44 protein-coding genes and 10 pseudogenes are annotated in these 57671 nt (G+C 66.7%); 31 read left to right on the top strand and 23 right to left on the bottom strand.

The genetic code is table 11. The features are described from left to right. The 4 genes and pseudogenes from G205_RS06885 to G205_RS06900 form a co-directional block, all read left to right on the top strand. A pseudogene (locus G205_RS06885) lies at positions 1–863 on the top strand (carbohydrate ABC transporter permease); the annotation flags it as partial. A 76-nt stretch (positions 864–939) separates the two neighbouring features. Further along, positions 940–2034, top strand: coding sequence for a Gfo/Idh/MocA family protein (locus G205_RS06890; protein WP_035752305.1), 1095 nt, complete (start codon positions 940–942; stop codon positions 2032–2034). Next, complete coding sequence (locus G205_RS06895) at positions 2034–2780, top strand: ThuA domain-containing protein (protein WP_009357341.1); 747 nt, start codon at positions 2034–2036, stop codon at positions 2778–2780. The genes G205_RS06890 and G205_RS06895 overlap by 1 nt, the downstream gene beginning before the upstream one ends. 74 nt (positions 2781–2854) lie before the next feature. Next, positions 2855–4540 carry an alkaline phosphatase D family protein gene (locus tag G205_RS06900; RefSeq protein ID WP_035752289.1) on the top strand — a complete coding sequence of 562 codons (1686 nt, stop codon included), beginning with the start codon at positions 2855–2857 and terminating at the stop codon, positions 4538–4540. Here the strand turns inward: G205_RS06900 and G205_RS06905 are convergent. Continuing rightward, positions 4537–4959 carry a hypothetical protein gene (locus tag G205_RS06905; RefSeq protein WP_009357343.1) on the bottom strand — a complete coding sequence of 141 codons (423 nt, stop codon included), beginning with the start codon at positions 4957–4959 and terminating at the stop codon, positions 4537–4539. The two genes, G205_RS06900 and G205_RS06905, sit on opposite strands and share 4 nt — an antisense overlap. Beyond that, positions 4940–6890 (bottom strand): annotated as a pseudogene (locus tag G205_RS06910) (primary-amine oxidase). Before G205_RS06910 ends, G205_RS06905 begins: the two are co-directional and overlap by 20 nt. A 123-nt stretch (positions 6891–7013) precedes the next feature. Between G205_RS06910 and G205_RS06915 the strand changes: the two are divergent. From G205_RS06915 to G205_RS06925, 3 genes and pseudogenes are all read left to right on the top strand, one after another. Continuing rightward, positions 7014–7603: pseudogene (locus G205_RS06915) on the top strand (TetR/AcrR family transcriptional regulator). Further along, a complete protein-coding gene (locus G205_RS06920; protein ID WP_235046810.1) occupies positions 7600–8706 on the top strand; it encodes an alanine racemase in 1107 nt (368 codons plus the stop codon). Before G205_RS06915 ends, G205_RS06920 begins: the two are co-directional and overlap by 4 nt. Before the next feature lie 175 nt (positions 8707–8881). After that, positions 8882–9799 (top strand): AraC-like ligand-binding domain-containing protein, encoded by a 918-nt coding sequence (locus tag G205_RS06925; protein WP_009357346.1) that lies wholly within the window; start codon positions 8882–8884, stop codon positions 9797–9799. Between the two features lie 17 nt (positions 9800–9816). On the opposite strand, the pseudogene gdhA reads toward G205_RS06925, so the two are convergent. Next, positions 9817–11153 (bottom strand): annotated as a pseudogene (gene gdhA, locus G205_RS06930) (NADP-specific glutamate dehydrogenase). Positions 11154–11357: 204 nt separating this feature from the next. On the opposite strand from gdhA, the gene G205_RS06935 reads away from it, so the two are divergent. Next, positions 11358–11990, top strand: coding sequence for an AmiS/UreI family transporter (locus tag G205_RS06935; protein WP_009357349.1), 633 nt, complete (start codon positions 11358–11360; stop codon positions 11988–11990). On the opposite strand, the gene G205_RS06940 is transcribed toward G205_RS06935, so the two are convergent. From G205_RS06940 to G205_RS06950, 4 genes and pseudogenes are all read right to left on the bottom strand, one after another. Further along, entirely contained in the window at positions 11987–13462 is a 1476-nt protein-coding gene (locus G205_RS06940; RefSeq protein ID WP_009357350.1) for an APC family permease, read from the bottom strand. The genes G205_RS06935 and G205_RS06940 overlap by 4 nt on opposite strands. A 91-nt stretch (positions 13463–13553) precedes the next feature. Then, entirely contained in the window at positions 13554–13760 is a 207-nt protein-coding gene (locus tag G205_RS23985) for an FAD-dependent oxidoreductase (protein ID WP_354175735.1), read from the bottom strand. Between the two features lie 50 nt (positions 13761–13810). Next, positions 13811–14986, bottom strand: a pseudogene (locus G205_RS06945) (flavin monoamine oxidase family protein); the annotation flags it as partial. Then, positions 14889–15233 (bottom strand): cupin domain-containing protein, encoded by a 345-nt coding sequence (locus tag G205_RS06950; protein WP_009357351.1) that lies wholly within the window; start codon positions 15231–15233, stop codon positions 14889–14891. The pseudogene G205_RS06945 and the gene G205_RS06950, both read right to left, overlap by 98 nt. A gap of 157 nt (positions 15234–15390) precedes the next feature. Here G205_RS06950 and G205_RS06955 point away from each other — a divergent pair, with 157 nt between their 5' ends. Continuing rightward, a complete protein-coding gene (locus tag G205_RS06955) occupies positions 15391–15996 on the top strand; it encodes a TetR/AcrR family transcriptional regulator (RefSeq protein WP_009357352.1) in 606 nt (201 codons plus the stop codon). A 74-nt stretch (positions 15997–16070) separates the two neighbouring features. On the opposite strand, the gene purU is transcribed toward G205_RS06955, so the two are convergent. The 7 genes and pseudogenes from purU to glyA all read right to left on the bottom strand — a co-directional run bounded on the left by purU (position 16071) and on the right by glyA (position 24956). Next, positions 16071–16967, bottom strand: coding sequence for a formyltetrahydrofolate deformylase (gene purU, locus G205_RS06960; protein WP_009357353.1), 897 nt, complete (start codon positions 16965–16967; stop codon positions 16071–16073). 3 nt (positions 16968–16970) lie between these two features. Further along, positions 16971–18386 carry an L-serine ammonia-lyase gene (locus tag G205_RS06965; RefSeq protein WP_009357354.1) on the bottom strand — a complete coding sequence of 472 codons (1416 nt, stop codon included), beginning with the start codon at positions 18384–18386 and terminating at the stop codon, positions 16971–16973. Continuing rightward, positions 18386–19030, bottom strand: a complete 645-nt coding sequence (locus G205_RS06970; protein ID WP_009357355.1) for a sarcosine oxidase subunit gamma — start codon at positions 19028–19030, stop codon at positions 18386–18388. Before G205_RS06970 ends, G205_RS06965 begins: the two co-directional genes overlap by 1 nt. Then, positions 19023–21964 (bottom strand): annotated as a pseudogene (locus tag G205_RS06975) (sarcosine oxidase subunit alpha family protein). Before G205_RS06975 ends, G205_RS06970 begins: the two are co-directional and overlap by 8 nt. Further along, positions 21961–22370, bottom strand: a pseudogene (locus G205_RS06980) (sarcosine oxidase subunit delta). The pseudogenes G205_RS06975 and G205_RS06980 overlap by 4 nt, the downstream one beginning before the upstream one ends. Before the next feature lie 28 nt (positions 22371–22398). After that, positions 22399–23619, bottom strand: coding sequence for a sarcosine oxidase subunit beta family protein (locus G205_RS06985; protein WP_009357357.1), 1221 nt, complete (start codon positions 23617–23619; stop codon positions 22399–22401). Further along, on the bottom strand, positions 23616–24956 hold the full coding sequence (gene glyA / locus G205_RS06990; protein ID WP_009357358.1) for a serine hydroxymethyltransferase: 1341 nt from the start codon (positions 24954–24956) through the stop codon (positions 23616–23618). Before glyA ends, G205_RS06985 begins: the two co-directional genes overlap by 4 nt. A 126-nt stretch (positions 24957–25082) precedes the next feature. Between glyA and G205_RS06995 the strand changes: the two genes are divergently transcribed. Further along, positions 25083–25751, top strand: a complete 669-nt coding sequence (locus tag G205_RS06995; RefSeq protein WP_009357359.1) for a GntR family transcriptional regulator — start codon at positions 25083–25085, stop codon at positions 25749–25751. Positions 25752–25761: 10 nt separating this feature from the next. On the opposite strand, the gene G205_RS07000 is transcribed toward G205_RS06995, so the two are convergent. Further along, entirely contained in the window at positions 25762–26145 is a 384-nt protein-coding gene (locus G205_RS07000) for a VOC family protein (protein ID WP_009357360.1), read from the bottom strand. 84 nt (positions 26146–26229) lie between these two features. Here G205_RS07000 and G205_RS07005 point away from each other — a divergent pair. Together G205_RS07005 and G205_RS07010 are read left to right on the top strand one after the other, a co-directional pair. Continuing rightward, a pseudogene (locus G205_RS07005) lies at positions 26230–28148 on the top strand (amylosucrase). 51 nt (positions 28149–28199) lie between these two features. After that, positions 28200–29054: a prephenate dehydratase gene (locus G205_RS07010; protein ID WP_009357361.1), complete on the top strand. Its 855-nt coding sequence runs from the start codon at positions 28200–28202 to the stop codon at positions 29052–29054. Here the strand turns inward: G205_RS07010 and G205_RS07015 are convergent. Beyond that, positions 29027–30946 (bottom strand): FAD-binding monooxygenase, encoded by a 1920-nt coding sequence (locus tag G205_RS07015; RefSeq protein ID WP_009357362.1) that lies wholly within the window; start codon positions 30944–30946, stop codon positions 29027–29029. The two genes, G205_RS07010 and G205_RS07015, sit on opposite strands and share 28 nt — an antisense overlap. Before the next feature lie 220 nt (positions 30947–31166). On the opposite strand from G205_RS07015, the gene G205_RS07020 reads away from it, so the two are divergent. The 15 genes and pseudogenes from G205_RS07020 to G205_RS07090 all read left to right on the top strand — a co-directional run bounded on the left by G205_RS07020 (position 31167) and on the right by G205_RS07090 (position 47292). Further along, positions 31167–32651 carry a fumarylacetoacetate hydrolase family protein gene (locus G205_RS07020; protein ID WP_009357363.1) on the top strand — a complete coding sequence of 495 codons (1485 nt, stop codon included), beginning with the start codon at positions 31167–31169 and terminating at the stop codon, positions 32649–32651. Then, positions 32644–33327 carry a GntR family transcriptional regulator gene (locus G205_RS07025; protein ID WP_009357364.1) on the top strand — a complete coding sequence of 228 codons (684 nt, stop codon included), beginning with the start codon at positions 32644–32646 and terminating at the stop codon, positions 33325–33327. Before G205_RS07020 ends, G205_RS07025 begins: the two co-directional genes overlap by 8 nt. A gap of 11 nt (positions 33328–33338) precedes the next feature. Further along, the gene (gene hpaE / locus G205_RS07030) at positions 33339–34850 is read left to right on the top strand and encodes a 5-carboxymethyl-2-hydroxymuconate semialdehyde dehydrogenase (protein WP_009357365.1); all 1512 of its coding nucleotides are present in this window, start codon (positions 33339–33341) and stop codon (positions 34848–34850) included. Between the two features lie 33 nt (positions 34851–34883). Then, entirely contained in the window at positions 34884–35969 is a 1086-nt protein-coding gene (hpaD, locus tag G205_RS07035; RefSeq protein ID WP_009357366.1) for a 3,4-dihydroxyphenylacetate 2,3-dioxygenase, read from the top strand. A gap of 3 nt (positions 35970–35972) precedes the next feature. After that, positions 35973–36757: pseudogene (hpaH, locus tag G205_RS07040) on the top strand (2-oxo-hept-4-ene-1,7-dioate hydratase). After that, positions 36742–37572 (top strand): HpcH/HpaI aldolase family protein, encoded by an 831-nt coding sequence (locus tag G205_RS07045; protein WP_200859143.1) that lies wholly within the window; start codon positions 36742–36744, stop codon positions 37570–37572. The pseudogene hpaH and the gene G205_RS07045 overlap by 16 nt, the downstream one beginning before the upstream one ends. Before the next feature lie 106 nt (positions 37573–37678). Then, a pseudogene (locus tag G205_RS07050) lies at positions 37679–39182 on the top strand (NAD-dependent succinate-semialdehyde dehydrogenase). A gap of 62 nt (positions 39183–39244) precedes the next feature. Further along, positions 39245–40075, top strand: a complete 831-nt coding sequence (locus G205_RS07055) for an endonuclease/exonuclease/phosphatase family protein (RefSeq protein ID WP_009357368.1) — start codon at positions 39245–39247, stop codon at positions 40073–40075. Between the two features lie 49 nt (positions 40076–40124). After that, a complete protein-coding gene (locus G205_RS07060; RefSeq protein WP_009357369.1) occupies positions 40125–41177 on the top strand; it encodes a D-2-hydroxyacid dehydrogenase in 1053 nt (350 codons plus the stop codon). 31 nt (positions 41178–41208) lie between these two features. Then, complete coding sequence (locus G205_RS07065; protein WP_009357370.1) at positions 41209–41946, top strand: fumarylacetoacetate hydrolase family protein; 738 nt, start codon at positions 41209–41211, stop codon at positions 41944–41946. 121 nt (positions 41947–42067) lie between these two features. Then, on the top strand, positions 42068–42865 hold the full coding sequence (locus tag G205_RS07070) for an IclR family transcriptional regulator (protein ID WP_009357371.1): 798 nt from the start codon (positions 42068–42070) through the stop codon (positions 42863–42865). A 159-nt stretch (positions 42866–43024) separates the two neighbouring features. Then, on the top strand, positions 43025–44374 hold the full coding sequence (locus G205_RS07075) for an MFS transporter (RefSeq protein WP_035752299.1): 1350 nt from the start codon (positions 43025–43027) through the stop codon (positions 44372–44374). Between the two features lie 103 nt (positions 44375–44477). Then, the gene (locus G205_RS07080) at positions 44478–45455 is read left to right on the top strand and encodes an NAD(P)-dependent oxidoreductase (RefSeq protein ID WP_009357373.1); all 978 of its coding nucleotides are present in this window, start codon (positions 44478–44480) and stop codon (positions 45453–45455) included. Continuing rightward, positions 45452–46222: an SDR family oxidoreductase gene (locus G205_RS07085; RefSeq protein ID WP_009357374.1), complete on the top strand. Its 771-nt coding sequence runs from the start codon at positions 45452–45454 to the stop codon at positions 46220–46222. Before G205_RS07080 ends, G205_RS07085 begins: the two co-directional genes overlap by 4 nt. Further along, a complete protein-coding gene (locus G205_RS07090; protein WP_009357375.1) occupies positions 46222–47292 on the top strand; it encodes an L-idonate 5-dehydrogenase in 1071 nt (356 codons plus the stop codon). The genes G205_RS07085 and G205_RS07090 overlap by 1 nt, the downstream gene beginning before the upstream one ends. 28 nt (positions 47293–47320) lie before the next feature. On the opposite strand, the gene G205_RS07095 is transcribed toward G205_RS07090, so the two are convergent. From G205_RS07095 to G205_RS07115, 5 genes are all read right to left on the bottom strand, one after another. Continuing rightward, positions 47321–48232 (bottom strand): NAD(P)-dependent oxidoreductase, encoded by a 912-nt coding sequence (locus tag G205_RS07095; protein WP_009357376.1) that lies wholly within the window; start codon positions 48230–48232, stop codon positions 47321–47323. Between the two features lie 43 nt (positions 48233–48275). Continuing rightward, the gene (locus G205_RS07100) at positions 48276–49553 is read right to left on the bottom strand and encodes a TRAP transporter large permease (RefSeq protein ID WP_009357377.1); all 1278 of its coding nucleotides are present in this window, start codon (positions 49551–49553) and stop codon (positions 48276–48278) included. Beyond that, positions 49550–50134: a TRAP transporter small permease gene (locus tag G205_RS07105; protein ID WP_009357378.1), complete on the bottom strand. Its 585-nt coding sequence runs from the start codon at positions 50132–50134 to the stop codon at positions 49550–49552. The genes G205_RS07100 and G205_RS07105 overlap by 4 nt, the downstream gene beginning before the upstream one ends. Before the next feature lie 31 nt (positions 50135–50165). After that, positions 50166–51188, bottom strand: a complete 1023-nt coding sequence (locus G205_RS07110) for a DctP family TRAP transporter solute-binding subunit (RefSeq protein ID WP_009357379.1) — start codon at positions 51186–51188, stop codon at positions 50166–50168. Positions 51189–51469: 281 nt separating this feature from the next. Continuing rightward, positions 51470–52498 carry a LacI family DNA-binding transcriptional regulator gene (locus tag G205_RS07115; protein ID WP_009357380.1) on the bottom strand — a complete coding sequence of 343 codons (1029 nt, stop codon included), beginning with the start codon at positions 52496–52498 and terminating at the stop codon, positions 51470–51472. A gap of 255 nt (positions 52499–52753) precedes the next feature. Between G205_RS07115 and G205_RS07120 the strand changes: the two genes are divergently transcribed. The 4 genes from G205_RS07120 (at position 52754) to G205_RS07135 (ending at position 56610) form a co-directional block, all read left to right on the top strand. Then, entirely contained in the window at positions 52754–54109 is a 1356-nt protein-coding gene (locus G205_RS07120) for an NAD(P)H-dependent oxidoreductase (RefSeq protein WP_009357381.1), read from the top strand. A gap of 114 nt (positions 54110–54223) precedes the next feature. Then, on the top strand, positions 54224–54535 hold the full coding sequence (locus G205_RS07125) for a putative quinol monooxygenase (protein WP_009357382.1): 312 nt from the start codon (positions 54224–54226) through the stop codon (positions 54533–54535). Next, on the top strand, positions 54535–55071 hold the full coding sequence (locus G205_RS07130; protein WP_009357383.1) for a gluconokinase: 537 nt from the start codon (positions 54535–54537) through the stop codon (positions 55069–55071). Before G205_RS07125 ends, G205_RS07130 begins: the two co-directional genes overlap by 1 nt. 129 nt (positions 55072–55200) lie before the next feature. Next, positions 55201–56610: an aldehyde dehydrogenase family protein gene (locus G205_RS07135; RefSeq protein WP_009357384.1), complete on the top strand. Its 1410-nt coding sequence runs from the start codon at positions 55201–55203 to the stop codon at positions 56608–56610. A gap of 70 nt (positions 56611–56680) precedes the next feature. On the opposite strand, the gene G205_RS07140 is transcribed toward G205_RS07135, so the two are convergent. Together G205_RS07140 and G205_RS07145 are read right to left on the bottom strand one after the other, a co-directional pair. Then, complete coding sequence (locus G205_RS07140) at positions 56681–57067, bottom strand: hypothetical protein (protein ID WP_009357385.1); 387 nt, start codon at positions 57065–57067, stop codon at positions 56681–56683. Positions 57068–57232: 165 nt separating this feature from the next. After that, on the bottom strand, positions 57233–57658 hold the full coding sequence (locus G205_RS07145; RefSeq protein WP_009357386.1) for a heat shock protein transcriptional repressor HspR: 426 nt from the start codon (positions 57656–57658) through the stop codon (positions 57233–57235). Between the last annotated feature and the right edge of the window lie 13 nt (positions 57659–57671).

Raw genomic sequence — 57671 nt, forward strand, 5'->3', positions numbered from 1 at the left:
CGGCCATCCAGGGGCAGGGCGCCGCGGCGGAGGCCCCGCGGCCAGGCCCGGCTGCATCCCGTCGTGTGGGTATTCGTCATAGCCGTCATGGGCTTCTCGCTCATCCCGTTCTACTGGCTGGTCAACACGTCGCTCAAGAAGGGCGCCAGCCTCTCCCAGGGTGAACTCTTCCCCAGCCAGCCGACCTTCGAGAACTACCAGGCCGTGTTCCAGAGCGCCGAGTTCCTGCTGGCCCTGCGCAACTCGGTGATTATCGCCGTCGTCACCACCACGGTCGCGCTGGTGTTCGCCTCCTTCGCCGCCTACGCGCTGGCCCGGCTCAAAATGCGCCGCAAAGCCTGATCCTGACCCTCATCCTGTCGGTCACCACCTTTCCGGCCATTGCCATTGCTGCCCCGCTGTTCTCGATCTGGCGCGAGATCGGCCTGTACGACACACTCCTTGGCCTGATTATCCCGAAACTGACGTTCGCGTTGCCCCTGGCCATCTACACGCTGACCTCCTTCTTTAGGGAGATCCCGCGTGAGCTGGAGGAATCGGCCTACATGGACGGCGCGACGCCATTTACCGCCTTCCGCAAAGTCATCCTGCCCCTGGCGGTCCCGGGCCTTGCCACGACGGCGATCCTCGTGTTCATCTCGGTATGGAATGAATTCCTGCTTGCCGTCACCCTCACCACTTCCCCCGAGGCCCGTCCGGTCCCGGTGGCGATTGCGTTCTTCAGCGGGACCAGCGAGTTTGACCAGCCGCTCGGCACCATCAGCGCGGCCTCGGTGGTCATCACGATCCCGCTCGTCATCCTGGTGCTCCTGTGCCAGAAACGCATCGTCTCCGGCATGACCGCCGGCGCCGTCAAGGGCTAGAACCCCACATCCACAACCACAAGAAGAAGGAAAACCCGTGAGCAACGAGCAGTCCCCCGGCCAGCAGGCATCCGCCCTGCCAGAACCAGACACCAAGGAACTGAGGGTGGGCGTGGTCGGCATCGGCTGGGCCGGGCAGCAGCACCTGATGGCCTACAACGCCCTGGAAGGCGTCCGCATCGTGGCGCTGGCAGGAATGGAACAGGAGCTCCGCGACTCGCTGCAGGCTGAGTACTCCATTCCGAATGCCTTTGCCGACTGGAAAGAGATGCTGGAGCACGGCGGCCTGGATGCCATCAGCGTGGCAGTGCCCACCTTCCTGCACGCACCCATTGCCATCGCCGCCCTGGAACGCGGGATCCATGTGCTGAGCGAAAAGCCCATCGCACGCAACGCCATCGAAGGCCAGGCCATGGTGGATGCCGCGCGCAAGGCGGGCCGCGTCCTGGATGTTGCCTTCAACCACCGCCGCCGCGGTGACATCGGCGCACTCAAGGAGGTCATTGACGACGGCGGCCTGGGCCGCCCCTACTACGCCAAGGCCTCGTGGCTGCGCCGTTCCGGCATCCCCACCCTGGGCAGCTGGTTCACCAACCCCGAACTCGCCGGCGGCGGACCGCTGGCCGATATCGGTGTCCACGCCCTGGACTACGCCCTGCACCTGCTCGGCGAACCGAAGGTGCTGGCAGTGTCCGCCGCCACCCATTCGGAGCTGGGTCCCCAAGGGCGGGGCGGCGGCAGCAGGTACTCCGCCCAGGCCACCAGCCACGCGTTCGAGGTGGAAGACTTCGCGTCCGCCTTCCTCCGGCTTGAGGGCGGCGGAACGCTCCTCATCGAGGCCAGCTGGGCCACGTACCGGGAAACCGACGACCTGCTGGACTTCACCGTCTACGGAACCGACGGCGGTGCCGAGCTCAAGGTGCAGGGCGCGCCCTTCCCGCCTGTCGGCCAGCTCCGGGTGTTCACCGACAAGGACGGCGAATCCGCGGATTATGTCCCGCCCGTCCTTCCGGGCCGGGCGCACGATGCGGTGGTGGAGGATTTCGTGACAGCCGTCCGCGGCGGCCCCGAGGCCTGGCGCGGGCATGACGGTTCGCTGGCGCTCTACCGCGCACAGATCATCGACGCGTGCTACCAGTCCGCACGGGAGCAGAGGGAGGTTCGTCTCTAATGGGTGAAAAACTGAGGATCCTGGTCTGGAACGAAGGCGTCCACGAGGCCAACAACGAGCCGGCCCACATCGGGGAAATCTACCCGGACGGCATCCACGGCGCCATCGCAGCAGGGCTGCGCTCCTTCTACCCGGAGTCGGAGATTACGACGGCGGTCCTCGCCGACGACCAGCACGGGCTCAGCGAGGAGGTGCTCGCCGAGACGGACGTCCTCCTCTGGTGGGGCCACATCGCCCATGACCAGGTGGGCGACGCCGTCGTCGACCGTGTCCAGCGCCATGTACTGGGCGGGATGGGACTGATCGTGCTCCACTCGGGGCACTTCGCAAAGATCTTCACCCGGCTGCTGGGCACCAGCTGCTCGCTGGCCTGGCGGAACGACGGCGAGCGCGAGCTCGTCTGGACCGTGAAGCCGTCACACCCCATTGCCGAAGGAGTGGACAGCCCCATCGTCATCCCCGAGCAGGAGATGTACGGCGAGCTGTTCGATATTCCAGACCCAGACGACCTGATCTTCATCAGCTCGTTCGCCGGCGGCGAGGTGTTCCGGTCCGGCGTCACGTTCACCCGGGGCAAGGGACGCATCTTCTACTTCAGCCCCGGCGACCAGGAATACCCGGTGTACCACCACCCGCAGATCCAGCGTGTCCTGGCGAACGGCGTCCGCTGGGCTGCCCAGCCCGGACTGGACCGTTCGGCGCCCGCCGTGACGAATCCCGCGCGGGACTGGTTCGCGGAGCGGTAGTTCGCGGAGCGGTGGGAAGACAAGTTGCGGGTTTCCCCATAGCCGCCCCGCGCCCCAGCGGGTACAACTGAGAGATGACTTCCTCAGCTCTGGTGCTAGGGCCCATGATGCGGTTCGTGGATGAGACGACGGCGAGCGTCTGGGTGGAAACCCGCGATTTTTCCCAGGTGTCCGTGCACGCCGGCGGCAGGGAGTGGACTGCTTCAACGTTCGCCGTGCACGGGCACCATTACGCCCTGGTTGACCTGCACGGGCTTGAGCCCGGGACGGTGACTCCGTATTCCGTGGAAGTCGACGGCAGCAAGGTCTGGCCGGAACCGGAGCACGGGTTCCCGCCTCCGGTGGTCGCCACGCTCAAGCCCGGAAAACCGTTGCGGCTGGCCTACGGGTCCTGCCGGACCAGCGTCCCGCACGACGCCTCCGGCAACCGTACCCACGGCGTGGACGCGTTGCGGGCCTATGCCCTGAAGATGGTCTCCGGGACGGATGAGCGGTGGCCGGACCTGGTGGTGTTCCTCGGCGACCAGGTGTATGCAGACCTCACCAGTGAGCAGATGCAGGAGTTCATCAAATCCCGCCGGGACATCAGCGAACCTCCCGGCGAGGAGCTCCAGGACTACGAGGAGTACGCCCACCTTTACTACCTGGCGTGGTCCGATCCCGCCAACCGGTGGCTGCTCTCCACGCTGCCGAGCGCCATGATCTTCGATGACCACGATATCCGGGACGACTGGAACGCCTCACGGACGTGGCGTGAGGAGATGCAGCAGAAGCCGTGGTGGCACCAGCGGATCGTTGCCGGACTGGCCTCCTACTGGGTGTACCAGCACCTGGGGAACCTCTCCCCGCAGGACCGTGCCGCCGACCCGGTCTGGCAGGTCATTGCCGGGCATCACGGGGACGGCGAGCCCGATGTGAGCCGGGAACTGGACAGCCTGGCCGAGCGCGCGGACCGCGAGCCGGAATCCTACCGCTGGAGCTTCTGCCGCGATTTCGGCGACACCCGGCTCATCGTGGTGGATTCCCGTGCCGCACGCAACCTGGCGTCGGACCGCCGCGCCCTGCTGGACGACGTCGAAATGGCCTGGCTGGATGACCGGATGCAGGGCGGTTTCCGGCACCTGCTGGTGGGCACATCCCTGCCGTTCCTGCTCCCCATGGGCCTGCACCACCTCGAGTCCTGGGACGAGGCCATCTCCGAGGGCGCCTGGGGCAGGTTCGCGGCCCGCGCAGGGGAAAAGCTGCGGCAGACTTTCGACCTGGAGCACTGGGGTGCCTTTGAAAAGAGCTTCCGGCGGGTGGCGGCGATGGCCGGGGAGGTGGCGGATGGCCGGCGCGGCCCGGCACCGGAAACGGTGGCGTTCCTCTCCGGCGATGTCCACTTCTCCTACGTCTCGGAGGTGGAACGCAGCTCCGGCAGCAGGATCATCCAGGCGGTCTGCTCTCCCATCCGCAACCCCCTGCCCCGGCTGCTGCGGTCCTTCGGCGCCCTTATGTCCTACGGCCTGGCCACTCCCCTTGGCGCGCTGGCCGCCCGCTCGGCCAAGGTTCCGGACCCGGGACTGCACTGGTCCACGGTCAAGGGTCCGTGGTTCGACAACAACCTGGCCTGCCTAGAAATTGCCCCCGAGGGGCTGAAGCTGTGGTGGCAGCGGGGCGTGGTCCGTGACGGCGACAACGCCCGCCCGCAGCTGGAACGCGTCGCGGACGTCACCATTGCTCCGCGCAAGGCCGGCGAACCGGCAAGGGAGCCCGGCTAGCCCACATCCCCTGCCTGCCGCCGCAAGCGTGCCACCAGCGTGGCGGCGAGCAACGCCGTCGCCAGCTCCAGCCCAATGACCAGCAGCAGCTGGCTGCTGCCCGTCACCTCCGCAGCGAACGACGGCGGCCCGCCACCATGGGCGTGTCCCCCGCCGCCCGTGCCCAGCAGCAGGACCGCATGCAGGACCGCCATCGCCACGGCGGCGGCGGCCACCCGGTGGAGTGCCCCCACTTTGCCGTGGCGCCAGATGTGGACGGTGCAGGGGACGCAGACGGCGGCGAGCGCCACCATCAGGAGCCCGAGCCAGACGCCGTGCCCGCCGGTGGCCGCCACCCACACATGCACCAGGCAGGACGCCGCGGTGACCAGCGCGCACAGCCGGGAATGAAACCCCGGGCTAGTGGCAGGAGCCAGCATTGCTGCCGTCACTGCTGCCCCCGCTGTGGCACGCCGATGCCGCGTTGACGTTGGCGGGCACGTCCAGGACCGGGCTGCGGTCGAAGAACCCTTCGGGGCGGAGCTTGAAGCCCACGGTGTCCACGGGCATGATGGGCCAGTCCTCCACCCGGGGGAAGTGCGTCAGGCCAAAGGTATGCCAGACCACGATGTCCTGGCCGTCGATGTCCCGGTCCTGGGCCACGTAGCCGGGCAGGCCGGCGCCGCCGGGGTGCTGGTTGACGAAGTCCCCCGTGGGGTACCGCTCCTCCTCGGCGTAGCGGGTGACCCAGAGGTCCTTGGTGGCGAACGCCGCGCGGCGGGCAATCGAGGACTCAGGTCGGCAAGCAGGGTGGGCTGGTTGTGGGAGTGGAGCTTGTAGCCCACCGGCTCGCCCAGGCGGTTGCGGGACTCGGGATTGGAGATGATCCAGGTGCGGCCGGCGCGGGCGTCGGCCTCGCGGACGGCGTCGGATTCGCGGGCCAGGACGGTGCGCCTGCGGGAGAAGGCGTTGCCGCGTTCGTTGCCCGGGCCCATGGCCTGGCGGACCACGTCTTCTTCCTCCACCCGGTTGGTGAACCCGTCGATGGCCATGTCCAGCCGGGCACTGAAGAGGTGCTGGTGGAACGGGGCGCCCAGGCCCGGGGCGAGCTGGGAGATATTGTCCGAGCCGCCCTCCGGGAAGGCGGAGGTGAAGACGACGCCGGTGGCCTTGGCCTCGAACTCGATGGTGCCGTCCAGGTAGAGGTACCAGTAGAAGCCGTAGTCGTAGTTGCCGATGGTGGTGTAGAAGGAGATCACCAGGCGGCGGTTGCGCCGGGTGTATTTGACGCCGGACCACAGGTCGGAGTGTTTGGAGAGAATGCCCCAGTCCTCCTCGTGCATGCAGATGCCATTGCGGATCTCGCGCGGGTTGCCGAAGGCGTCGCTGATGACCGGGCTGAGGTAGGTGATGTCGCCCAGGCAGTCGCAGCCCAGCTCCAGCGAGTTGGCGTACTGGCCCACCAGGTACTCGCCTGTGTCGAAGTAGTTCTGCCAGGACCGGATGGGCGACGGGTCGCCGTACGGGACCACCATTTCGGCGATGGAGGCGCGGTTGATGATGGGCCGCAGCCGGTCGCCGTCGCGGAACGCCAGGTTGTGCAGGACCACGCCCTCCCGGACGTCGAAGCCCACGTCCACGCTCCACTTTTCCCACTCCACGTGGTTGCCGCCGGTGACGGTGAAGCTGGGGCCTTCGGGCTGGGTGATGTTGATGGGCTTCTGGGTGGTGCGCAGCGGCCCGGTCAGCTCAGGGTCCGTGTAGTTGCCGTGTTCCGCGGGTATGGGCATGGCGCCCAGGTCGATCACCTGTGTGACCTCCTTGTTCACCACGTCCACGTAGGCCACCAGCCGTCCACCGGGTGCGCCCACGCACTGTCCTCCGGGAAGTCCTGGACGAAGGCCAGGCCCCGCAGGATCCGTCGGCCCTTCTCCCCGGCATATTCAAAGACGCCCGCCGAGAGCGGGGCCACCCGCACTTTGGTTACGTCCAGGCCCCGGTCCGCCAGCGCCTTCAGCCAGCGTGAGTCGGTGGCAAGGAGGGACTCCACCAGCTCGAACTCCTCTTCCAGCACCGGCAGTTCGCCGGTCGCCGCGGTATCGAGTTCGACGGCGGACAGCACCTCCTGCTGCGTGACCGAGACGATGACGTCCCGCGGCGCCGCGCCGGAGACGTCGTGGACAAAGACGCGGAAGCGCCGGTCCGCGTCATCCGCGGCAGTTCCGCGGGGCGGCTCCAGGAGGCCCAGGTAGGCAATCCGGTGCTGCGGTTCCAGCAGGCCTGCCGCCTGCAGGATGGAGCGTACTTCGAGGATTTCCGGCGCCGTTGCCAGGCTGAAGGCGGATGCGGTGTGCGTTGGTGCAAGAGTCATGGTGAAACCTTCGTCCGGGCCGTTGCCGGCCGCTGGTGGTTTATTTTCTATAGTTGTAGAGAATAAACGTCCGTAACATGGCTCACAAGAGTCTGAGCGAAATATTTCCCGGGAGTGCCAGCGGTGCCGAAGATAGTTGACCATGACGAGCGCCGGCTGGAGCTCGTGGACGCCACGTGGCGGATCATCGCGCGGCAGGGCCTCGAGGGGGCCACCATGCGGGAGATCGCCCTGGAGGCCGGATTCGCCAACGGCGCTCTGAAGCCCTACTTCCCCACCAAGGACACACTCCTGGAATTCGCCTTCGGCCACGTGTTCAACCGGACCAACCAGCGGATTGCAGAGGTGACCGCGGGCAAGAACGGGATGGCAGCGTTGCGGGCCTTCTGCCTGGAGGTTTTGCCCCTGGACGACGAGCGCGTGAACGAAGCGCGGATCGTGATCCCCTTCTGGCAGAAGGCCGTCAATGACGCCCAGAAAGCGCAGATCCACCAGCAGTCCATGGCCGCATGGCTGGACACCATCCGGCAATTCCTGGCAGAGGCGCGCGAAGCCGGGGACGTCCGTGCCGCCGTCGACGATTCCATCCTGCCGGCCAGCTCCTCAACATGCTGCTCGGCGCCCAGATCGAAGCGGCGCTATCCCCGGAAAGCGGGACCGACTTCGGCCACGCCGCGCAGCTTGACGGCTACCTCACGCTGCTCGCCGCATGACGGCGCAGATGATCCCCGCGGACGTGGAGACGCCGGACATCCTGGTCGACCTGGACGTGCTTGACCGGAACATCACACGCATGGCGGACACCGTCCGGGCCAAGGGACTGGCCCTTCGGCCGCATGCCAAGACGCACAAGATCCCGGAGATTGCCGCCCGCCAGCTTGCCGCCGGCGCCACCGGACTGACCGTTGCCACCATCGGCGAGGCGGAGGTGTTCGCCGGCGCCGGGGTGGACGACCTTTTCATCGCCTATCCCCTCTGGCTGTCGGACCGGAAGGCCGGCCGGCTTCGGGACCTCGCTCGAAAGGCAAAGCTCACCATCGGCGTGGATTCGGCCGAAGGCGCCGCCCGGCTTGGCCAGGGCCTGGGGACGGCGGCGGGAAGCGTCAGGGTGCTGGTGGAGGTGGACAGCGGCCATCACCGCAGCGGCGTCCGCCCGCACTCCGCAGCCGACGTTGCGCGGGCAGCTTCCGACGCCGGCCTGGACGTTGCGGGCGTGTTCACCTTTCCAGGCCACAGCTACGCTCCGGGCATGCCGGTCGCGGCGGCCGCGCAGGAACAGGAGGCGCTGCGGCTCGCGGCGGAAGCCCTGGCGGCAGCCGGGTTCACGACAGGGGTGCGGAGCGGAGGATCCACGCCCACCGCGCTGCTCACTGGAGATTCCGCCGCCACGGAAGTCCGCCCGGGGGTCTACGTGTTCGGCGACGCCCAGCAGCTTGAGCTGGGCCGCTGCGCCCCGGAGGACATTGCACTCACCGTGGCCGCCACTGTGGTGAGCCACCATGCAGTGGAACCCGGGACACCGCCACGCTTCATCATCGACGCCGGCAGCAAGATCCTCGGCAGCGACAAGCCCGCCTGGGCAACCGGCTACGGGCGGCTGCTTGACCATCCGGACGCAAGGATCACGGCACTCTCGGAACACCACGCCACCGTGGAGTGGCACAGCCCCGAAGGTCCGCCTGCGCTGGGCGAACGGCTTCGCGCCATCCCCAACCACGTTTGCCTGGCCATGAACCTGGTGGACGATGTGGCCGTCGTCAGTAACGGAAGCCTGGTGGAGCGCTGGCGCGTGGCCGCCCGCGGCAAGAACTCCTAATCCTTCGTCAGGAAGGTCTTTTTTCGCCAATCGTTGAAAAAAGATTCGCCAAGCCTTAACCTGAGTGGACTGTGTTCCATGACACAGTCCCGGGGGAACGTCAGATGGCCGTCCGTCGTCGTCAGGATTATCCATGCCAGTACACAGCCCGTCCCGGCCCGCCGGGCAGCAGCTTATGTCCCGCACCGCCGCATCCTTTGACCACTGGAAGCACCTGGTGGCCGAGTCCTTCGTGCCGCTGGCCGCCAGGACCGCGGACGTGGACGGCTTCCGCGGACAGCTGCGCTCCCGCGTGCTGGACCGCATGTCCATCGTGGAAATCACCGCCACGTCGCACGAGGTGCACCGCACGCCGGCGCTGATCGCCCAGGCCGGCGAGCGCTACTTCAAGCTCAACCTCCAGCTGGAGGGCACCGGCCTGCTGATCCAGGACAACCGCGAGGCAGTCCTCCAGCCGGGCGACCTTGCCATCTACGACACCAACCGCCCCTACACCCTCACGTTCGAACAGCAGGCACGGATGATGGTGGTGATGTTCCCCTGCGACGCACTGTCCCTGCCCCCGGATTACGTGGGGCAGCTCTCCGCCGTCCGCATGGACGCCACCGGCCTCAGCGGCATCGTGGGGCAGTTCATCCGCCAGCTCTCGGAGAACCTGGAGGTGCTGAACGGCCCCAGCGGCTCCCGCCTGGCAACCAACGCCCTGGACCTGGTCTCCACCATGCTGCACGCCGAGATGGACATGACCCCGGACCGGATGAAACCGCAGGCACTGCTCGCGGTGTCCATCCGGGAGTACATCGAGGCGAACCTGTCGGATCCGACGCTGTCACCGGCCAGCATCGCGGCGGCGCACTTCATCTCCACGCGGCACCTGCACAACGTCTTCCACGAATCCGGCACCACGGTGGCCAGCTGGATCCGGAGCCAGCGGCTGGACGGCGCACGCCGCGACCTGCGGGACCCCCTGCATGCGGGAAAGCCGGTGGGCGCCATCGCCGCCCGGTGGGGAATCCTGGATGCCGCGCACTTCAGCCGGACCTTCCGCGATGCCTTCGGCGTCTCCCCCAGCGACTGGCGGCGCGGCGGCTAGGGCTTACGCCATGCCTGCTAGATCAGGCCCTGCGCCAGCATGGCTTCTGCAACTTTGGCGAACCCGCCGATATTAGCGCCCAGGACGTAGTTGCCCGGCTCGCCGTATTCGTCGGCGGTGGCAGCGCACCGGTGGTGGATTCCCACCATGATGTCCGTCAGCCGCTCCTCCGTGTGTTCGAAGGACCACGAGTCCCGGCTGGCGTTCTGCTGCATCTCCAGCGCCGAGGTCGCCACACCCCCGGCGTTGGCGGCCTTGCCGGGACCGAACAGCACCCCTGCCTCCTGGAAGACTGCCACGGCGTCCCGCGTGGACGGCATGTTGGCCCCTTCACCCACCGCGAGGAGGCCGCCCCGCACCAGTCTCGCGGCAGCGCCGCCGTCGAGCTCGTTTTGCGTGGCGCAGGGCAGCGCCACGGTGGCATCGACGTCCCACACTGAACCGCCGTCAACATAGGAGACGCCGGGACGGCGGACGGCGTAATCCTTGAGCCGGCCGCGCTCCACTTCCTTGACCTCGCGCAGGAGCCCGACGTCGATCCCCGCCTCGTCCATGATGTAGCCGGAGGAGTCGGAGCAGGCCACCACGGTGGCGCCCAGGGACTGCGCCTTGGCGATGGCGTTGATGGCCACGTTGCCGGAGCCGGACACCACCACGCGCTGGCCGTCGAACGAGGTGCCGCGGGTCTTCAGCATTTCCTGGGTGAAGATCACGGTGCCGAAGCCGGTGGCCTCCGGGCGGACAAGCGAGCCGCCCCAGGAGATCCCCTTGCCGGTCAGCACGCCGGATTCATACCGGTTGGTGATGCGTTTGTACTGGCCGAAAAGGTAGCCGATCTCGCGCCCGCCCACGCCGATGTCGCCTGCCGGCACGTCCGTGTACTCGCCGATGTGCCGGTACAGCTCGGTCATGAAGGACCGGCAGAACCGCATTACCTCGGCGTCGCTTCGGCCGCGGGGGTCGAAGTCGGAGCCGCCCTTGCCGCCGCCGATCGGCATCCCGGTGAGGGCGTTCTTGAAGATCTGCTCGAAGCCCAGGAACTTCACGATGCCCAGGTAGACGGACGGGTGGAACCGCAGCCCGCCCTTGTAGGGGCCCAGCGCGGAGTTGAACTCCACGCGGAAGCCCCGGTTGATCTGCACCCGCCCCGCGTCGTCGGTCCAGGCACGCGGAAGATGATCTGGCGTTCAGGTTCGCAGAGGCGCTCCAGGATGGCGGCGTCGAGGAACTCCGGGTGCCGGTCATGGACCGGGCCGAGGCTTTCAAAGACCTCCACCACCGCCTGGTGGAATTCCGCCTCACCGGGGTTGCGCGCCAGGACGGTGTCCCGAATGGCCTCCAGCCGTGCATCCATGAACTGCTTCCTTGCCTGTTCTCCGGGGCACCGGCGGCACCGGCGGCACCGGCGCGAATAAAAGTTGATACTTCAACTTATAAGATTATGACCGGCGGCCTGTAGCCGGCGATCCGGATTCCAGCCTAGTATCCACAGTGTGACATTCCAATTCCGCTTTATGAAAAGGTTCGGGACCTGCGCCGACGCCCGGATGGCCAACTGATGGCCCATATCTGCCTGCTGCTCTCCGGGGCGGCGCTCCTCATCAATGGCCTGGGAACACTGGGGTTCCTTCCGCGCCGGGACGCCGGGGTGTTCAGCCTCCTGGTGGGCTGTACCCAACTGGCGCTCGGCATCGCCTGCCTGGCGGTGGGCGGCACTGCGCCGCTGACTGCCGCAGGGATGTTCCTGTTCGGCACCACCTACGCCTATGTGGGCCTGGATGTCCTGCTGGGTCTTGGATCGAAGGGCCTGGGCTGGTTCTGCGGGATGGTGGCCGCCGTCGGGCTGGTCCTCGCCGGAGCCTGGCTGGGCTCCGACCCGCTGCTGGCTGTCCTGTGGCTGTGCTGGTCCGCGCTCTGGGGCCTGCTTTTTGGCTCCGCGGCCCTGGGCGTTACGCGGCTGGATCCGCTGGCCGGCTGGAGCCTGGTGCTGTCCAGCCAGGTCACGGCAACGGTTCCGGCACTCCTGGGGCTGGCCGGGCTGTGGCCTTCCGGGGGCGGCGCGGCGGGGGTTGCGGCGGTGCTGCTCGCGGGGGTTTTTGTGCTGGCACAGAGACTGGCCCGCCGGGGAGCTGCTGCTCCCCCGGGGGCCAGTGAAAAGGTGGCTCCCGGTCCTGCCGGCAGGGCGTCCTAGGGCCGGCGTGTTCCCAGGTCCGCGGCTGCCTGCCGGCGCTGCACCTGTCCCTCCACCAGCACGCCGGCAACGTAGACGGCGGGGACAGCCGCCAGGAGGGCCACCGCCGTTTCGGTGCTGCCGCCGATCAGCGCGGTGAAGTTGCTGACCACCAGGAACAGGATCCATGCCAGCAGGACGGCGGCGAGCGCCGGAGCCGCCAGGGTCTGCCACGGCTGGCCGGTGATGCGCTCCCGGCGGAAGAACCCGACGACGGCCACCGAGCAGAGGATGTACAGCACCAGCAGTGCCGCAACGGCCAGCCCGCTGAACCAGGAGAAGAGGCTCAGCACGGGGTCGAGGCCCAGGAGCGCGAAGGGGGCAACGAGCGCGACGGCGGCGCCGGTCTGGATCCAGGCGGCCACGGCCGGGGCGCGGTGCCGGTTGGTCCTGGCGACTGCTGCGGGCATGGAGCCGTTCAGGGCCAGGGAGTGCAGGTACCGGTTGATGCCGTTGTGGAAGGCGATGATGCCGGCCAGCAGCGAGGTGACCAGCAGGACCCCGGTCACCACCCCGGCCCACGGGCCGAAGAGTTCCACCATGGGCCCCAGGACGAAGACGGTGGCGTCCCCTGATTCGAGGGCCGCCCCGGCGGCATCCATGACCTGGGAGGGGCCGTAGTAGCTGACCAGCATCCACGAGATGAACGAGAAGAAGACCGCGATGACGCCGACGGAAAGGTAGGTGGCACGGGCAACGGTGCGGTGTGGGTCCTTGGCTTCGGCCGAATAGATGGCGGTTGATTCGAAACCGAACATGGACGCCACGGCAAACATGATGGCCACGCCGGGAGCCCCGGCACCGATTGCCGCGGGCGAGAAGGACGCAGCAAGGTCCAGGCCCTCCGGCCCCCCGCCGCGGAACAGCACGGTGAAGCCGAACAGCAGCAGCACGGCAACCTCCAGGCCCACCAGCAGGGCAAGGACCCGGGCACCGAGCTCGATGTTCAGCGAGCCGAGGACCTGCACACCCGCCATGGTGGCCAGGGCCAGCAGCCACCACGGAACCTCCAGCCCCATTGAGGCCAGCAACCCGGAGAACACGGCCCCGTAGAGCCCATACATCGCGGCCTGGACGGTGTTGTAGGCCAGCAGCGCCAACCACGCGGCGCCGGCCCCAATCCGCCTGCCGAACGCCGCGGTGATGTAGGCGTAGAAAGCGCCGTTGGCCTGGATCCTGCGGCTCATGGCCACGAAGCCCACCGCGAAGACGACGATCACGATGCCCACGATCAGGTAGGCGCCCGGGGCGCCGGCACCGTTGCCGAGCGCTGCGGCGAGCGGCGAGGCGCCCACGATGCCGGTCAGGGGCGCCTGCGCCGAAAGAACGAAGAAAAGGATGCCCAGCACGCCGATGCTGCCGGCGCGGAGGGCAGTGGAATGCTCCTTGGCCGGAGCGTCAGTGGTCCGGGACTCGGAATTGGAAATACTCATTGGATCCCTCTTAGCGGTCATGAGTTGGGGGGGAAATGGCTATGGAATTCAGCTTGGCAAAGGACGTCCGCGGCGCTTTGTCCTGCAGCGATCAGTTGTTGTCGGTCAGCGCAGCGCCGCGCGGAGCGGCCAGCAGGGAAGCAGCCTGGAGTGCGGCCTCCATGCCGCTTTCGATGGCGCCGTCAATGAAGCCGCCCCACCCGTTGGCGATGTCCGAGCCGGCGAAGAGCACATTGCCGTGCGGTGCCTGCAGCCAGCCAGGGAGGTGGCGAGGAAGCCGGTGCGGTGCATGGGCCACGTTTCACCCGCGAGCGGGTCAGCCACCCAGTCGTGCGTCGCGACGTCGACGACCTCCAGGCCAGGGCACAGGCGTTCCAGCTGTGCCTGGACGGACGCCGGGTGGCCGGCGTCGATCCTGGCGGCGTCGGGACCGAAACCGACGGCGATTGTGTCGCCGTCGAGCGCGTACTCGACCTGGAAGAAATTCAGCGGCCAGTCGGCGTTCCCCAGTGCCACAAACGGCGCGTGCTCACCGCGCAGCCGGATCCAGACCTTGACGCCCTTCGAGACCTGGCCGCGTGCGGCGCCGTCCGCCTTGGCGGACGGCAGTGGCGGCTCGAATGCCACCGCCGGTATGGCATGCAGGGGAACGGTGACGACGGCGGCCTTGGCACCGATGGTGCGGCCGTCGGCACTGCGGACGGTGACGGATCCGCCGCCGTCCGTGATGCCCGCCACCTGGAAGCCGTAGTGGATGGGCGCGCCGGAATCCCGCAGGATCGCTTCGGCGAGGGCAGCCGTGCCGCCGTCGATCTTGTACGTGGCACAGGCCTCGAAGTTGACGGCCCAGTCGCCGTTGGTGAGTGCAACCCAGCGCAGGGCCTGGGTGAGCGCCGCGTCATCCAGCGGACCGTTGAAATTCAGGGTCCAGAAGGATTCCAGGATGTCCCGGGCGGACCCGGGCGGGAACTGCTCCCGGATGCGGTCCCGGACGGAGACGTCGTCGATCTCCTTGAACGAGTCCTTCGCCAGGGGCTGGAACGGCTGGGGGAAGTAGGTCCGGGCCTCCTTGACGAAGTGGCTGTTGTGGCGGCCAATCAACTCCAGCAAGGTGGCGGGTGAGCCTTCGTGGCGGCCGCCGTCGGCCCACCAGTAGGCGCGCTGGGGCTCGGGACTGGGCACCGTGCCGATCCCGTAGCGCTTCAGTTCGGCCCAGACGTACGGCTGCGTCCAGTGCACCCAGGTGCCGCCGATCTCCAGGTCGCGGCCAAGGCGGCTGTCCAGCCAGGTCCTGCCGCCGATCCGGTCCCGGGCTTCCACGATCTGGACGGCGAAGCCTGCCGGGTGAGTTCCCGCGCCGCCGTGAGACCCGCGAAGCCGGCGCCCACCACTATGACGTCCACGTTTGCGTGCTCCATGGCCGTTCCTACGAGTAGACGAAGAACTCGACGGTGGGCGCCAGCACTGACCAGCGGGTCCTGGCGCCCTTGTTGAAGGAGGCCGAACTGCCGGCGGTGAGGTCATAGGCCTCGCCGCCCTCCACCTCGATCCGCAGGTGCCCCTCGATGATGTGGATGGTTTCGTCGGCCTCCATCAGGAGGTCGAAGGGTTCCGGCGCTTCGGCCGGGGTGACGTGCCAGTAGCCGCAGGCCAGGGCGGGGCGGTCCCCCTCGCCGAAACGGCGCACCCACTGGACTTGGCCGAGTTCGAAGGGCTCGTTCTTGGCGGGATCCAGGGTGGATGAAGTGGTGAAGGCAGGTGACAGTGACATGGATGCTCCGGAAATGATGGGGGCGGGCTCGCCGCCGGAAGAGTGGAAAAGGCGGTGCGCTTGTGACCGGCATCACCGCTGCAGCAATCTAAGCAATTGCTTAGTTTTAAGTCAATAGCCCCGCGGGCCTGCGGATGGGCTGGCTAGAATCGAGGGCATGGCCTCTTCACCCTCGCGCGCTGCCGCTTCCTCCAGATACGGCACCGGACGCGAGGCCCTGCTCCGTGCCGCAGTGCACGTGGTGGCGCACAAGGGCCTCCGGGGCATGACGTACCGGGCGGTGGCGGAGGAGGCAGGGGTCAACAACAGCCTGGTGGCCCACCACTTCGGATCACGGGACGCGCTGATCGCGGCGGCCCTGGGCTGGGCTTCGGAGCAGTCCATTGCCGCCTCCCGTTTGCAGGAGGCCGCGCAGCAGGAGGACACCCTCACGGAGGCCCTGATGGCGCTGCTGCTCGCGGAGCCCGAACTGCAGGTCTTCCAGTACGAGATGATCCTGGAGGCGCGGCGGCGCCCTGAGCTGGCGGGGCCGGTATCCGAGCTCTATGAGCGCTACGTCAGCGCCCTGGCGGAGGGGCTGGAAGCGTTCGGGGTGGGTGGATCGGTGCGGGTGGTGGCCAGGGCGCTTTTCGCGGCCCTGGATGGCTTGGTCCTCCAGTTCCTGGCCGGCGTTGACCGGGAAGAGATCGCAGCCGCCCTGGAGGAAGTGCACCGGGTGATCATCCTCCGCCGGGACAGGCCGGCGGGGAGCGCCGGCTTTTAACGCACAATGCCCCTGCCGGGCGCCAGTTGGCGCCCGGCAGGGGCATTAGCAGTTTTTCTGGACGGGCGGTCCGGCTAGCGGAGCACCACGGTCCTGTTCCCCTGCAGGATGACCCGTCCTTCGCAGTGCCAGCGGACGGCGTTGGACAGGGCCTTGCATTCAGTGTCGCGGCCCGCGGCCACCAGGTCTTCGGGACCGTAGGTGTGGTCCACGTCCACCACCTGCTGGGAGATGATGGGTCCCTCGTCCAGTTCCGCGTTGACGTAGTGTGCGGTGGCGCCCACGGTCTTGACCCCGCGTGCGTAGGCCTGGTGGTACGGCTTGGCACCCTTGAAGCTGGGCAGGAACGAGTGGTGGATGTTGATGGCCCTGCCGTCCAGCTTGCGGGTCAGGTCGTCGCTGAGGACCTGCATGTAGCGGGCCAGCACCACCAGCTCCACGTCCAGCCCGTCCACCAGCTCCATCAGCCGGGCTTCGGCGTCAGGCTTGGTGTCGGCCGTAACGGGGATGTGGTGGAACGGGATGCCGTGCCACTCCACCAGGTCCTGGTGGTCCCGGTGGTTGGAGACTACGGCCACCACGTCCACCGGCAGTTCACCGATTCGTGCCCGGAACAGCAGGTCGTTCAGGCAGTGGCCGAACTTGGACACCATGATCAGCACCCTGCGCTTGGAGCCGTGGCGCTCCAGCTGCCACCGCATGCCGAACTTTTCGGCCACGGGGGCGAACGAGTCCCGCAGGGCCTGCAGTGTGGAGTCGTCCCCCTCGGAGGCGAAATGCACGCGCATGAAGAAGTGGCCTTCCGACCGCTCCCCGAACTGGTTGTTGTCGATGATGTCGCAGCCGTGTTCCAGCAGGAAGCCGGAGACGGCGTGGACGATGCCCGGGCCTTCGGGGCAGTCCAGGGTGAGGACGTGCTCCACGGTGGTGGGCGCCTTCGGGGCGGGCAGGTGGGTTTCAGTGGCAGTCATGGCTCAGCACTCGATCACATTCACGGCAAGGCCTCCGCGGGAGGTTTCCTTGTACTTGGTTTTCATGTCAGCTCCTGTGTCACGCATTGTCTTGATGGCCTTGTCCAGGGAGACCTTGTGGCTGCCGTCCCCGTGCAGGGCCAGCCGGGCCGCGTTGATGGCCTTGACGCTGGCGATGGCGTTCCGCTCGATGCACGGGATCTGCACCAGGCCGCCCACGGGATCGCAGGTCAGGCCCAGGTTGTGCTCGATCCCCACCTCGGCGGCGTTTTCCACCTGGGCGGGCGTTCCGCCCAGCACCTCGCAGAGGCCGGCGGCGGCCATGGAGCAGGCCGAGCCCACCTCGCCCTGGCAGCCGACCTCGGCGCCGGAGATGGAGGCGTTCGTCTTGAAGAGGATGCCGACGGCGGCCGCCGCCAGCAGGAAGCGGACCACGCCGTCGTCGTCGGCGCCCGGAACAAACTTCACGTAGTAGTGCAGCACTGCGGGCACGATTCCGGCCGCACCGTTGGTGGGGGCGGTGACGATCCGCCCGCCTGCGGCGTTCTCCTCATTCACGGCGAGGGCGAACAGGTTCACCCACTCCATGGCCAGCAGCGGGTCGGCCGGCGCCTGGACGGGCGACGGCGTTGCTGCCGCGGCTTCCGCGCTGGCCGCGGATGCCGTCAGGGTGCGGAACAGGGCGGGCGCGCGGCGGGGCACTTTCAGCCCGCCGGGCAGGATGCCCTCGGCGTTGCAGCCGTTCTCCACGCATTCGCGCATGACGGCCCACAGCCCCAGCAGCTTTTCCCGAAGCTCGGCCTCGGTGTGCCAGGTCAGCTCGTTGGCGAGCATGACGTCGGAGATGGACATGTTCTCGCGGCTGCAGATCTCCAGCAGTTCGTCAGCGGTGCTGAACTGGTAGGGCAGGACGGTGTCGTCCGCCACCACCTTGTCCGCCCCGGCGGCGTCGCCGTCGACGACGAAGCCGCCCCCAATTGAATAGAAGCTCCGCTCGCTGAGCACCGACCCGGTGTGGTCAAGGGCCCGGAACGTCATGCCGTTGGGGTGTGCGGGAAGGGACTTGCGCCGGTGCAGCACCACGTCCTCGTCCCAGTTGAAGTCCACCCGGTGGGTGCCGGCAACGTGGAGCTCAGCGTCCAGGGCGGCCGCGGCCACCTGGTCGTTCGCCGTGAAGGTGTTCACGGTTTCCGGTTCCAGGCCCTGCAGCCCCAGGACAACGGCTTTATCGGAGCCGTGCCCGCGCCCGGTGGCGCCGAGCGAGCCGAACAGTTCCGACTGGACCCGGACGGTGGAGCTGAGCTGCCCGTCAGCCTTCAGGCCGTCGGCGAACTGCTTGGCCGCCCGCATCGGGCCCACCGTGTGTGACGACGAGGGCCCGATGCCAACGGAAAACAGGTCCAGGACGCTGAGCGCCATCAGGGAACCTCAGGTGAGGCGTACTCCCGCATGCCGTCCAGGAGCCAGCGGCCCAGGAATTCGGCGAAGGACGCCCGGGGGAAGATCCGGAAGGACTCCTCACCCGTCTTCCACAGGATGGTGGGGATGTTCCCGATCTCGGTGGAGTAGGCGGTCCCGGCCTTGAACTCCCGGGGGTGCAGGTCCAGCGAGCAGCCCTTCTCGAGGACGGCCCGCGCCCGGGGGCCGCTCAGCTCGAAGGTGGTCCGGTTGGCGGAGAGGTCCACCACCTGGCCCTGGCCGTCGGCCAGGGCATCCTGCAGGGCCTGAATCAGGTCGCCGCCCAGGGACTCGTGCGCCTCGGTGGGGGCAACCACCAGGAACTCGGCGGGTCCCAGCCAGAGGACCGAGACATCGCCCTTTTTCACGACCTCGCCGCACTTAGCGGGCAGGCCGCCTGTGACGGCGGCGAGCCGCTGGCCCGCTTCGGAGCCGGCGTCAGCCCGCAGGCCCACCAGGGTGAGGAAGGGCAGCTCGCCCAGTTCCACCGTGCCTGCCAGCGAGCCGGCCGTGAAGGCCTCCCGCAGCTGTGCTGCCGGGCTGATGCGGACGGAGAGGTTCTTTTCCGCGGAGCTCTGGGCGGGGGATGCTGCTGTTTCAGCCATCTTTACGGGTCCCTTCGGTGTCAAAAAGCACTGTTTCTGCAACAACCACGTCCACCAGCTGGTCGCCGGCGGCGGCCACCAGGGTTTCGCCGATGCGGTTGCGGCCGTTCTTGATCAGGGCCAGGCCGAACGACCGGCCCAGTGCTGCGCTGTGGTAGCTGGAGGTGACGAAGCCCTCCATGGGCACGGGCCCGTAGGCCGGGTTGGTGGAGCGGCCCTTTTCCACCAGCTGGGTGCCTTCGGGCAGCCGCAGCGTGCCGTCCACCGGCAGGACGCTGACCAGGTGCTTACGGTCTTCGCGCTGCTGGTCCACCCGGGAGTAGGAGCGCTTGCCGATGAAGTCCTTGGCCTTGGAGACGATCCATTCCATGCCCGCGTCCTGCGGAGTGACGGTGCCGTCGGTGTCCTGCCCCACAATGGGGTAGCCCTTTTCGGCACGCAGCACGTGCATGGTCTCGGTGCCGTACGGGGTGATGTTGAACTCGGCACCCGCGGCGGCCACCGCTTCCCAGGTGTTGAGCCCGTACCAGGTGGGAACGTTGATTTCGTAGGCCAGTTCACCGGAGAAGGAGATCCGGCAGATCCGGGCACGGACGCCGGAAGCGAGGGTGGTTTCCCGGAAGGTCATGAACGGGAAGGCCTCGGTCTCCAGGCCGCCGTCGGCAGCGAGTTCCGGTGCCAGCTTCGCGATCACGGCGCGGGACTTGGGCCCGACGACGGCGATGGTGCTCCACTGTTCGGTCACCGAGGTGCAGTGCACGTCCAGTTCCGGCCATTCGGTCTGCAGCCATTCCTCCAGCCAGTCCAGCACCTTGGCGGCACCGCCCGTGGTGGTGGTCATGAAGTAGCGGTCCTCGTCGAGGCGGAGCGTGACGCCGTCGTCGAAGATCATGCCGTCCGGCGTGCACATGACGCCGTACCGTGCCGAACCCGGGGCCAGCTTCTTGAACGCGTTGGTGTAGACGCGGTTCAGGAACTCGCCCGCGTCCTTGCCGCGGATCTCGATCTTGCCCAGGGTGGTGGCATCCATGAAGCCCACGGACTCGCGGACGGCGGCGCACTCGCGCAGCACGGCGGCGTCCATGTCCTCGCCGGCCTGCGGGTAGTACCAGGGCCGCTTCCACTGTCCCACGTCCTCGAAGAGGGCGCCTTGGCCACGTGCCACGGGTGGATGGACGTGATGCGGGCGGGGTCGAAGAGTTCGCCGCGCTGGCGTCCGGCCAGTGCCGCGAAGGCCACCGGGGTGAACGGTGCGCGGTACGTGGTGGTGCCGATGTCGCCGATGCCGCGGGATGCTTCGCCGGCCGTGCGCAGTGCCGCGGCGATGACGCCGATGGCGTTGACGCCGGAGGTCTTGCCCTGGTCGTTGGCGGTGCTGATGGAGGTGTAGCGCTTCACGTGCTCAACGGAGCGCATGCCGGCTCCGGTGGAGCGCAGGACGTCGGCCACGGACTGGTCGCGCTGGAAGTCCACGAAGTGGTGGTGCCAGTCGTCCGGGGTGCCGTTCTCGCCCGGGACCAGCCACAGCTGGCGGGTGGGCGCGGCGGCCTTCGGCTCGTCCAGCGGGGACGGCTCGACGGCGGAGCTGAAGCCGGCGGCGATGGCTGCGGACGCGCCCGCGGAAATGCCCTCGGCGAGGCAGTCCCGGGTGGCGAAGGAGCCGCGGCCGGAGCCGATGGTCTGCTGGTTGGGGACCACGGTGCTCGGTACGAACGCGGCGAGGTCCTCGTCCCAGCGCAGCTTGCCCTGGCGCTGGGAGTGCAGGTGCACCAGCGGGCTCCAGCCGCCGGACACGGCCAGCAGGTCGCAGGCCATCTGCTCGACGCCCGAGGTGAGCTCGCCGTCGTCGTTGATGCTGCGGATGGTGACGCCGTTGAGGCGGCCGTCCGCGTCTGCGGAGGTGTTGGCTACGGCGCTGCCGATCAGCACCCGGGTGCCTGCCTCGACGGCGGCGGCTGCCACCGGGGAGATCTGCGGCCGGGCGTCCACGACGGCGGCGACCTTGACGCCGGCAGCCTGGAGGTCGGCGGCCAGGGCGTAGGCGCTGTCATTGGTGGTGCTGATGACCACGCGCTGCCCGGCGGCCACTGCGTAGCGGTTCAGGTAGCTGCGGACTGCCGAGGCGAGCATGATGCCCGGGCGGTCGTTGTTCTCGAACACCAGCGGACGCTCGTGGGCCCCGGGGGCCAGGACAACCTGCTTGGCACGGATGTGCCAAATCCGCTGCCGGGACACGCCGGGAGCGGCGGGGCTGGAGAGGTGGTCGGTGCGGTTCTGCACGGCAATGACGTAGTTGGCGTCGTACGCGCCGAACGCCGTGGTGCGGTTCAGGACGGTGGATTCCGCGCCGGACACCAGCTCGGCTTCCACGTCGGCCACCCATTCCAGTGCGGGCTTGCCCTCGATGGTCTCGGCAAGCTCAGCCGACGTGGAGCCGGAGAGCAGGGAGCCGCCCAGCTCGGGCTGGTCGTCCAGCAGCATGACGCGGGCGCCGGTGCGGACGGCTTCGCGGGCAGCGGCCAGGCCGGCGGGGCCGCCGCCGACCACCAGGACGTCGGTGTGGACATACTTCTTGTCGTACTCGGCGCGGTCCTCGTCGGGATCCAGCCGGCCCAGTCCGTTCAGCAGTTCTGCCTTCAGGCCGTCCACCAGGGACACGGTGGTGGCGGGCAGCATGGACTCGGCCACGTGGCCCGGGAAACGGGGAGCGATCTTGACCAGGGCGTTGGGTTCCTCCACGCCGGCCGCCAGGATGCCGCGGGGGCGGTCCTCGTAGAGGGAGCTGCCGACGGCGGCGCGGCCGTTGGCGAGCAGCGCCGAGGCGAGCGTGTCCCCGGGGTGGCCGGTGTATTCCTCACCGTCGACGGTGAAACGCCAGGAGATGGTGCGGTCGATGCGGCCGCCGGATGCGAGGCGGGCGTTCTGGGAAGTCACTGGGCTGCTCCTTCCGGGGCTGCGGGGGTGGCGGGGGAAATGCTTGTGCCTGAGATGTCGGGCGCGGCGGTCCCGGTGGTGGTGCTGTCCGCGGCGGTGCTGGCAGTGCCGAACTCCGCGGTCTGCCGTCCGGCCAGGTCCGGCCGGGGCGTGCCCATCGGTAGATGGCCTTGATGTCGTAGCTCACGGTGTCCCTGAGCATGTTGAACCACTGGCGGCAGCCGGTGCTGTGGACCCACCGCTCGGCGAAGGTGCCCTTGGGGTTCTCGCGGTAGAACAGGTACCGGGACCACTCCACGTCGTTCAGTTCGTTAGGGTTTTCGGGGTATGCCACGTGGGCCTGGCCGCCGTAGTGGAATTCGGTTTCATCCCGGGGGCCGCAGTTGGGGCATGAGATCAGCAGCATGTGCGTTGTCTTTCTGTGGTGGCGGCGGCTAGTGGGCCACGGCGGCGGCGCCGTGTTCGTCGATGAGGGCGCCGGTTTCGAAGCGCTCCAGGGAGAACGGCTGGTTCAGCTTGTGCGGGGCGCCCGTGGCGATGGTGTGGGCGAAGGTCATTCCGGCGGCCGGAGTTCCCTTGAACCCGCCGGTGCCCCAGCCGCAGTTCACGAACATGTTGTCCACCGGCGTGGTGCCCACGATCGGGGAGGCGTCCAGCGTGGTGTCCACGATCCCGCCCCAGGTCCGGAGCACGTGGGCCCGGGCAAAGATGGGGAAGAGTTCGACGGCGGCGGCCATCTGCTGCTCGATCACGTGGAAGGAGCCGCGCTGGCCGTAGCCGTTGTAGGAGTCGATGCCGGCGCCCATGACCAGTTCGCCCTTGTGCGCCTGGGAGACGTAGACGTGGACGTGGTTGGACATGACCACGGTGGGGTGGACCGGCTCGTGGAGTTCGGACACCAGGGCCTGCAGCGGGTGGGACTGGATGGGCAGCTGGAAGCCGGCCATTTCGGCCAGGACCGAGCTGTGCCCGGCGGCGCAGAGGCCCACCTTTTCGGTGTTGATGGTGCCGCGGGTGGTCTTGACGCCCACCACCTTGTTGCCGTCCTTCAGGAAGCCGGTGACTTCGCAGTTCTGGATGATGTCGACGCCCATTTCGTCGCACTTGCGGGCGAAGGCCCAGGCCACGTGGTCGTGCTTGGCGATGCCTGCTCGCGGCTGGTAGGTGGCGCCCATGACGGGGTAGCGGATGTCGTCGCTGATGTTCAGGATGGGGCAGAGTTCCTTGACCTGCTTCGGGTCCAGCCACTCCGCGTCCACGCCGTTGAGCTTGTTGGCGCCCACGCGGCGCATGCTTTCGCGCACGTCACCCAGGGTGTGGGCCAGGTTCATCACGCCGCGCTGGCTGAAGAGGAAGTCGTACTCCAGCTCCTCCGGCAGGATTTCCCACAGCTTGAGGGCGTGCTCGTAGATGGCTGCGCTCTCGTCCCAGAGGTAGTTGGACCGGATGATGGTGGTGTTCCGGGCCATGTTGCCGCCGGCCAGCCAGCCCTTTTCGAGGACGGCGATGTTGGTCATGCCGTGGTTCTTCGCCAGGAAGTATGCGGTGGCCAGGCCATGCCCGCCGCCGCCCACTACCACTGCGTCATAGGAGGACTTGGGCTCCGGGTTCCGCCAGAGGAAGTCCGGGTGCTCCGGAAGCTGGTGCGTGCTCACTGGGCGGCTCCAATCAGGTCTGCCTCGGCGGCGGCCAGGGCGGCGTCGTCGTTGAGGTGCGGGTAGAGGGGGAACTTGTCGGCAAGGGCGGTGACGCGGCTGCGGAGTTCGCTGGCGGTGTCGTCGGCCAGGGTGCCGGCGCCGGCGGCGGCGATGAGCGCCGTGGCGATGATGTCCGCGACTTCGGCGAACTCGGCGGCACCGAAGCCGCGGGCGGCAAGGGCCGGCGTGCCGATGCGCAGGCCGGAGGAAACCATCGGCGGGCGGGGGTCGAACGGGACGGCGTTGCGGTTGACCGTGATGCCGATCCGGTGCAGCGCGTCCTCGCCCTGCTGGCCGTCGAGTTCGGAGTTGCGCAGGTCCACGAGGACCAGGTGGACATCGGTACCGCCGTTGACCACGGAGATGCCGGCGGCCCCGACGTCGGACTGCAGCAGGCGCTCGGCGATCAGCTTGGCGCCGTGCAGGACGCGCTCCTGGCGTTCCTTGAATTCAGGGGCGGCGGCCAGCTTGAAGGCCACGGCCTTGGCGGCGATGACGTGCTCCAGGGGTCCGCCCTGCTGGCCGGGGAACACGGCGCTGTTGATCTTCTTGGCGTACTCCTCCTTGGCCATAATGACGCCGCCGCGGGGTCCGCCCAGGGTCTTGTGGGTAGTGGTGGTGACGACGTCCGCGAAGGGGACGGGGTTGGGGTGCAGTCCTGCAGCCACCAGGCCGGCGAAGTGGGCCATGTCCACCATCAGGTAGGCACCCACGAGGTCGGCGATGCGGCGGAACTCGGCGAAGTCCAGCTGGCGGGAGTAGGCGGACCAGCCGGCCACGATCAGTTTGGGCTTGTGTTCCAGGGCCAGGCGCTCCACTTCGGCCATGTCCACGCGGAGGTCGGATTCGCGGACGTGGTACGGGACCACGTTGTAGAGCTTGCCGGAGAAGTTGATCTTCATGCCGTGGGTCAGGTGGCCGCCGTGGGCCAGGGAGAGTCCCAGGATGGTGTCGCCCGGGTTCAGCAGGGCGAACATGGCGGCGGCGTTGGCCTGCGCGCCGGAGTGCGGCTGCACGTTGGCGAATTCGGCACCGAACAGGGCCTTGACGCGGTCGATGGCGAGCTGCTCGATGACGTCCACGTGCTCGCAGCCGCCGTAGTAGCGCTTTCCGGGGTAGCCCTCGGCGTACTTGTTGGTCAGGACAGAGCCCTGGGCTTCCATCACGGCGGACGGAGCGAAGTTCTCCGAGGCGATCATCTCGAGGGTGGACTGCTGCCGCTCCAGCTCCTTTGCTACGGCGGCAGCAACATCGGCGTCGACCTGGGCCAGTGAGGCGTTCAGTACGTTCTGCATGGTTCTCCTTGAAAAAGCCCTTGGGTTACTGATCCACAACTGATCTGTAACTGATATATTAGAACTAACGCAATAGTATGTTGCAGGTCACGAAGCAGTCAACAGCAACTTTTTGGAGAGTCCCTGATGAGCCTGATGCTGGAGAACCACCTGGAGATCGAAGGCGATCTCTCGTTGGCCGAGCGTGCCTACCGGCATCTCCGGGACCGGCTGATCATGCTGGACATCCGGCCCGGTGACGCCATCAACGACGGCAAGCTGGCCGCGGAGATGGGCATCGGACGCACTCCCGTCCGGGAAGCGCTGAAGCGGCTTGAAAGCGACCACCTGGTGATCTCCTACCCGCGGCGCGGCACCTTCGCCACCATCGTGGACATCACCGAGCTGGCCGACGTCTCGGAACTGCGGGAGTCACTGGAGCCGCTGGCCGCACGGCGCGCCGCCAAGCTGGCCACGCCGGCGATTCGCACGGAACTGCGCAATACTGCGGCCTCGATTGCGAAAATGGCCACCGCGGAGGATCCCTACGACCTCATGCGGTATGACATCACGGTGCACCGCCTCATCTACCGCGCGGCTGGAAACGCCCATCTTGAAGATGTCCTGATCCGCTACGACAACCTCGCCACCCGGATCTGGTGCATGGTTCTGGACAAGGGGCCGTCCGTGGCCGGTCACGTTTCCGAGCACGTGGAGCTGCTGGAGGCCATTGCCGACGGCGATGCGGAGCGGGCGGGCAAGCTCGCCCTGGAGCACGTGACCAGCTTCGAGCAGGCCATCCGCAGCGTGCTCTAGGCCAGCAGGCTTAGGAATCCAGGGGGTCGAGCCGCTTCCGCAGGAGGCAGAACTCGTTGCCCTCCGGGTCCTGCAGGACGTGCCACGGCTCGTCGCCGGCCTGCCCCACGTCGGCCGGCCGGGCGCCGAGGGCGAGCAGCCGCTCCAGCTCGGCGGCCTGGTCCCGGTCCACCGGGTTGACGTCGATGTGCAGCGGCAGCCTTCCGGTCCGCGGATTGCTGCTGGGGCTCAGGATGATGGTGGGCTGCAGGCCCCCGAACCCGGCGGCGGGACCGATTTCGATCGCCCCGTCCTCACGGTCGAGCTCCACGTAGCCCAGGACGTCGCACCAGAAGCGGGCGAGCACTTCGGGGTCGGCGCAGTTGAGGACCAGTTCGCTGATGCGGCATGACATGGTGTCCAGTGTATTGGGTGTGACGTGGAATACTTCCGTAGAGGCAAGCCGGAACCGCCGGCGGACGCAGGAAGGGCCACACGAATGCAGGAAACCGCCAGGGTGGACGGAACGCCGCTGGAGCACGTGCTGGCAGCACTGTCCCGTGAACGGGGCAAGGGGCTGCTGCCGGACACGGCCTTCGACCGCCGCCTGGAGCGGACCCTGCCCCTGCTGGCGGATCTCTTCGGCTCCCTGTACAGCTCGCGGCCGGACTGGCAGGACCAGCTCGCAGCCCTCATTGTCCAGGCCGCCCGGTCCTGGCAGGAGCGGCCGGCCGGGCTGAAGGACCTGGACGCAGAGCGCGAAGGCGACAGCGGCTGGTTCCAGTCCAACGCCATGCTGGGCGGTGTCTGCTACGTGGACCGCTATGCGGAAAGCCTGGAGGGCGTCCGCGCCCGGATCCCGTACTTCAAGGAGCTGGGCCTGACCTACCTGCACCTCATGCCGCTGTTCCTGGCCCCCGAGCCGCATTCCGACGGCGGCTACGCGGTGTCCAGCTACCGGGAGGTCAACCCGAAACTGGGAACCATGGAGCAGCTGCGGTCCCTGGCGGCAGACCTGCGGAGCAACGGGATCAGCCTGGTGGTGGACTTTATCTTTAACCACACCTCGGACGAGCACGAGTGGGCCCGCAAGGCGGCTGCCGGCGATCCCGAATACAGCGGCTACTACTGGATTTTCCCGGACCGGACCATGCCGGACGCCTTCGAGCAGAACGTGCGTGAGATCTTCCCGGAAAACCATCCCGGGTCCTTCATCCAGATGGCGGACGGCCGGTGGGTCTGGGCCACCTTCACACCTACCAGTGGGACCTGAACTACTCCAACCCGGACGTCTTCCGCGCCATGGCCGGGGAAATGCTGTTCCTGGCGAACCAGGGCGTGGACATCCTCCGGATGGATGCCGTGGCCTTCATCTGGAAGGAGCTGGGAACCTCCTGCGAGAGCCGGCCCGAGGCGCACACCCTGCTCCGCGCCTTCAATGCGGTGTGCCGGCTGGCGGCGCCGTCGCTGCTGTTCAAGTCCGAGGCCATCGTGCATCCGGACGAGGTGGCGCTCTACATCGACCCCGCCGAATGCCAGATTTCCTACAACCCGCTGCAGATGGCGCTGATCTGGGAGTCCCTGGCCACGCGGGACGCCTCGCTGCTGGCCCAGGCCCTGGAGCGGCGGCACAACATCCCGGCAGGCACGTCCTGGGTCAACTACGTCCGCAGCCACGACGACATCGGCTGGACCTTCGCGGACGAGGACGCCGCGGAACTGGGCATCAACGGCTTCGACCACCGCCGTTTCCTGAATTCCTTCTACGTCAACCGGTTCCCCGGCAGCTTCGCCCGCGGCGTCCCCTTCCAGGACAACCCGCGCACCGGCGACTGCCGCATTTCGGGCACGACGGCGTCGCTGTGCGGCATGGAGGTCAACCCCGCCGAGGCGGTGGAACGGATCCTCCTGGCCCACTCGGTTGCCTTCAGCACCGGCGGCATCCCGCTGCTGTACCTGGGCGACGAGGTGGCCCAGCTCAACGACTACGACTATGCGCAGGAGCCAGGCCACGGGGAGGACAGCCGCTGGGTGCACCGGCCGCACTACCCGGCCGCGCAGTATGCCCGCCGCAACGACCCCGCCACACCGGAAGGCGCTGTGTACGCGGGGCTGAAGCGGATGATCGAAGTCCGCGGCGCCGCCCCTGAACTGGCCGGAACCACGCTGCTCGATTTCAATACCCACAACCGCAGCGTCCTGGCGTACCAGCGGCCGGCAAGCGCGGCCGACGGCGGCCAGACGCGGGTCCTTGCCCTCGCCAACTTCGGCGACTCCACCCAGCAGCTGCCAGCGGAAACCTTCGGCGGATACCTGCCTGCCGCCGTCGATCTTCTCTCGGAAGCCACGCTGGACCTGGGCGAAGGCGTCACGCTGCTCCCCCGCCAGTATCTCTGGCTGCGCGTCACGCCCGGCTAGCACCGGCGCCCGTTTTCCCAACCGGGGGCGGGCCGTGAAACCATACGGATCATGCCCCAGAAGATTGCGTACCAGGGTGAGCCCGGCGCCAACTCCAATATTGCCTGCCAGCAGATGTTCCCGGACATGGAAAGCGTGCCGTGCGCGAGCTTTGAGGACGCCTTCGAGCTGGTGGCCAGCGGCGAGGCCGACCTGGCCATGATCCCCATCGAGAACTCCATTGCCGGCCGGGTGGCGGACATCCACGTCCTGCTGCCGCAGTCCAACCTGCAGATCGTGGGCGAATACTTCCTGCCCATCCACTTCGACCTGCTGGGCATTCCGGGCAGCACCATCGAGGGGGCCACCGAGGTGCACAGCCACATCCACGCCCTGGGCCAGTGCCGGCGCCTGATCCGCGAGGCCAGCCTGCGCCCGGTCATCGCCGGCGACACCGCAGGATCCGCCCGGGAAGTGGCCGAGTGGAACGATCCCCGCAAGCTGTCCCTGGCTCCCCCGCTGGCCGCACAGATCTATGGCCTCGAGGTGCTGGCGTCCCGGGTGGAGGACGATCCCTCCAACACCACCCGGTTCGTGGTCCTGGCACGGGAAAAGGAACTGCCGGCCCGGGACGAACTTCCCGGACCGGCAGTCACCAGCTTTGTGTTCCGCGTGCGCAACGTCCCGTCAGCGCTGTACAAAGCACTGGGCGGTTTCGCCACCAACGGCGTGAACATGACCCGGCTTGAGAGCTACATGGTGGGCAACGAGTTCGCCGCCACCATGTTCATGGCCGACGTCGAAGGCCACCCCGAGGACCTGCCACTGAAGCTGGCACTCGAGGAACTGGACTTCTTCACCACCGAGGTTCGGATCCTGGGCGTCTACGCCGCGGCCGACTACCGCGCGGCGGCCGCCACGGCCTGACGCGGCTGCTGCCCGGGCTTGAGGAACCGGGCGAAGAACGCGCCCAGTTCCGCGGTGGCGGTCAGCGGCAGGACGTTGGCCACGTACTGGTCCGGGCGGACCACCACCACGGCACCGTTGCGGTCCAGGCCCCGGAGGTCGAAGATGTCCGCATTCGGGTCCGTGCCGTAGACCTTCTCGTAGTCGGTCAGCTTGAACGGGCCCACCTGCGGCTTGAATACCGCGGGAACCTTGTTGATGTCGACGGCGGTGTGCCCCTGCTGGTAGATGACCTTCAGGTCGAACCAGGCATCCGGGTCGCCGCCGGCCGGGGTGGCAGCCAAGGGTGATTCCGGCGAGCTGGCGAACCATTCGGCCAGCAGGTCGGTGGCCGAACCGGTCCCCGGCTGTGCCGCGTCCGCAAACACGTAGATCCGCCAGCGGCCGTCCGCGGTGGCGTGGTGGCCCAGGTGGATCGGGTTGGTGTCCGCCACCCGGACCACGGGGGCGGACTTGAAGCGTTTACCCACGGGGAAACCGGTGGCCAGGTCCTGGTGGTCGTCGGTCCCGACAATCAGGGACGGGGCGTACTGGGTCATGAACCCGGCGGGGAATTCGGCGGTGCGGACGTAGAAGTCTTCCAGGTCCGAGGGGTGTTCGAAGTCCTCGGGCTTCTTGGCCATCATGGATGACCATTCCTTATCGAAGTCGATGAGGTTCTTCGCCACCACCTGGCGCTCTTCGGAGTAGGTAGAGAGCAGGCTCTCCGGGCTGCGGCCCTCCAGGACATGGCCCAGCTTCCACGCGATGTTGAAGCCGTCCTGCATGGACACGTTCATCCCCTGGCCCGCCTTGGCGCTGTGGGTGTGGCAGGCGTCGCCGGTGATGAAGACGCGCGGGGTGCGGGTGCCGCGGTCCTCCGGCAGGACGTCGTCGAACCGGTCGGTGAGGCGGTGGCCCACCTCGTAGACGCTGTGCCAGGCGACGTTGCGGACGTCCAGGGTGTAGGGGTGGAGAATCTCGTTCGCCTTGTGGATGATTTCGTCGATGCTGGTGTTCCGCACCGCATGGTGGGTGGCGGGGTCCACCTCCCCCAAATCCACGTACATGCGGAACAGGTGTCCGCCTTCGCGCGGGATCAGCAGGATGCTGCCCTTTTCGCCCTGGATGGCGCACTTGGTGCGGATATCCGGAAAATCGGTCACCGCGAGCGTGTCCATGACACCCCAGGCATGGTTGGCCTGGTCGCCGGCGAGGGTGCAGCCGATGGCCTGGCGGACCTTGCTGCGTGCGCCGTCGGCACCCACCACGTACTTGGCGCGGACAACGCGCTCCTGCCCCTCGTTGGGCCCGGATGTGTGGAGCAGGGTAACCGTGACCGGGTACTCGCCGCTGTCCGCGACCTCCAGGCCCTGGAACTCGTAGCCGAAGTCCGGCTTCAGGCGTGACGGCGAGTTGGCGGCAAATTCCGCGAAGTAGTCCAGGACGCGGGCCTGGTTGACGATGAGGTGCGGGAATTCGCTTATGCCCGTCTCGTCGTCGACGGCGCGGGCGGAGCGGACGATGTTCGCACGGTTGGCCGGGTCCGGCTTCCAGAAGGCCATCTCGGTAATCCGGTAGGCCTCGGCGGTGATCCGCTCGGCAAAACCGAAGGCCTGGAAGGTCTCCACGCTGCGGGCCTGGATGCCGTCGGCCTGGCCGATGGCCAGCCGTCCGGGGCGGCGCTCGATGATGCGCGTGGTGACGTCCGGGAACATCGAGAGCTGCGCGGCGGCAAGCATGCCGGCAGGGCCCGTGCCAACGATCAGCACATCCACTTCGTCCGGAAGTTCTTCGGGGCGGTTGATGCCGACGCCGGCGGCCGGCTGGACCCGCGGGTCACCGGATACGTAGCCGTGGTGGTGAAACTGCACGGTATTCCTCACTTCTTTGTGGTGGCTGCTGTGTTCTATATCAGAACAAGTGATTCGATAATGGAAACGATAGAACTTGGCATCCACTGTACGCCCGATGTGACGCGGGCGACAAGTGCCCCTCAATCACCGCGGAACCCCGCGGAAAAAGGGGGTTGACGAACGCCGGCTCAAGGTGAATAGTGATCGTATACGATTTCGTACCTGATGAGGAGAAGCTTTGGAGCAGGTCAACGAGGACACGCTGGCGTCAACGCGCAAGGTGATCGCGGTGCACATCAACTACCCCAGCCGGGCGGCCCAGCGCGGCCGCACCCCCGCCCAGCCTTCCTACTTCCTCAAGCCCTCCAGCTCCCTGGCACTGACCGGCGGCACCGTGGAGCGGCCGGCGGGCTGTGAACTGCTTGGCTACGAGGGCGAGATCGCCCTGGTGATCGGCAAGGCGGCCCGCCGCGTCAGCATCGAGGACGCGTGGAGCCACGTTGCCGGCGTCACCGCCAGCAACGACCTAGGGGTGTACGACCTGCGCTGGGCGGACAAGGGATCCAACCTCCGGTCCAAGGGCGGGGACGGCTTCACCCCGGTGGGCCCGGCACTGATCCCGGCAGACGCCGTCGACCCCGCGCAGCTGCGGATCCGCACCTGGCACAACGGCCACCTGGTCCAGGACGACACCACGGAAGACCTCCTCTTCCCGTTCGCCCGGCTGGTAGCGGACCTGTCCCAGCTGCTCACCCTGGAGGAGGGGGACATCATCCTGACCGGCACCCCGGCCGGCGCGTCCGTGGCCAAGCCCGGCGATGTGCTTGAGGTGGAGGTCTCCGCCAGCAACCTCACCACCGGCAACCTCACCACGGGCCGGCTGGCCACCACCGTTGTGGAAGGCACGACGCCGTTCGCGGACTTTGGTGCCGGGCCCAAGGTCGATGAACTGCAGCGGGAGGAAGCGTACGGCTCGCGCGAAGCGGCCGGACTTCCCGCCGCTGACAGCGTGTTGACGCCGGAGCTGAAGGGCAAGCTGGAATCCGTGGCCACCGCCACTCTCTCCTCGCAGATGCGCAAGCGCGGCCTGAACAACGTCAGCATCGATGGCCTGCAGGCCACCCGCCCGGACCGCCGCGTGGTGGGACTGGCCAGGACCCTGCGCTACGTGCCCAACCGCGAGGACCTCTTCAAGACCCACGGCGGTGGCTTCAATGCGCAGAAGAAGGCCATCGACTCGGTCAACGAGGGCGAAATCCTGGTGATGGAGGCCCGCGGCGAGAAGGGCACGGGCACTGTTGGTGACATCCTGGCCCTCCGCGCCCAGGTCCGCGGCGCCGCAGCCATCATCACCGACGGCGGCGTCCGCGACTTCACCGCCGTGGCGGGCCTGGACATGCCCACGTGGTTCGCCAACCCGCACCCCGCGGTCCTCGGCCGCCGCCACATCCCCTGGGACACGGACATCACCATCGCCTGCGGCGGTGCCACGGTCCAGCCCGGCGACATCATCGTGGCCGACGCTGACGGCATCCTGGTCATCCCGCCGCCCATCGCCGAAGAACTGGTGGACGACTGCATCCAACAGGAGAAGGAAGAAGCCTTCATCTTCGAAATGGTCAAACAGGGCAACAGCGTGGACGGCCTCTACCCGATGAACGCCGAATGGCAGAGCAAGTACGCGGAGTGGGAACGAATGGAAGCAGGAAAAGCTGATGCCTGAAACGGCCGTCACCGACCTCCCCGCTGCCGCTCCCGGCAGCAAATCCGAACAGGCGTACCAGGCCATTAAGGCGCGGATCGTCGAGGGCACCTACACCCCCGGGTACCGGCTGGTGCTGGGCACCATCGCCAAGGACCTCGGCTTCAGCGTGGTCCCGGTCCGCGAAGCCATCCGCCGGCTGGAGGCCGAAGGCCTGGTGAAGTTCGAACGCAATGTGGGCGCCACCGTAGCCGGCATCGACCCCACCGAATACCTGTACACCATGCAGACGCTCAGCATCGTGGAAGGTGCGGCCACCGCACTGTCCGCCCCGCTGATCGATGCGGTAGCCATCGCACGCGCCCGCGCCGTGAACGAGGAAATGCGCGAATGCCTTGAACACTTCAACCCCGTCCGGTTCACCCAGCTGAACCAGGACTTCCACAGCGTCCTTTTCGAGCACTGCCCCAACCCGCACATCCTGGACCTGGTCCACCGCGGCTGGAACCGGCTGGCCGCACTGCGGTCCTCCACGTTCCGCTTCGTCCCCGGCCGGGCCCGCGAATCGGTGGCGGAGCACGAAGGGCTGCTGCAGCTCATCGAATCCGGCGCCGACCCGGACACCATCGAAAAAGCCGCCCGCCAGCACCGGGCGGCCACCCTGGACGCATACCTCGCCCAAGCAAAGCACCAGTAAGGACATCAACGATGACGACCTCAGTAGAAACCACCCAGCACTACGTCCCCAAGGACCTGCCCGCCCATATCCAGCATTACATCAACGGCGAGTTCGTTGACTCCGTGGGCGGCAAGACCTTCGACGTCCTGGACCCGGTTTCCAACCGCAACTACGCCACCGCCGCGGCCGGCCAGAAAGAGGACATCGACCTGGCCGTTGCCGCCGCCCGCGAAGCGTTCGTGAACGGCCCGTGGCCGAAGATGAAGCCCCGCGAGCGGGCCCGCGTCCTGAACAAGATTGCCGACGCCGTCGAAGCCCAGGAAGCACGCCTGGCCGAGCTCGAAACCTTCGATACCGGCCTTCCGATCACCCAGGCCAAGGGCCAGGCGCTCCGCGCAGCCGAGAACTTCCGCTTCTTCGCGGACCTGATCGTGGCCCAGTTCGACGACGCCATGAAGGTCCCCGGCTCGCAGATCAACTACGTCAACCGCAAGCCGATCGGCGTCGCAGGCCTGATCACGCCGTGGAACACCCCGTTCATGCTGGAGTCCTGGAAGCTCGCCCCCGCGCTGGCCACCGGCAACACCGTGGTGCTGAAGCCGGCCGAGTTCACGCCGCTGTCCGCCTCGCTGTGGGCCACCATCTTCAAGGAAGCGGGCCTGCCCGACGGCGTCTTCAACCTGGTCAACGGACTGGGCGAGGAAGCAGGTGACGCCCTGGTCAAGCACCCGGACGTTCCGCTGATCTCCTTCACCGGCGAGACCACCACCGGCCAGACAATTTTCCGGAACGCGGCCGCCAACCTCAAGGGCCTGTCCATGGAACTCGGCGGCAAGTCCCCGTGCGTCGTGTTCGCCGACGCCGACCTGGACGCCGCGATCGATTCCGCCCTGTTCGGGGTCTTTTCCCTGAACGGCGAGCGCTGCACGGCCGGCTCCCGCATCCTGGTGGAGCGCGCGATCTACGACGAGTTCTGCGAGAAGTACGCCGCCCGGGCCAGGAACATCGTCGTCGGCGATCCCCACGACCCCAAAACCCAGGTGGGCGCCCTGGTCCACCCGGAGCACTACGAGAAAGTCGCATCCTACGTGGAGATCGGCAAGTCCGAGGGCCGGCTCCTCGCCGGCGGCGGCCGCCCCGACCACTTGCCCGAAGGCAACTACATCGCACCCACCGTGTTCGCCGACGTCGCCCCCGACGCCCGGATCTTCCAGGAGGAAATCTTCGGACCGGTGGTGGCCATCACCCCGTTCGAGAACGACGACGAGGCCCTCGCCCTGGCCAACAACACCAAGTACGGCCTGGCCGCCTACATCTGGACCCAGAACCTCACCCGGGCCCACAACTTCTCGCAGAACGTGGAGGCCGGGATGGTGTGGCTGAACAGCCACAACGTCCGCGACCTGCGCACCCCGTTCGGCGGCGTCAAGGCCTCCGGACTGGGCCACGAAGGCGGCTACCGCTCCATCGACTTCTACACCGACCAGCAGGCCGTGCACATCACCCTCGGCACCGTCCACACCCCCAAATTCGGCGCCTAACCAGCAAGCCCCTTTCAAAGAAGAGAGACCATCATGACCAACTTCGTTCCCACCCCCACCGTCCCGGCACCGGACATCGTCCGCTGCGCCTACATGGAGATCGTGGTCACCGACCTCGCCAGGTCCCGCGAGTTCTACGTGGACGTCCTGGGCCTGCACGTCACCGAGGAAGACGGGAACGCGATCTACCTGCGGTCCCTGGAGGAGTTCATCCACCACAACCTGGTCCTCCGCAAGGGGCCGGTGGCCGCCGTCGCCGCCTTCGCCTACCGGGTGAAGTCCCCCGCCGAGGTGGACGCCGCCGAGGCCTACTACAGGGAACTCGGCTGCCGGGTGGAGCGCCGCAAGGAGGGCTTCACCAAGGGCGTGGGCGACTCCGTCCGCGTGGAGGACCCGCTGGGCTTCCCCTACGAGTTCTTCTACGACGTGGAGCACGTGGAGCGCCTCACCCAGCGCTACGACCTGTACTCCGCCGGTGAGCTGGTCCGCCTGGACCACTTCAACCAGGTCACCCCGGACGTCCCCCGCGGCCGCAAGTACCTGGAGGACCTGGGCTTCCGCGTCTCCGAGGACATCAAGGATTCCGACGGCGTCACGTACGCCGCGTGGATGCACCGCAAGCAGACCGTGCACGATACCGCCCTGACCGGCGGCAACGGCCCGCGCATGCACCACGTCGCGTTCGCCACGCACGAGAAGCACAACATCATCCAGATCTGCGACAAGATGGGCGCCCTGCGCATCAGCGACCGGATCGAACGCGGGCCCGGCCGGCACGGCGTGTCCAACGCGTTCTACCTCTACATCCTGGACCCGGACGGCCACCGCATCGAGATCTACACCCAGGACTACTACACCGGCGACCCGGACAACCCCACCATCACCTGGGACGTCCACGACAACCAGCGCCGTGACTGGTGGGGCAACCCCGTGGTCCCGTCCTGGTACACCGAGGCCTCCCTGGTCCTGGACCTGGACGGCAACCCGCAGCCGGTCATCGAGCGCGAGGAAAAGTCCGAGATGGCAGTGACAGTGGGCGCCGACGGCTTCTCCTACACCCGCAAGGACGGCTCACCGGAAGGTGACCGGACGGGGTTCAAGCTGGGAGTGCAGGTCTGACCCATGCTGGAGCCGACGACGATTGAGGCCATCGCGGACGAGCTGGTGGAAGCCGGCCGGACCCGCACCCCTGTTCCCCTCCTGACGGCCCGGTACCCGGGCATGACCGTGGAGGATTCCTACGCCGTGCAGCAGTTGTGGCGGCGCCGCAACGAGGAAGCCGGCAGGACCCTGGTGGGGCGCAAGATCGGCCTCACGTCCAAGGCCATGCAGGCCGCCACGGGCATCACCGAACCGGACTACGGCGCCATCTTCGATGACATGGTCCTGGACACCGGCTGCTCGGTCCAATGGGACCGCTACACGCACCCGCGGGTGGAGGTGGAGCTGGCGTTCGTCCTCAAGGACGGGCTCAAGGCCCCGGCGTCACCATCTTCGATGTCCTGAAAGCCACCGACTACGTGGTCCCGGCCCTCGAGATCCTGGACTCCCGGATCGAGATGGAGGGCCGGACCATCGTGGACACCATCTCGGACAACGCCGCGATGGGCGCCATGGTCATCGGCGGGAACCCGGTCAAGCCGGACGCGGTGGACCTGCGCTGGGTCTCCGCCATCCTCTACAAGAACCAGACCGTGGAGGAAACCGGCGTGGCCGCCGGCGTCCTGGACCACCCGGCCAACGGCGTCCACTGGCTGGCCAACAAGATCGCAGCGCACGGCGACTCCTTGAAGGCCGGGGACATCATCCTGGCCGGCTCGTTCACCCGCCCCATGTGGGTCTACAAGGGCGACACCGTGCACGCCGACTACGGACCCCTGGGGAGTGTCACATGCCGCTTCGAATAGAGGACACGTTCCGGTCCGCTTTAGCCGCACAAAAAGGTAAAGCAGGCCGGCCGCTGGCCGGGATGTGGGTGTGCTCCGGCAGCCCGCTCATCGCGGAACTCTGCGCCGGGTCGGGCCTGGACTGGCTGCTGGTGGACGCCGAACACTCCCCCAACGGGCTGGAGTCCATCCTCGCCCAGCTCCAGGCGATCCACGGCTACCCGGTCCACACCCTGGTCCGGCCGCCGGTGAACGACACCGTGGTGATCAAGCAGTACCTGGACCTCGGTGTACAGAACCTGCTCATCCCCATGGTTAACTCCGTGGCTGAAGCCGAGGCCGCCGTGGCCGCCACCCGCTACCCGCCCCACGGCGTCCGCGGTGTGGGGTCGGCCCTGGCCCGGGCCGCCCGCTGGAACCGGGTGCCGGACTACCTGGCCCGGGCCAGCGAGACCATCAGCGTCACGGTCCAGATCGAATCCACCGCCGCCGTGGACGCGGTCGAGGACATCCTGAAAGTGGACGGCGTGGACGCCGTCTTCATCGGCCCGTCCGACCTCGCCGCCTCCATGGGCCTGCTGGGCCAGCAGGAACACCCCGAGGTGCGCGCCGCCGTCGAACACTGCCTCACGGCCGCGAAGACGGCCGGCAAGCCCGCCGGCGCGAACGCCTTCAACCCGGACACCGCGCGGCATTACCTGGACCACGGCGCGGATTTCATCCTGGTGGGCGCCGACGTCGCACTCCTCGCGCGCGGCTCCGAGGCCCTCGCCGCGCAGTACATCCCGCAGCCGGTGGTTGAGCCCGTCGAAACCAAGCCCCGCGCCAGCTACTAGCCCGGTGGTTGAGCCTGTCTACTCACTCCGGTGGTTGAGCCTGTCGAAACCAGGTTTCGACAGGCTCAACCACCGGTCCCCCCCACTTTCCTTCAAAGGAGCACCTATGTCGCTTGCCCCTGCCTTGTCCCCTGCCGTCTCGCCGGAGCGCGAGGCCGCGCTGCTCACTTCCGTCCCGACCGGCCTGCTGATCAGCGGGGAGTGGGTGGACTCGTCCGATGGCGGCACGTTCGACGTGCACGACCCCGCCACCGGGCAGGTCCTTGCCTCCCTCGCCTCCGCCACCAGCGACGACGCCATCGCCGCGCTTGACGCTGCCGACGCCGTCCAGGCGTCCTGGGCACGCACCGCACCCCGGGTGCGGGCCGAGATCCTCCGCCGCGCCTTCGACCTGGTCACCGAACGCGCCGAAGACTTTGCCCTGCTGATGACCCTGGAAATGGGCAAACCCCTGCCCGAGGCCCGCGGCGAAGTCACCTACGGAGCAGAGTTCCTGCGCTGGTTCTCCGAAGAGACCGTCCGCGACTACGGCCGCTACCTCACCACCCCCGAAGGCAAAAACAAAATCCTGGTCCACCACAAACCCGTCGGACCCTGCCTGCTCATCACCCCCTGGAACTTCCCCCTCGCGATGGCCACCCGCAAAGTCGCCCCCGCCGTCGCCGCGGGGTGCACCATGGTGTTGAAGCCCGCCAAGCTGACTCCTTTGACGGCGCAGTATTTCGCGCAGACCATGCTCGACGCCGGCCTGCCCGCCGGTGTGTTGAATGTTGTTTCCTCGTCGTCGGCGTCCGGGATTTCCGGGCCGCTCCTGAAAGACTCCCGGCTGCGGAAGGTCTCGTTCACCGGCTCCACGCCGGTCGGTAAACGGCTCATGGCCGATGCCGCCCAGAACGTCCTGCGCACCTCCATGGAACTCGGCGGCAACGCCCCCTTCATCGTCTTCGAGGACGCCGACCTCGACAAAGCCGTCGAAGGGGCCATGGCAGCGAAGATGCGGAACATGGGCGAAGCCTGCACCGCCGCCAACCGCTTCCTCGTCCACGAAACCGTCGCCCAGGAATTCACCCGCAAGTTCGCCGCGGCGATGGCCACCCTGGCCACCGGCCGCGGCACCGACCCCAACACCCAGGTCGGCCCGCTCATCGACGCCGGCGCCCGCGACGACGTGCACGCCCTCGTGAGTGCCGCCGTCGACGCCGGTGCCGTCGCCGTCACCGGCGGGGCACCCGTGGACGGGCCCGGCTACTTCTACCAGCACCGTCCTCGCCAACGTCCCCCACAACGCCGCCATCCTCAGCCAGGAAATCTTCGGCCCCGTCGCCCCCGTCACCACCTTCACCACCGAAGCCGAAGCAATCCGCCTGGCCAACGCCAGTGAGTACGGGCTCGCGTCCTACCTCTACAGCCGCGACTTCAACCGCCTGCTGAGGGTGGCGGAGCAGATCGAATTCGGCATGGTCGGGTTCAACGCCGGCGTCATCTCCAACGCCGCCGCCCCCTTCGGCGGCGTCAAACAATCCGGCCTCGGCCGCGAAGGCGGCACCGAAGGCATCACCGAATACACCACCACCCAATACATCGGCATCGCCGACCCCTACGCCGGCTGAGTCCCCGTGGCGCGCGCCCCGGGGCTCTGGCGATCCCCGGGGTGTGCGGGCAGGATGGATGGATGGCGCAGCACCTGGACATTCCGCCGTACTTTTACGGCGAGCTGATCAGGACCACGGCCCGCGTGGTCACCTGGAACGTGTGGGGGCTGTACGGCCCCTGGCAGGAGCGGGAAGCGGCGATAACTTCCACGCTGCTGGAGGCAAGGCCTGATCTTCTTGTGCTGGCGGAGTCCTGGTCAAAGGGTGACGACAGCCAGTCCGCGAGGCTGGCCGGCCCCCTGGGGCTGCCGTACCACGCCTTCACCGGGGTTCCGGCGCAGGAGGACGAGTCAGCACTCTCGGGGGTTGCGGTCCTGTCCAGGTGGCCCGTGGCCGATGCAGCGGGCTTAAGCTTTGGTGCGTTGCGGGTGCAGTACGTCCGTGTGGACGGCCCGCGTGGACCAATCCAGGTGTACGGAGTGGTGATGGACGCGTGGTGGCTTGACGAAAGCCAGGCACGGCAGGATGCGGTCCGCGGACTGATCGCCCACCTGCATGCGGCACAGGATGAGCGGACTCCCCTGGTCGTGTGCGGGGACTTTAACGCCGATCCCGACAGCGATGAAATGCGCCTCATGACGGGCCGTGCGGCAGCGCCGGTTCCCGGTTTGTCCTTCTACGATGCCTGGGACGTGGCGGCACCGGGCATGACGGGCAGCACGTGGTCCAATGCCAATCCAGGGGCAGCCCAGCTCTTGTGGCCGGACCGGCGGATCGACTATATCTTCACCGCCGCACCCCGGCGGGGCGGAGCCGGGCATCCGCGGGCAGCAGCCCTGCTCGGCACCACCCCGGTGGCCGGCATCTATCCGTCGGACCACTATGGGCTTCAGGCCGACATCCGGTACTAGACGCTGAAATTTGTTCAGCATATTAGCCATCAGCCAGTATAGTGAACGAATGACTTCCTCTCTTACAGTCGCGATCGCTGTACCCCTCGAAGCCGAGCTGGTGGAGCAGATCCGCGCCGTCGACCCTTCCGTTACTGTCCGCTACGAGCCGGACCTCCTCCCACCGGAGCGGTTCCCCGCCGACCACTCCGGCGACCCCGCGTTCAAGCGAACCCCCAACCAGGAAGAACGCTACTGGGCCATGCTCAACAGCGCGCAGGTGCTGTACGGCTTCCCCAACGAAAGTCCTGCCGGTCTTGCCCGCATCGCCCGCGAAAATCCCCACCTGCAGTGGATCCACGCGATGGCAGCAGGCGCGGGCGGGGCCGTCAAGGCGTCAGGCCTGGACCAGGAGACCTTGCAGAAGTTCAGGATCACCACATCGGCAGGCGTCCATGCCCTGCCGCTCGCCGAATTCGCAGCGCTGGGGATCCTCAACGGCTTCAAGCGGAGCGCGGAACTGGCCCGGGACCAGGCCGCCAAGATTTGGCCGGACCTCCGGATTCCCACCCGCCTCGTCAACGGCTCCACCCTGGTGGTCACGGGACTGGGCGAGATCGGACTGGAGACGGCACGGATTGCCAGGGCGCTGGGAATGAAGGTCAGCGGGACCAAACGCTCAGTGGAACCCATCGACGGCATCGACCATGTGGTGGACAACGCCGGCCTGCCGGGCCTCCTGGCCACGGCCGATGCGGTGGTCAATACGCTGCCCGGCACGGCATTCACCGAGAAGCTCTTCAACCGGGAAGTCTTCGCCGCCATGAAGCCCGGGACGGTCTTCGTCAACGTGGGCCGCGGCACCGTCGTTGACGAGGAGGCACTGCTGGAAGCCCTGGACAACGGCCAGGTCAGTTACGCCTGCCTGGACGTTTTCGCCATCGAACCCCTCCCCCAGGACAGCCCCCTGTGGGAGCACCCCAAGGTGATGGTTTCCCCGCATACCTCCGCCCTCAGCGCCGCGGAGAACCGCCTCATTACCGAACGCTTCTGCAGCAACCTGCGGACCTTCCTCGACGGCGGCGACCTCCCCCACCTCGTGGACACGGTCCACTTCTACTAAACCCGCCGGCCGAAGCACGATCAGGAGATCCATGCGCATCGCACGCATCAAGACAGCAGAAGGCGCCCGGCATGCAGTGGAGCGGGACGGGACATGGCACCACATTGTTGACCCGTTCGCGGAGCCCCTCAGCTACACGGGGCACACCACCCCGCACGCCGACGCCGTATTCCTCGCCCCGGTCCGGCCCGCGGTGGTGCTTGGAATCGGGCACAACCGGACACTGAACGACCATCCGCTGCCCATCCAGGCCTGGCATAAGTCCGTGCACACCCTCGCGGATCCCAACGATCCGGTCGTCGCGGCCCGGGACCGCGGCACGGTCAATGTGGAAGGCGAACTCGCGATGGTCATCGGGAAACAGGCGAAGGACCTGACGCCCGGCAACGCGCTGGAGCATGTCCTCGGCTATACCTGCGTCAATGACGTGACCAACGCGGACCAGGGCCTGGTGGATGAACGGAATTTCCAGGGCAAGGCCGGCGTGAACTACACGCCCCTTGGCCCGTGGATAGAAACAGACATCCCGGATCCGGACAGCGTGGGCATCGATGTGATTGTCAACGGGACGGCACGGGCCAACTCCGGGACGCACAACCTGCCCTCCTCAGTGGTGGAGTGCCTTGTGTACGTCACGTCCTGGCTGACCCTGGAACCCGGCGACGTGCTCATGACAGGTGCTCCCGGGACGGCAGTGGCCGTTCAGCCGGGCGACCACGTGGAGATTATGGTGGAGCGGATCGGGATCCTGTCCAACAGGATCTCCTGACCCTGCCTGCCGCCTTCGGGTTAATGCACGGCTTCGGCGCGATGAGAAGCGCCCTCTATGATGGATGGTGTTCAGTCACATGAACACCGCTCGTCCTGCCGCGGCAACCCGAAGGAGAATCATGGCCGATTCCCGCAACCCAGGTTCATCAGACAACCAGGGCACCGCTTCCCCAGCCCCCGCCGTGACCCGGGCGGCTGCCGTCCTGGATGCGCTGGCCTCCTCCGCCACCGGCCGCCTCACGCTCAGCGACCTTTCGCGTGAAGTAGGCATTCCCAAGTCGTCGACGTCCAACCTGCTGCTGGCGCTGGAGGAAGCCAGGCTCATCAGCCGCCAGGGCAGCGAGTTCACCCTGGGCCGCAAGCTGGTTGAGCTTGGCGCGGCCTACCTTGGCCGCCTGGATGAGGTGCAGGAGTTCTACCGCTACTGCGAGCAGGCCCCCGTCCTCTCCGGCGAAACCGTTCGCATCGCCATGCTTGACGGTTTGAACGTCATCTACCTCGCCCGCTACGAGGGGCACCCCGCGGTGCGCCTGACGTCGAATATCGGCGACAAAATGCCCGTCTCGCTCTGCGCGGTGGGCAAGGCACTGATCGCGCGGCTGCACGACCATGACATCGAGGAGCTCTTCCCCGACGACGCCGAGCTGCCCGTGCTGACGCCTAAGTCGCTGCGCACGGGTGCGGAATTCAAGGCCCAGCTGCGGACCATCCGCGAACAGGGCTACGCCTTCGAGGACGAGGAGTCCACCACGGGCGTGGTCTGCCTTGCCGTTGCCGTCCCCACCCGGGGAGCCCACGGCCCCAGCCTTGGCCTGTCCGTGACGGCCCTCAAGGCCACCTACACCCCGGAGCAGGGCGCCCAGATGGTCAAGGAACTCCAGGAACTGGCCCACTCGCTGGGCAATCCCATGGGCTGATCCCGCCCGCCGCGGGGATTTTCCCGTCACAAAGTCCACACCCTTGCCGTTTGTTCAACTTGCTGTATTGTGTTCAGCATAGTGATCGACGCAACAGGGTGTCGTTGCTATCCCACCACCAGGCCAACGTGGGCCTGGAGTGCGTTTAAGGGAGTTACTGTGACAACTCGTACTAAATCACCGCAGATTGAGGCGGGCGGCGCCGTCGTCGAACCGGAACAGCTGCGAAGGGCAACTCTTGCCAGCTCCGTGGGGTCAGCCCTCGAATACTACGATTTCTACATCTACGGCCTGGCGTCAGCGCTGATCTTCGGCCCCCTGTTCTTCTCCCCCCTGGGTGAGAGCGGCGCCGTCATCGCCTCCTTCGCAACCTACGGCGTCGGCTTTGCCGCAAGGCCGTTCGGCGGCGTGGTTTTTGGCTACATCGGAGACCGTTTCGGCCGCAAGATGGTGCTGATCCTCACCATCGGCCTGATGGGCATGGCGAGCTTCGCCATTGGCCTCCTGCCCACGTTTGAACAGGCGGGAATGCTCGGTGCCGTCCTACTGGTGGCCCTGCGCATCCTCCAGGGCCTGGGAGCCGGCGCCGAGCAGGCGGGCGCCACCACGCTGATCTCCGAGGTGGCCCCGCCCCGCCGTCGTGGTTTCTTCGCTTCGCTGCCTTTCGTGGGCATCCAGCTCGGCACCCTGCTCGGTGCCGGCACGTTCGCCCTGATGGCCCTCGCGGACAAGGAGGTCCTGCAGGGCTGGCTCTGGCGGGTGCCGTTCCTGGCCAGCGTCATCCTGATCGTCATCGCCGTCTTCATCCGGCTGCGGCTCAAGGAAACCCCGGTGTTCCAGGAGCTTGAAAAGCACAAGGCCGTGGTCAAGAACCCTGTGGGCCAGATCTGGAAGCACTCCAAGAAGAACGTGCTTGTCGGCATCGGCCTGCGGATGGGCGAGAACGGCAACTCATCGGTCTACTCGGCGTTGCTGGTCTCGTTCATCAGCCTTCCGGCAGGCGTCTTCCCGGGAGACAAGTTCATTGGTCCCACCGGCCTGCTGATCGCCGCCGGCTGCGCGGCCGTCATGGTGGTCGCTTTCGGTGCCCTGTCCGACCGGTTCGGCCGGGTGCCCGTCTACCGCTACGGCGCCCTCTTCCAGGCCCTCATTGCACTGCCGGCCTTCTACCTGGTCACGCTGGGCAACCCCGCCCTGGTATGGGCAGTCATGGTGGTGGGCATCGCCCTTGGCGTGCAGTCCATGCTCGGCCCGCAGTGCGCCATGCTGCCCGAGCTTTTCGGTTCCCAGCACCGGTTCACCGGCGTGGCCCTGAGCCGTGAACTTTCGGCGGTCCTGGCCGGCGGCTTCGCCCCGATGATCGGCGTTGCCCTGCTCGCCGCAACCAACCACTCCTGGTTGGTTCCCGCGCTGTACTCGCTGGTCCTGGCAACAATCTCCTTCATCACCACGTTCTTCACACCCGAAACGAACGGGCGCGACCTGGTGGTGGTGGAGGACGCCAGGTAGCAGTCCCTGAAACCCCTGGGGGCGGCCTCTGCGGGGGCCGCCCCCAGGGGTCGTCAGCAGCCCAAGCACTCCCCACATCCCACAGGTCACCAAAAGGTTGAACATGAAGCACGCCAGCACCTCCCCCGCTCCCCCTGCTCCTTCCGATCCTCCGCAGCGCGCAGGCTTCGTCGGGCTGGGGCTGATGGGCGCCCCGATGGCCGCGAACCTGCTCACAGCGGGGTGGGGCGTTACCGGATGGAACCGCTCGCCGTCGGCAGTTGAGGACCTCGTCCGCCTGGGTGGGTCCGCCGCCACAACAGTGGAAGACCTTCGAAACGAACCCGTCATCATCTTCATGCTCCCGGATCTTCCCCATATCGAAGAGGCTGCGGGCGGGCTCCTCGACGCGTGGCGGGCCTCACCGCCCGCACCGGGAACGCTTGTGGTGGTGATGAGCAGCGTTTCGCCCGTGGGCGTCCAGGCCTTCGGCCACGCCGTGCGCGAAGCAAGCGCCGGGAACGCCGCAGTGCTTGATGCCCCCGTCAGCGGCGGCACGCAGGGCGCGGAGCAGGGGACGCTGGCCATCATGGCCGGCGGTTCCGAGGAGGACTTTGCGCGGGCACTGCCCGCGCTGCAGGCCATGGGCACAACAGTGCGCCGGCTCGGCGGGCTGGGCGCCGGGTCCCTGGCGAAGGCATGCAACCAGCTGATCGTGGGCACCACGACGGCGGCCCTCGCCGAAGCGGCCGGGCTTGCGGAACGCTCCGGACTCGACGTCGAAGCACTCTTCGACGTCTTGTCCGGCGGGCTCGCAGCCAGCCGGGTGCTGGAGGTGGTGGGCCCGCGGCTGGCAGCGGAGGATTACACGCCAACCGGACCGGCCAAGTTCATGCACAAGGACCTGTCCTTCGTGCTGGAAAGTGCCCGCAGCGTTGGTGCCGCGGTACCGATGGCATCTGCCGGCGTCGAACTCTATGCCCACCTCATCAGGCAGGGCCTGGGAGACTTCGACCTGGCCGTAGTGCGGCAGGCCATTGCCAACCTCGGCACCGCTTCCCCGGGGAACGCTCCGGCGACTATCAAGGAGACTTTGTCATGACCGCCCTTTTCGACCTGACCGGACGTACAGCCCTGGTCACGGGATCAAGCCGTGGAATCGGCAATGCCCTTGCCCGGGCCCTGGCGGACGCCGGCGCCACGGTGGTGCTGAACGGCGTCAACCCGGAACGGCTCAAGGCCGCCGAAGCCGCAATGGCCGCCGATTTCGCGCCGGGCCGGATCCACAGCTGCGCCTTCGACGTCACCAATGACACTGAAGTTGCTGACGCTATGGCGTGGGTGGAAGAAAATGTGGGTCCGCTGGAGATCCTGGTCAACAACGCCGGCATCCAGCACCGCGTGGCCATGCTTGACCTGGACGTCAAGGACTGGGAGCGGGTCATCAGCACCGACCTCACCAGCGCGTTCCTGGTGGGCAGGGCGGCGGCCCGCTTCATGATCCCCCGGGGCCGCGGCAAGATCATCAATATTTGTTCGGTCCAGACGGACCTGGCCCGGCCCACCATCGCACCGTACATCGCCGCCAAGGGCGGGTTGCGGAACCTCACCCGCGCCATGACGGCGGAATGGGCGGCCGCCGGTTTGCAGATCAACGCGCTGGCACCCGGCTACATCCACACCGAGATGACCCAGAACCTGGTGGATGACGAGCAGTTCAACTCCTGGATCCTCGGGCGGACCCCTGCGCACCGCTGGGGCACGCCGGAGGACCTGGCCGGCCCGGCAGTCTGGCTGGCTTCCAGCGGTTCGGACTTCGTGAACGGCCAAACCATCTTCATCGACGGCGGAATGACGGTGGTGGTCTGATGCGTACCGTGGCCGAACTTCCGGCGGCGGGTCCCGCCGTCGTCGCCCATGCTGCAGGCGACCTGCGCATTGAAAGCATCCCGCTGCCGGCGGCCCGTCCCGACCAGGCAGTGGTGGAGATCGCCTACGGCGGCATCTGCGGCTCCGATCTGCACTACTGGCTGCACGGCGCGGCCGGGGAATCGGTCCTGAAGGCCCCGATGGTGCTGGGGCACGAGATCGTGGGGACGGTCATCCGTGCGGCAGCTGACGGATCCGGACCGGCGGAGGGCGCACCGGTCGCCGTGCACCCGGCCACGCCCGGGCCGGGAGACGGTCCTGCCTACGCCAGGTATCCGGACGACCGGCCCAACCTGTCCCCCGGCTGCACCTATCTTGGGAGTGCCGCGCGGTTCCCGCATACGGACGGGGCCTTCAGCAGGTACGCCACCTTGCCGTCGCGGATGCTGCGGGTCCTGCCGGCGGGACTGGACCTGAAGACGGCGGCGCTGGTCGAGCCGGCCAGCGTGGCCTGGCATGCCGTGGCCCGCGCCGGTGACGTCAGGGGCAAGACTGCCCTGGTGGTGGGCTGCGGCCCGATCGGCACACTGACCGTTGCCGTCCTCAAGCGCGCGGGCGCGGCCCGGATCGTGGCGACGGACCTGCACCGGAAACCCCTGGAAATCGCCCGGGCAGTGGGTGCGGACGAGGTGCTGGAAGCAAGCGACGCTGAAGCACTGGCTGCGGTTGAGGCCGACGTCGTCATCGAGTCCTCCGGCTCCCACCACGGACTGGCGACGGCCATCAAGGCAGCGGTCCGCGGCGGAAAGGTGGTGATGGTCGGCCTGCTGCCGTCCGGACCGCAGCCTGTCCTGATTTCACTGGCCATCACGCGGGAACTGGAACTGCTGGGCTCGTTCAGGTTCAATGACGAGATCGACCAGGTCGTCACTGCGCTGGCCGACGGGTCCCTGTTCGTGGATCCGGTGGTCACCCACGTCTTCCCGCTGGAACGCGGCCTCGAAGCTTTCGAAACGGCCAGGAACTCGGCCGAGTCCGGGAAGGTCCTGCTCGACTTTGCCGGCGCGTAGGGGTATCCCCTCGCTTGCGTGGAGGTTCTCAGGTCTCAGTGAAAGCGCCGTTGCGCTGAGCAAGGGTCCGGAAGATTCCTGTGTGGTCAAGGGCGCCGTCGCCCCGCTCGACCATATCCTCGAAAAGATCCTGGATTACCGAGCTCAGCGGTAGCTCCAGGTGTGCTGTTCTGGCCGCTCCGAGCACGAAGTTGAGGTCCTTCAGCTGGTTTCGGGCGCTGCCGCCACCTGTGAAGTCGCCGTCAATCCATCTGTGCCCTTTTTGGCGCAGTACTTCGGAGTCGGCCAGCCCACCCCGAAGCAGTTCAAGCATCACCGATGGATCCAGTCCCCCGCCGCGCGCGAGAAGCATAGCTTCGGAAACTGCCGTGACCGTGCCGGCGACCACGACCTGGTTGCAGGCCTTGGCCAGTGCGCCCGAACCCCCGGAACCCATGTGCCGGATGGTGCTGCCCACCAACTCGAACACCGGGACGACCGAGCTGAACGTGTCCGCGTCCCCGCCCACCATGATGCTCAGGGTGCCGTTTTCGGCGCCCACGGTGCCGCCACTGACGGGGGCGTCAAGGACTCGGACCCCATGTTCGCGAAGCATCCGTTCGCCAAATGCCGCCACTGCCCCCGGCGAGACTGTCCCGTGCACGACGAGTATGGGCCGGGAAATGCCCCTTGCTGTCCATCCGGCTATCAGGCCCTCTTCTCCCGGAAGCAGCGATTCGACGTGGTTTAGGTCCGGCAGCACGGTGAGAACTATGTCGGCAGCCGCCTCACGAGGTGAGGCCGCAACGCGGACGCCCAGGCCAACCAAGGCCTCCGCCTTTGAAGCTGTCCGGTTCCAGACTGTCAACTCGCCGTAGCCCTTCAGCAGCCGCCGCGCCATGGGTTCGCCCATCGGCCCTAGTCCCATCAGGGCAAGTGCTGGGCGGTCAGGTTCAGGCATTGGGATCCTTTAGTGAATGGGGTTAGCGAACTGAGGGAAGGCGTTACTGGTTGGCCAGGAGATTGGATGGCCACAGGATAAGTTGCGGGAAGATGGCCAGCATGACGACGGCAACCACCATGACCACGTAGAGCGGCACCGCGGCCTTCACAATCTTTTCCATCGGCAGCCCGCTGACATAGGACGCCGCGAACAGGCAGACGCCGACAGGCGGCACGACCAGTCCGACGGCAAGGGCGGCAACGAGGAAGACGACGAAGTGGATGGGATCCACACCGGAAGACACAGCCGCGGGCATGAGCACCGGTGTGCACAGCAGGATGGCTGCGACTTTGTCCATCACAGTTCCGATGATGATCAGGATCATGCCGATCAGCAGCATGACGATGGTGGGGTCAGTACTGACGCTCAACAGCCAGCTGCTGACCTTCGCCGGCAGCCCGTCAATGGTGAAGATGTAAGAGGCGACGCCGGCGATCATGGCGATGAGCAGGATAGTGCCGGTGGTGAGGCCGGCGTCCACGATCATCTTGGGCATCTGGCGCCACTTCATGTCCCGGTAGACGTAGATGCCGACCAACAGGCTGTAGAAGACGGCGACGGCGGCCGCCTCCGTGGGGGTGACGAGCCCGCTGAACATGCCTACCAGGATGATCACTGGGCCGCCCATGGCAGGGATTCCCTCGAGGACGATCCTAAGGCCCTTCTTGAAAGGCGTCCTTGAGACCTCGCCGTAACCGTGACGTGCTGACAGGAAGAAGTTCACAAGCATCAGGACGATGATCAGGACAACGGACGGGCCAAATCCTCCTGCCAGGGCGGCGCCTACCGAGACGTTCGCTGTGGAAGCGGCGATGATCATAAGGATGCTCGGCGGTATCAGTGAGGACAGGGTGGCCGTGACCATGGTCATCGCTGCCGCGTAAGGCCTCGGGTATTTATGGTCAGTCATGGCTTTGATCTCGATCTTGCCAAGGCTGACGATGTCGGCGACTGAGGAACCGGAGATGCCGCCGAAGACCGCGCTCGATGCGATGTTCACCTGGCCAAGGCCGCCACGGAAGCGGCCGAAGATGACTTCGGCGCCACGGAAGATGCGATCCGAAATACCCCCTCCGGACATGAGGTTGCCGGCCAGGACGAACAAGGGGACAGCAACCAGCAGGAAGCTGTTCATGGAGCTCATCATGGACTGCGGCAACAGTTCGAGGGGAATATCGAAGATCAGCAGCGTGGCGATGACGCCGATGCCGAGTGAGACTGAGAGCGGAACGCCCAGCAGCAGCAGGAGGAGGAAAATCCCCAGCAGGGTCAGGCTCATGATGCGATCATCTCTCCTTTGAGGATCCTCTTACGCATATACGGGGAGAAGTAGACGGTCGTGATGTGGGCGACGATGGCGAGTGCCGCGCTGATCACAAGGGGCAGGGTTACCAGGAACATCTTGAGTCCCAGGGCAGGACTGGACTCTCCAGCGGAGTATTGCTGCAGCATCAGTTCCCACGTCTTGTAGATCAGGACACTGAAGAAGACGGTCCCGCAGACGGCGTAGAGATGCATGCTGACCTTTTTAAGCCAGGCTGGTCCCCACGCCACAACGAAGTTCACCCGCGGGTGCACGGCAGCCCGGAAGCCTGCTGCCATCCCCAGGAAGGTGGTGTCCATGAACAGGAAACGGGTCAGTTCCTCGGTCCACGACAGCGAGGCTCCCATCTGCCGGCTGACCATTTGGGCAGCAAGGCTGAGCAGCATCGCGCAGATGCCGACGAAGAGGAGAGCATCCACGGCCTTCCAGATCAGACCATGAGGTTCCGAGACGTCGCTGACCGGAACCACCTGGATGCTATCTTCGGCCGCCTGGTGTTCGGCCCCCCGGACTGGGGTGGTCCCATCATCATGCACTGAACTTGTCTCCTGCACTGGACCCGTCATCTTAACGTCCGAGGAATTCGAGGCTTGACTGGACGAATTCCTTGCCAACCTTGCCCTCAAGCTCGGGGTAAACCTTCTGTGCCGCCGCCTGGAACTCTTCCCGTGCTTCGGGCGTCAGCTCGTTGATCTTCACGCCTTCGCCCTTCAGCTTGTCGAGGGTCTTGGTGGCTTCGTCGTTGTCGTACTTTGTCTTGAAATCAGCGGTCTCGTCTGCAGCTTCCTGCAGGACCTTCCGGGTGTCCTCATCGAAGGAGTCCCACTTTTTCTTGCTGAACCCGAGGACGAGCCCGTCGGAGATGTGGCCCGTCAAGGAGAGGTAGTCCTGGACTTCGAAGAACTTGTTGTTGACTGGTACTTCCAGAGGGTTTTCCTGGCCGTCGATAGTGCCGAGCTGCAGGGCGGTGTAAACCTCTTTGAAGTCCATCGGCGTCGGGTTGGCGCCCAGTGAGCCAAAGAACTTAACCCAGAGGTCATTCTGCGGTACGCGGAGCTTCAGGTCCTTGAAGTCCTCGGGCTGGGTGATGGGGCGCATCGAGTTGGTGGTGTGCCGGGGGGTACGGGTCAGCATGGACACGCCCTTGATGCCCAGCTTGTCCAGTGAGCCCAGCAGTTCCTTGCCCGGCTCGCCTTCAAAGTACTTGGTGACCTCCTCCGAGTCCTTGAAGAGATAGGGAAGGCTGACGGCGTTCATCTTCGGCTCGAAGGACGCGTACACCGAGGTCGACATGATGGTGGAGTCCAGCGTGCCGTTTCCAAGCAGGTTGACGGCGGCGTTCTGGTCTCCGCCGAAGAGGGTGCCGTCGGGGAACGTCTCGACCTTGACCTTGCCGTCGCTCAGCTCGGCAACCTTGTCGGCGAAGTGCTTTGCGCTCACGCCCATGGAAGAGGTTGCTGGGTCGCCGATGCCGAGGCGGATCGTGGTGCTGGCCGCGCCGGCACCCGGGGCCCCGCCGCAACCGGTGAGGGCAGTAGTAACGGTGAGTGCAACGGCCGCAGCTGCGGCGGCCAGGATGCGCTTTGGCATCTGATTCTCCTTTGAATACTTGCTGGTTCCTGACCTAGGGGGACAGGGTACTGATGCTTTGACGGCGGTAATTGCGGCGTACTGGGCTGTGCAGATATGGCCGAGAACTGCTCTTGCTGCTCTCTCGTCCCGCGTGCCCAGCGCCTTCCAGATAGAAGTCAGGCGTGCAGGTGCACGCTTGCAGACCAGGATGGAAGATCGTGGTACCAGTGGAACCGGTACACTTTTTTACCATAGGCCCGGCGCTGCTGTAAACCATTCAGGAGCGGATGCCCGTTTGGTTACTTCGATAACTGCAGCCGGGCAACGCTGGACCGCTCAACCAGTTCGGCGGCTACGCGGATGACGTTGCGTTTTTCCGACGTCTTGCCCTGCGTGTTGGACAACGCGAGCTGCACGGAATGACGGGCGAGCAGATCTATGGGCTGTTTGACGATCGTCAGGGCCGGGGTCATGAGTTCGGTCCAGGGTGAATCTTCGAAGACGATGACGGACAGCCTCCCGGGAATGTCGATCCCGGCATGGGAAAGGCGCCGCAGAACTTCGGTTACCTGGGCAGTGTTTGCCACCACCAAAGCGGTGGGCGGCTCTTCGATATTGAGCAGCGCCGACGCGGCGTCTCCCCCGGCAGGGCCGCGGAACGCGGCATGCCGTATCAGGAGCTCATCCGGCTCCAAGCCGGCCGTCTCCAGGGCTTGCCGATAGCCGGCAATCCGGTCCCTTCCGGTAGTGGAGGAAGCCGGCCCGGAGATGATTCCGATGCGCCGGTGGCCGTGGGCTGCAAGAAGGGCCGTTGCAGCCCGGGCGGATTCGAAGTTATCGATGCTGACAACGTCAACCTCGGGAAGCGAAGGAATTGACCGGTCGACAAAGACCACCTCAGTTCCCAGATCCTGGAGCTGCTTCCAGGTGGCAAGGTTGTTGCCGGTCGGGGTCGCAATAATCCCACTGACCCTGCGTTCGATTAATGTCGCCAGACGTTCTGACTCCAGCTGGTCATCCTCCTGCGTGGTCATCAGCAGCACCTGGATTCCGCGGGAGTGCGCCTCCTGCACCACCCGGTCGGCGAGCCGGGCAAAAAAGGGGTTGGAGACATCGGCGAGCAGCAGCCCCAGCGTTGTGGGCGGGCCGTACTTGAGCTCCCTGGCTGCCGTGCGGGGGTGATAACCAAGGTTCTTCATCACCTCGTTTACTCTCCCGCGCGTGGCCGCGGCGACCGGGCCCGAACCCGGATTCAGCACCCGGGAGACGACCGCAACGGACACCCCGGCCGCCTGGGCAACATCGCGGATGGTCGGTTGTTTCTGCACGCCTACTCCTTGCCTGGCACTTCCTGGACACCTGGAACCTTTTCAGCCTAGGGCTTGACGGTGAGCCCGCGCCTGTGACATAAAAGTGTACCGGTTCCACTTATTTTACCTTAGTTCGGTCCCGCTTAGTTCTGCAGCCCATTACCCAATGGCGGCGAGGCGCAAGGTGAAAAGCAGAGCCCCCACAGCTGCGGTTGATCACAGACCAGCCCGCATCCCTTCCGGAACAGCGCCGTATCCCTTGAAAGGCAACCCATGAACCTGCACCACCTCCTGACCCAGCGCGAAGCCGACGGAGAGCCCATCCGGGTCGGCCTGATCGGCGCCGGACGCTACGGGACGATGTACCTGGCCCAGGCAAACAACATTCCGGGTATCCACGTCGTCGCCATCGCCGACATCAACGTCAAGCGCGCCGAAGGTGCTTTCGAACTCGTTGGATGGCCCAAAGACCAGATCGCCCCGGACATCGCAACCGCCCTCAGGGACCGCTCAACCGCGATTGTGGCCAACGCCGACGAGCTTTTCGACGTCGACATCGACATCATCGTCGAAGCCACCGGTAACCCCATCGTTGGCGTCAAGCACGCGCTGCGCGCCATCGACACGAAAAAGCACATCATCATGGTCACCGTCGAAGCCGACGCCCTGGCAGGGCCCGCACTTGCCAAGCGGGCAGAAGCAGCCGGCGTTGTCTACTCAATGGCATACGGCGACCAGCCGGCGCTCATCATGGAACTCGTCGACTGGGCCCGCACCAGCGGATTCGACGTCGTCTGCGCCGGCAAGGGCGCCAAATTCCTCGAGCACTACCACGAGATGAACCCCGACAACGTCTGGGAAAACTGGGAATTCTCCAAGGAACTCACCGACTCCGGGCAGCTGAACCCCAACATGCACACCTCCTTCCGCGACGGCACCAAGGCCGCCATCGAAATGGCCGCCGTCGCCAACGCGGCAGGACTGGTGCCCTCTGACACCGGCCTGACGTTCACACCAGGAGACGTTGAGGAAATTGCCACAATCTGCCGCCCCGCCGACGTCGGAGGAGCCCTCGCGCACGAAGGGACCGTCGACGTCATGTCCAGCGTCAACCGCGACGGCACCTGGATCCCCCACAACACCCAGGAAGGCGTCTTCGTCGTCGTGAAGGCAACGAACGCCTACGTCTCCGGCTGCTTCAACGAATACCCCTGGCACCCGGACCCCACCGGCCAGTACGCCGCCCTGTACCGCCCCTACCACTATGTCGGCCTGGAACTGAACGTATCAATAGCCAACGCCGTCCTCCGCGGGATCCCCACGGGTTCGCCCACCGGCTTCTTCGGCGACGTTGTCGCCACCGCCAAGAAAGACCTCAAAGCCGGTGAATTCCTTGACGGCGAAGGCGGATACACCGTCTGGGGCCAACTCGTTTCCGCGAAGCACTCCGTCACCACCGGCGCCCTGCCGGTTGCGCTGGCCCACCACGTGGAACTTCGCAATGACGTACCCAAGGGCGGCATCGTCCGCTGGGAAGACGTCATCATGGACGACTCGCTCGCCCAGGCCCTCGAACTGCGTCGCGAAACCGAGGCCCTTGCCCTCGAGGAAAACCTCGCCCGCAGCTAAGTCCGAAACACTCTGCAGACGTTCGGCGCGGACCCACGGACTTCAGCCGCCGGTCCGCGCCGCGTCCGCAAGCACCCTCCCGCGCCCACACCCTCCTACTAGGAGACACCTCATATGACCATCGTCGTCACCGCTGCTTTCAGCCCGAAGGAAGGCGCCTTCGACCAGGTCGTCGCCGCCCTCTCTCCAGCAATCAGTGAAGTGCACCAGGAACCCGGCTGCCTGCTCTATGCGATACACGAAGCCCCAAACAACCAGATATTCATGATCGAAAAATGGGAATCAGCTGAGCTGCTCGACGCCCACGGCCAAGGTGAACCGGTCAAACGCCTGAACGCCTCCCTCGAAGGCCTGCTGGAAAAACCCGTCGTCGTGACCAGGCTCGTGCCAATCCCCGCAGGAACAGCACAACAAGGAGCGCTGTAGTGAATAGCCCTATTGTTGTCATGGGCGTGTCGGGCGCGGGCAAGACTGAGGTAGGCACTGCCCTGGCAGCCCGGCTCGGGGCAACCTTCAAGGACGCTGACGACCTGCACCCCTTGCCGAACGTTCAAAAGATGGCAGCCGGCGTACCGCTCACCGATGAAGACAGATGGCCGTGGCTTCGCCTGGTCGGCGCAGAACTCGCGGGCGAACACGCTAACGGGATCGTGGTTGCCTGTTCGGCCCTCAAACGCGCCTACCGTGACGCTATCCGCGCAGCCGCCCCTTCCACCAGGTTCATCCTGTTAAAGGTCGAGCCTTCGGTATTGCAGCAGCGGTTGGTCCAGCGTCCAGGACACTTCATGCCTGCATCCCTTCTCACCTCACAGCTGGAGACACTTGAGGCCCTGGAAACGGCCGAAGCCGGAATGACCTTGATATCCGAAGGCGGCATTGAAGCGGTCACCGATCAGATTCTCGCAAATCTCCGCCGAGGACATCTCGCAGTAAAGGCCGGTATCAATCAGAACGGAACATAAGACCGTTCCTTCCACGCCAAGGGCCTTGCGCCAAAAGACAAGAGCGGAGCCGGGCCGCTACACCACACTGAGGGGTAACCCGCTACGCCGCCCGGCTGGCGTCCTTGCCTACTCGAAGTGGAGTAACCCTTGGAAACCTACGATGCGCTCCTCGAATCCATCACGCCCACGTCCGGACAAACCCGGACCATCCTGAACCCTGCCACGGGCGAAGCCGTGGGCGAGGCCCCCATCCATGACCTCGAATTCCTGGAGCACGCCGTCGCCACCGCCGTCGAAACCCAGCCCGCCTGGGCGGCGCTGGGCCACGAGGCAAGGTCCGCCGCGCTCCTGAAAGCCGCCGACGCCGTCGAACGCTCCGCCGAGGAACTCGCCCAGCTGCTCTCCCGCGAACAGGGCAAACCCCTCAACGGACCCAACGCCCGCTTTGAAGTGGGCGCCTGCGTGGCCTGGCTCCGCGCCACCGCCGGCCTGCCGCTGGAACCGGAAACGATCGTGGACGACGGCCAGACCCGCGCCGAACTGCACTACAAGCCCATCGGCGTCGTCGCCGCCATCGGCCCCTGGAACTGGCCCATGATGATCGCCATCTGGCAGATCGCCCCTGCCCTGCGCATGGGCAACACCGTCGTCGTCAAACCCTCCGGCAACACCCCGCTCTCCGTCCTGGCCCTGGTCAAGGTCCTCAACGAGGAACTACCCGAAGGCATCCTCACCACAGTCTCCTGCGGCCGCGACGTCGGAGCCCGCCTCACCGACCACCCCGCGATCGGCAAAATCATGTTCACCGGCTCCACCGCCGCCGGCCGCGCCATCATCAAATCCTCCGCCGACACCGTCAAACGCCTCACCCTCGAACTCGGCGGCAACGACGCCGGCATCGTCCTGCCCGACGCCGACCCCAAAACCATCGCCGAAGACATCTTCTGGGGCGCCTTCCTCAACACCGGCCAGACCTGCGCCGCCCTCAAACGCCTCTACGTCCACGACGACATCTACGACGCCGTCTGCGACGAACTCACCACCGTCGCCAAAGCCATGCCCATGGGCAACGGCCTGGACGAAACCAACGTCCTGGGCCCACTGCAGAACAAAGCCCAATACGACGTCGTCGCCAACCTCGTCCAGGCAGCCAAAGACTCCGGCGCCCGCATCCTCCTCGGCGGCAACCCGGACCCCGACCAGCCCGGCTACTTCTACCCCACCACCCTGGTCGCCGACATCGACAACAACAACCCGCTCGTCGCCGAAGAACAGTTCGGGCCGGCCCTGCCGATCATCCGCTACAGCACCATCGACGAAGCAGTGGAAAAAGCCAACGCCCTCGACGTCGGCCTCGGCGCCTCCGTCTGGTCCTCCAACCCCGCCGCCGCCCGCGACGTCGCCACCCGCATCCAGGCCGGCACCGTCTGGATAAACCGGCACGGCGCCGTGGACCCCCGCATCCCGTTCGGCGGAGCCAAACAATCCGGCTACGGCCTCGAATTCGGCGTCGAAGGCCTCAAGCACCTCGGCGTCCCCCAGGTGATCAACGGCTAGGAAAGCGTTGGAGACGGGAGCCCCGCATGCCGGCCGGTGTGCGGGGCTCCCGGGCTTTTGGGGGCTGCCGCTACCCCATGGCCGGGGCGGTGGAGGTGCGGCCGGCCAACTGCCGGCGGGCCCAGCGGGCCAGCTTCTTGCCCTTGCCCTTCCACCAGTTGTCCTCGTCCTTGTCATGGTGCAGCCGGAAGATGATGGCAACCAGGACGAACATGCCCATGACCACGTCAACCCAGGACGCCACCACCAGGGCGATCAGCACAGTGAGTCCGTTGGCGATGATGGACGGGACGGCCAGTGTCCGGAACACGGTGCTGGCCACGTACCTCCGGTGCGACCGCGGAACGGACAAGGCACGCACCATGTCGAAGCACACGCAGACCACCACGATGGTCTGCCCGATGGCCAGCAGGATCTGGCCGGGAACCGAGCCGCTGAACGCGGCCACGGACTCCATCCCCGGGCTCATGGCCGGGCCTTATGCTGAGAACCACACATCAAAAACCCCCAGAAACTGATGGAACCACCGCTGATCCAGCGGTGGTTCCATTGAAGTTTCCGGGGGCGGACGGGGCACGAGTAGTGGGTACTCGAATTTCCCGGGCCGCCTGAAGCCAGGTACCTATTGCCCGATGGCCCTGGGCCGCCACAGCACCACGGCCTGCGATCGGGGCCGGGGGCGCTGGCCGCGGGCCAGGCTCACCACGTCGCCCGCCGCGCCGGCGGCGAAAATGCGGGAATCGAACGGCTGCGGTCGGCGGCCGAGTTCCTCGGTGAGTTCAGAGACGCGCCGCTGCAGGGCGGCCACCTGGTTTTCGAGCTCCAGGATGCGCTTGATCCCCTCCAGCGAAACGCCTTCCTGGGACAACCGCTGCACCTCCCGCAGCATGTTGACGTCCCGCTGCGAGTACCGGCGGGACTTCCCCGGCGCGCGGCTGGGCTTGACGATGCCCAGCCGGTCGTACTGCCGCAGGGTCTGCGGGTGCATGTCCGCCAGCTCGGCCGCCACCGAAATCACGAAGATGGGCTGGTCAGCGTTGATGTCCACCGAACACCTCCGC

The sequence above is a fragment of the Arthrobacter nitrophenolicus genome (assembly GCF_000332815.1).
Lineage (GTDB): Bacteria > Actinomycetota > Actinomycetes > Actinomycetales > Micrococcaceae > Arthrobacter > Arthrobacter nitrophenolicus.

Bases quoted from the DNA above. Each gene is read 5' to 3' on its own strand.
- hpaE (WP_009357365.1), top strand. From the start codon at position 33,339: ATGACGACCTCAGTAGAAACCACCCAGCACTACGTCCCCAAGGACCTG.
- G205_RS07100 (WP_009357377.1), bottom strand. From the start codon at position 49,553: ATGAGCCTGACCCTGCTGGGGATTTTCCTCCTCCTGCTGCTGCTGGGC.
- G205_RS07045 (WP_200859143.1), top strand. From the start codon at position 36,742: ATGCCGCTTCGAATAGAGGACACGTTCCGGTCCGCTTTAGCCGCACAA.
- G205_RS06950 (WP_009357351.1), bottom strand. From the start codon at position 15,233: ATGTCACTGTCACCTGCCTTCACCACTTCATCCACCCTGGATCCCGCC.
- G205_RS07090 (WP_009357375.1), top strand. From the start codon at position 46,222: ATGCGTACCGTGGCCGAACTTCCGGCGGCGGGTCCCGCCGTCGTCGCC.
- G205_RS07085 (WP_009357374.1), top strand. From the start codon at position 45,452: ATGACCGCCCTTTTCGACCTGACCGGACGTACAGCCCTGGTCACGGGA.
- G205_RS07025 (WP_009357364.1), top strand. From the start codon at position 32,644: ATGCCTGAAACGGCCGTCACCGACCTCCCCGCTGCCGCTCCCGGCAGC.
- G205_RS06940 (WP_009357350.1), bottom strand. From the start codon at position 13,462: ATGAGTATTTCCAATTCCGAGTCCCGGACCACTGACGCTCCGGCCAAG.
- G205_RS07120 (WP_009357381.1), top strand. From the start codon at position 52,754: ATGAACCTGCACCACCTCCTGACCCAGCGCGAAGCCGACGGAGAGCCC.
- G205_RS06935 (WP_009357349.1), top strand. From the start codon at position 11,358: ATGGCCCATATCTGCCTGCTGCTCTCCGGGGCGGCGCTCCTCATCAAT.
- G205_RS07010 (WP_009357361.1), top strand. From the start codon at position 28,200: ATGCCCCAGAAGATTGCGTACCAGGGTGAGCCCGGCGCCAACTCCAAT.
- G205_RS07095 (WP_009357376.1), bottom strand. From the start codon at position 48,232: ATGCCTGAACCTGACCGCCCAGCACTTGCCCTGATGGGACTAGGGCCG.
- glyA (WP_009357358.1), bottom strand. From the start codon at position 24,956: ATGCAGAACGTACTGAACGCCTCACTGGCCCAGGTCGACGCCGATGTT.
- G205_RS06965 (WP_009357354.1), bottom strand. From the start codon at position 18,386: ATGGCGCTCAGCGTCCTGGACCTGTTTTCCGTTGGCATCGGGCCCTCG.
- G205_RS07125 (WP_009357382.1), top strand. From the start codon at position 54,224: ATGACCATCGTCGTCACCGCTGCTTTCAGCCCGAAGGAAGGCGCCTTC.
- G205_RS07140 (WP_009357385.1), bottom strand. From the start codon at position 57,067: ATGGAGTCCGTGGCCGCGTTCAGCGGCTCGGTTCCCGGCCAGATCCTG.
- G205_RS06920 (WP_235046810.1), top strand. From the start codon at position 7,600: ATGACGGCGCAGATGATCCCCGCGGACGTGGAGACGCCGGACATCCTG.
- G205_RS07055 (WP_009357368.1), top strand. From the start codon at position 39,245: ATGGCGCAGCACCTGGACATTCCGCCGTACTTTTACGGCGAGCTGATC.
- G205_RS07000 (WP_009357360.1), bottom strand. From the start codon at position 26,145: ATGTCATGCCGCATCAGCGAACTGGTCCTCAACTGCGCCGACCCCGAA.
- G205_RS07060 (WP_009357369.1), top strand. From the start codon at position 40,125: ATGACTTCCTCTCTTACAGTCGCGATCGCTGTACCCCTCGAAGCCGAG.
- G205_RS06995 (WP_009357359.1), top strand. From the start codon at position 25,083: ATGAGCCTGATGCTGGAGAACCACCTGGAGATCGAAGGCGATCTCTCG.
- hpaD (WP_009357366.1), top strand. From the start codon at position 34,884: ATGACCAACTTCGTTCCCACCCCCACCGTCCCGGCACCGGACATCGTC.
- G205_RS06895 (WP_009357341.1), top strand. From the start codon at position 2,034: ATGGGTGAAAAACTGAGGATCCTGGTCTGGAACGAAGGCGTCCACGAG.
- G205_RS06905 (WP_009357343.1), bottom strand. From the start codon at position 4,959: ATGCTGGCTCCTGCCACTAGCCCGGGGTTTCATTCCCGGCTGTGCGCG.
- G205_RS06925 (WP_009357346.1), top strand. From the start codon at position 8,882: ATGTCCCGCACCGCCGCATCCTTTGACCACTGGAAGCACCTGGTGGCC.
- G205_RS06955 (WP_009357352.1), top strand. From the start codon at position 15,391: ATGGCCTCTTCACCCTCGCGCGCTGCCGCTTCCTCCAGATACGGCACC.
- G205_RS06970 (WP_009357355.1), bottom strand. From the start codon at position 19,030: ATGGCTGAAACAGCAGCATCCCCCGCCCAGAGCTCCGCGGAAAAGAAC.
- G205_RS07065 (WP_009357370.1), top strand. From the start codon at position 41,209: ATGCGCATCGCACGCATCAAGACAGCAGAAGGCGCCCGGCATGCAGTG.
- purU (WP_009357353.1), bottom strand. From the start codon at position 16,967: ATGACTGCCACTGAAACCCACCTGCCCGCCCCGAAGGCGCCCACCACC.
- G205_RS07070 (WP_009357371.1), top strand. From the start codon at position 42,068: ATGGCCGATTCCCGCAACCCAGGTTCATCAGACAACCAGGGCACCGCT.
- G205_RS07110 (WP_009357379.1), bottom strand. From the start codon at position 51,188: ATGCCAAAGCGCATCCTGGCCGCCGCAGCTGCGGCCGTTGCACTCACC.
- G205_RS06900 (WP_035752289.1), top strand. From the start codon at position 2,855: ATGACTTCCTCAGCTCTGGTGCTAGGGCCCATGATGCGGTTCGTGGAT.
- G205_RS07080 (WP_009357373.1), top strand. From the start codon at position 44,478: ATGAAGCACGCCAGCACCTCCCCCGCTCCCCCTGCTCCTTCCGATCCT.